A 57671-nucleotide genomic window follows, 5' to 3' on the forward strand; every position below is an offset into this window, starting at 1 on the left:
AGGTGAAATAAGCGTAGAGGTACCGGTCCCTCGCGAAGTCCGGGGACAGCGCCAGCCCCAACAGCCCGCCCTCGCGGTCGGCGACGACGTCGGGCACCTTTCCAATCGTGCCGGCCTTGCCGTTGCCTGAGCCGGGCGCGATGGCCCGGAGCCGGGCGGTCTCGCGTTCGGAAATGACGGCTGTGCCGTCCGGCAGGAAGACCGTGGACCATGGCACCTGCAGCCCGGCGTCGATCTTTTCGACCAAGGTCGGCTGGTCGACGCCCGACCGGTTCCCGGCGGGGGCGGACCCCTCGGGGCCGGGGGTTGTCGCGGTGCTGCCGCTGGCCGGGGGAGCGGTGGCGTCGGGTGTGGAACTGCCGCCGCCGCCCGGGGTGCAGCCGCTCAGCACGATCGCGACGGCAACGGGGAGGCCCGCCCACCGCCCTGCCCTCGTCCTCATCATCGGTGCCCCGGCTTCCGTTCCCCGGTTCCCAGCCGCCCGTTCACCGGGCTACTGCCGCGTCCGCCGCGGCGGCCGGAAGCCCGCAGCCTCGGCGTGCGCCGCGGACAGGAACCAGACCTCGGCGCGGGTTTCCTCGAAGGCGGGGCTGGTCTCTTCGTGGTAGACCATCGAGGAGGCGTTGCCCTTGACCGTGAAGCCCTCGGGACCGCTGCCATCGGGAGCCGGTGCTGCCGATCCCTCGCCATACGGCTGGTCGACGGCGAGGTGCCCGGAGGGTTCGGCCGTGTGGCCTACTGCCGTCTCGGACGCAGCCGAGGACATGGCCGTCTGCCGGGTCTCGGCCTCGGCAAGGCTGGCTCCACCCGCTGCCTGCTCCGGTGCCGGTGCCGGTGCCGCTGCCTGCTCCGGTGACTGTGCCTGCGCCTGTGCCTGCGCCGTCGGTATTGCCGGCTCGGCGGTCCGGCCTGCTTCGGCCGCCGCGTCAAAGCCGGGAGCAGGCTCAGTCTCAGCCGCGGCGGATTCGGCGCCGGGGAGGGTGGGGGCGTGGGCCTCGGTGTATTCAGGGTGGTGCACCGGGACGTCTGCCGCCGCCGCCGCACCGCCTGCGGCCGCGGCCGCCGTGTGGTCGCCATGGCTGCCGGAACCCGGCTTCTGATGGAGCTCGGCATGCGGCTCGGCCGGCGGTGTCTCGGACCACTGGGTTTCCCACTCGGGGCTCGCCCCGGCCGGGGCAGCATCACCTGCCGCCTCAGCGGCGGGCTCGGCTGCGGGGGCCGGTGCAGGGCGTGCCGCCGCCGCGCGCGCTGCAGCATGCGCCTCAGCGGCTGCTTCATCGTCGGCGGCCGCGACGGAGTCGGGCTTGGGTTCCGGTTCGGCTTCGGGTTCTGCCTGGTTGAAACCGGCAGCGGTCGGCATCCAGGCGAGGCCCGCTGCCGATGCGGAAGCGGCAGACCCGCCGCCTGAAAGGGCGCCGCGGTGGGGGGCGTCGTGGTCGGCGTCGTGCACGTGGGGAGGGGCGGAATCGTGGGTGGCTGCGGTCCCGGTGCCTCCGGAGCCGGAGCTGCCGCGGGAGCTGTTGCGGTTAAGCAGCCACCAGACGATCGCGACAATCGCCACAATGACGACGAGCCAGATGATCCAATCCATAGCAGAGCCTTTCTGTCCATGAGGCAAAGGTTGCCGTCGCTTGACGGTACGTCTGCGTCAAGGGGGCTGTCCAGCCTCCAAGTCGGCGCCCTGTAGCCTCTCCTCATGGATTTCAAGAGACTGCGTATTCTCCGCGAGCTCGCCGACCGCGGCACGGTCGGCGCCACGGCGGAGGCCATGAAGGTAACGCCCTCCGCCGTCTCGCAGCAGCTCAAGACCCTGCAGGAGGAACTGGGGGTCGTGCTGGTGGAGAAGTCGGGCCGGGGAGTGCGCCTGACCGAGGCTGGACTCGCGATGGCGGGAGCGGCTGCCGAGGTCTCCACCGCCATGGCCCGCGCGGAGGCCACCATCGACACGTACCGGCGCGGCTGGCAGACCCATGTCAAAGCCGCGTTCTTCCCGAGCGCCGCCGAGATGTTCCTCCCCGGGCTCCTGCACCGCGTCAAATCGATCGACGGTCTCCGCTTCCAGGCGCACTTCGAGGACCCCAACGTGGCCGGATTCGCGGGCCTGACGTCCGACTATGACATCGTGCTGGCCCACAGCGTCGATGGGCCGGACGTCTTCGCCCGGCTGGGACTGACGGTCGTGCCGCTCCTTGACGAGCCCCTCGACGTCGCCATCCCCGAGGGCCATGCGCTCGCGGGGAAGGCAACGCTGCGGGCGGAGGACGTCATTGGCTTCCCGTGGATGGGAGTTCCCGAGGGATTCCCCTTCGACACCGTGCTCCGCCAGATCGAAGTGCAGGCCGATTCACCTGCGGTCCGCGCCCAGACGTTTCCCGACCTGCGGGTCCTTGAGGCCCTGGTCAGCGCCGGGCACGGGCTGAGCCTGCTCCCGCGCTACACGGCACTGAAAAACCAGGGCCGCGGCTTCGTGCTGCGCCCGCTGGCCGGGGTCAAGGCCAGCCGCAGTATTGTCGCCCTTGCCCGGCCCGACGTGGCCGCCCGGACCACCATCCAGCAGGTGCTCACCCTGCTCAAAGCCGAAGCGCAGTCCGTCGCCGAAGCCCCGGAGCTGCGTGACGCCGCTCACCTCAATTGACCCGCTCCGCGACCATTTGTCCACCACGTGAGACGGGAGTCCACTATTTGGTCGCAACATTCCCGGTTTTACGCTTAATGCTCCCTTCCGGGTCGTTGGGCCCCGCGACGGAGCCATAGACTTTGACCCATGAGTGAGGACACCCAAACAGCGACAGACACCAAACCGGACATCAAGCCCCGCAGCCGGGTCGTTACCGACGGAATCCACGCCGCGCCCGCGCGCGGGATGTTCCGGGCGGTCGGCATGGGCGACGACGACTTCGCCAAGCCGCAGATTGGTGTGGCCAGCTCCTGGAATGAAATCACTCCCTGCAACCTTTCCCTGAACCGGCTCGCCCAGGGCGCCAAGGAGGGCGTGCACGCCGGCGGCGGGTTCCCCATGCAGTTCGGCACCATCTCCGTCTCTGACGGCATCTCCATGGGACATGAGGGTATGCATTTCTCCCTGGTGTCCCGTGAAGTCATCGCCGACTCCGTGGAAACCGTGATGCAGGCCGAGCGCATCGACGGCTCCGTGCTGCTGGCGGGCTGCGACAAGTCCCTGCCCGGCATGCTCATGGCAGCCGCGCGCCTGGACCTCGCCGCCGTCTTCCTCTACGCCGGCTCCATCATGCCCGGCTGGGTCAAGCTGGAGGACGGCTCCGAAAAGGAAGTCACCCTCATCGACGCCTTCGAAGCCGTGGGCGCCTGCGCCGCCGGCAAGATGAGCCTGGAAGACCTGACCCGCATCGAAAAGGCCATCTGCCCGGGCGAAGGCGCCTGCGGCGGCATGTACACCGCCAACACCATGGCCTGCATCGGCGAGGCCCTGGGCATGTCCCTGCCCGGCTCGGCCGCCCCGCCCTCGGCAGACCGCCGCCGCGACGACTTCGCCCGCAAGTCCGGCGAGGCAGTGGTCAACCTCCTGCGCAAGGGCATCACCGCCCGCGACATCATGACCAAGAAGGCGTTCGAAAACGCGATCGCCGTGACCATGGCCTTCGGCGGCTCGACCAACGCCGTCCTGCACCTGCTCGCCATAGCCCGCGAGGCCGAGGTCGAGCTGACGCTGGATGACTTCAACCGCATCGGCGACAAGATCCCGCACCTGGGTGACCTGAAGCCGTTCGGCCGCTACGTCATGACCGACGTCGACAAGATCGGCGGCGTGCCGGTCATCATGCGGGCGCTGCTCGACGCGGGCCTGCTGCACGGTGACTGCCTCACCGTCACGGGCAAGACCGTCGCGGAGAACCTGGCGGCAATCAACCCGCCGGACCTGGACGGCAAGATCCTCCGTGCCATGGACAACCCGATCCACAAGACCGGCGGCATCACCATCCTGCACGGAACGATGGCGCCCGAGGGTGCCGTCGTGAAGAGCGCCGGGTTCGACGCCGACGTCTTCGAGGGCACCGCCCGCGTCTTCGAACGCGAGCAGGGTGCGCTGGATGCGCTCGACAAGGGCCAGATCAAGGCCGGCGACGTCGTCGTCATCCGCTACGAGGGCCCCAAGGGCGGACCGGGGATGCGCGAAATGCTCGCCATCACCGGCGCCATCAAGGGTGCAGGCCTGGGCAAGGACGTGCTGCTGCTGACCGACGGCCGCTTCTCCGGCGGAACCACGGGCCTCTGCATCGGCCACGTTGCCCCGGAAGCCGTCGACGGCGGCCCCATCGCCTTCGTTCAGGACGGCGACCGGATCCGCGTGGACATCGCCGCCCGCAGCTTCGATCTCCTGGTCGACGAGGCGGAGCTCGAATCCCGCAAGGTGGGCTGGGAGCCGATCCCGGCCAAGTTCACCAAGGGTGTGCTCGCCAAGTATGCCAAACTCGTCCACAGCGCCTCCACCGGTGCCTACTGCGGGTGATTTTCCAGGCCTGGGTGACCAGGCTTAATAAGGGCGGCTCCGGGGGCCCCGGGGGCACGGCGTCCGCGCCGTACCCCGGGGGAGGAGACTCCCGCTCTGCAGGACCAGACTGTGGACAACGAAGTCCAAATAGTGAGACAGGGCGCAGGCTCGTTGACACGCGTCTCACTAAGAGGGAAAACTGAACGCATGATCGCATTCGTTACCGCTGGCGCCACTGCAGGTGTCTCCGTCGTACTTACCAAGCGCGTGGCTCCATAGCCTCCACTGGTAACGAACCGTCACGCGCAAACCCCTCGAAGAGCCGCCAGGCTGAGGGGTTTTTTTATTTCAGCACCACCGGTACACCAGCATCACTGGGTACCTGCCGTTTTACGATCACCGAAGATCCAACCGAAGATCCACAAAGGAAGAGTCCGATGAGCAAAGGATCGCCGATCAGCCCCTCGCTGATGGCCAATAAGTCCGCTGGAGCCACCAAGGCTTCGGAACGCGTCGAGCGTCCGGCTGACGCCGGCGTCGACACTGCTGCCGTCTCTCCTGTCCTTGGGCCGAACAACGTCGTACCCCCGACGGTGATGACCGGTTCACAAGCAATTGTCCGCTCGCTCGAAGAACTCGGCGTGGAGGATATTTTTGGTTTGCCCGGTGGCGCGATCCTGCCCACCTATGACCCCTTGATGGCTTCCCGAATGAACCACGTTCTGGTCCGTCACGAACAGGGAGCCGGCCACGCCGCGCAAGGCTACGCCATGGTTACCGGACGGGTCGGCGTCTGCATCGCCACCTCGGGTCCGGGTGCCACCAACCTCGTCACCGCCATCATGGATGCCCACATGGACTCCGTGCCGATGGTGGCCATCACCGGCCAGGTCTCCAGTGGAGTCATTGGCACCGATGCCTTCCAGGAAGCGGACATCGTCGGCATCACCATGCCGATCACGAAGCACTCCTTCCTGGTAACCGACCCCAACGACATCCCCCATGTCATGGCCGAGGCGTTCCACCTGGCCTCGACCGGCCGTCCGGGTCCCGTCCTGGTGGACGTTGCCAAGGACGCCCAGCAGGGGCAGATGACCTTCTCCTGGCCGCCCAAGATCGACCTGCCCGGCTACCACCCCGTGCTCCGGGGCCATAACAAGCAGGTCCGCGAGGCCGCCCGGCTTATCGCGGCAGCCAGCAAGCCCGTGCTTTACGTGGGCGGCGGCGTCGTCAAGGCGCACGCCTCGGCGGAACTGCTGGAGCTCGCTGAACTCTCCGGCGCCCCCGTGGTCACCACCCTGATGGCCCGCGGAGTCTTCCCGGACTCGCACCCGCAGCATGTCGGCATGCCAGGCATGCACGGCACGGTCTCCGCCGTGACCGCGCTGCAGCAGTCGGACCTGCTGATCACGCTCGGGGCCCGCTTCGACGACCGGGTGACCGGAGTCCTGAAGTCCTTCGCCCCGAACGCCAAGGTCATCCACGCGGACATCGACCCGGCCGAAATTTCCAAGAACCGCACCGCCGACGTGCCGATCGTGGGCTCCGTCAAGGAGATCATCCCGGAACTCAGCGAGGCCCTGCGCGCGCTGTTCGCCGTCTCCGGCACCCCGGACTACACCAACTGGTGGGCTTTCCTGAACAACCTCAAGGAGACCTACCCGCTGGGCTGGACCGAACCCGACGACGGCCTCAGCGCCCCGCAGCGCGTGATCGAACGCATCGGCGCCCTCACCGGCCCCGAAGGCGTGTACGTCGCCGGCGTGGGACAGCACCAGATGTGGGCCTCGCAGTTCATCAAGTACGAACGCCCGCACGCCTGGCTGAACTCCGGCGGGGCCGGCACCATGGGCTACGCCGTACCGGCCGCCATGGGCGCCAAGGTGGGCAACCCGGACCGCGTGGTGTGGGCAATCGACGGCGACGGCTGCTTCCAGATGACCAACCAGGAACTGGCCACCTGCGCGATCAACAAAATCCCGATCAAGGTTGCCATCATCAACAACTCCTCGCTGGGCATGGTGCGCCAGTGGCAAACCCTGTTCTACGAGGGCCGCTACTCGAACACCGACCTCAACACCGGCCACGACACCGTCCGGATCCCGGACTTCGTCAAGCTGGCGGACGCCTACGGCTGCGCCTCGTTCCGCTGCGACCGCGACGAGGACATCGACGCCACCATCCAGAAGGCCCTGGAGATCAACGACCGCCCCGTGGTCATTGACTTCGTCGTGAGCCCCAACTCCATGGTGTGGCCGATGGTCCCCTCCGGAGTCAGCAACGACCAGATCCAGGTTGCCCGCAACATGACCCCGGAATGGGAAGAGGAGGACTGAACATGACCCGCCACACATTGTCCGTTCTGGTCGAAGACAAACCCGGTGTGCTGACCCGCGTCGCCAGCCTTTTCGCGCGCCGGGCCTTCAACATCAACTCCCTGGCAGTCGGGCCGACGGAAGTTCCGGGCATGTCCCGGATGACCGTCGTCGTCGACGCCGACGGTGAGCTGATCGAACAGATCACCAAGCAGCTGAACAAGCTGGTGAACGTGATCAAAATCGTTGAGCTCACCTCCGAATCTTCCGTACAGCGCGACCACATCCTGGTCAAGGTACGTGCGGATGCCGCAACACGGCTGCAGGTCACCCAGGCGGCAGACCTGTTCCGCGCATCAGTGGTCGACGTCTCCACAGAGTCCGTGGTCATTGAGGCAACGGGCCACCCCGAAAAGCTCACCGCGCTTCTCTCAGTGCTCGAGCCCTTCGGCATCCGCGAAATCGTGCAGTCCGGCACCCTGGCCGTCGGGCGGGGATCCCGCTCCATGAGCGACAGGGCCCTGCGCAGCGCGTAAGGCGCAGCCTCAGCACCACCAGCTTCAGACAGATTTTTACCGACAAGCACCACCTACGAATCCACTCAAAAGGAGACACCCCAGTGACTGAAATGTTTTACGACGACGACGCCGACCTGTCGATCATCCAGGGCCGCACCGTCGCCGTCATCGGTTACGGCTCCCAGGGCCACGCCCACGCCCTCAGCCTGCGCGATTCCGGTGTTGACGTCCGCGTCGGCCTCCAGGAGGGCTCCAAGTCCCGCGCCAAGGCCGAGGCCGAGGGCCTGCGCGTCCTGAACGTCGCGGACGCCGTCGCCGAAGCCGACCTGATCATGGTCCTCACCCCGGACCAGGTCCAGCGCCACGTCTACGCCGAGGACATCGCCCCGAACCTGCAGCCGGGCGACGCCCTGTTCTTCGGCCACGGCTTCAACATCCGCTACGGCTACATCAAGCCCCCGGCAGACGTCGACGTCGCCCTCGTTGCCCCCAAGGGCCCGGGCCACATCGTGCGCCGCGAGTTCGAAGCCGGCCGCGGCGTGCCGGACCTGATCGCCGTCGAGCAGAACCCGTCCGGCAAGGCCAAGGAACTGGCCCTGTCCTACGCCAAGGCCATCGGCGGCACCCGTGCGGGCGTCATCGAGACCACCTTCACCGAAGAGACCGAAACGGACCTGTTCGGCGAGCAGGCGGTCCTCTGCGGCGGCGCCTCCCAGCTGATCCAGTACGGCTTCGAGGTCCTCACCGAAGCCGGCTACAAGCCCGAGGTTGCCTACTTCGAGGTGCTGCACGAGCTCAAGCTCATCGTTGACCTCATGGTGGAGGGCGGCATCGCCAAGCAGCGCTGGAGCGTCTCCGACACCGCTGAATACGGCGACTACGTCTCCGGCCCGCGCGTGATCACCCCGGACGTGAAGGAAAACATGAAGGCTGTCCTGGCGGACATCCAGGACGGCACCTTCGCCAAGCGCTTCATTGACGACCAGGACGCCGGAGCCCCCGAGTTCAAGGCGCTGCGCAAGAAGGGTGAGGACCACCCGATCGAGGCCACCGGCCGCGAACTGCGCAAGCTGTTCTCCTGGATCAAGAACGAAGACGACTACACCGAAGGCTCAGTAGCCCGCTAGGCACTGACCGGCAGGGGAGCCGGACACCATTTCTGGGGTCCGGCTTTCCTGCTGTTGAGCACCACCCGCACCATCCGCGCCACCCCGTTGCACCAAAATCCCCACCTGATATACAAGAGAGCTAAAGAGGTCACCGGTGACAAGCACCAAACCTGTAGTACTCCTCGCTGAGGAACTTTCGCCCGCCACGATCGAGGCCCTTGGCCCGGACTTTGAAATCCGGCAGACCGACGGCGCCGACCGTTCCCAGCTGCTCTCTGCGATCGCCGACGTCGACGCGATCCTGGTCCGCTCCGCCACCCAGCTGGACGCCGAAGCCATCGCCGCCGCGAAGAACCTCAAGGTGATCGCCCGCGCCGGCGTCGGCCTCGACAACGTCGACATCAAGGCTGCCACGCAGGCCGGTGTCATGGTGGTGAACGCCCCCACCTCGAACATCGTCTCCGCCGCGGAACTCACGGTCGGCCACATCCTGAGCCTCGCCCGCCACATCCCGCAGGCCAGCGCCGCGCTCAAGGACGGCGAGTGGAAGCGCTCCAAGTACACCGGCATCGAACTCTTCGAGAAGAAGATCGGCATCATCGGCCTGGGCCGGATCGGCGCCCTCGTCGCCGCCCGCCTGAAGGGCTTCGACACCAAGATCCTCGCCTACGACCCCTACATCACCTCGGCCCGCGCCGCCCAGCTCGGTGTGCAGCTGGTGACCCTGGACGAGCTGCTCGCGCAGTCGGACTTCATCAGCATCCACATGCCCAAGACGCCGGAGACCGTCGGCATGCTCGGCGCCGAGTCCTTCAAGAAGATGAAGAGCACCGCGTACGTCGTCAACGTCGCCCGCGGCGGCCTCATCGACGAGGAGGCGCTGTACACGGCACTGGAGTCCGGCGAAATTGCCGGCGCCGGCGTCGACGTGTTCGTCAAGGAACCCAGTACCGACCTGCCGTTCTTCAAGCTCGACAACGTGGTGGTCACCCCGCACCTGGGCGCGTCCACGGACGAAGCGCAGGAAAAAGCCGGTGTCTCAGTGGCCAAGTCCGTCCGACTGGCCCTCGCCGGGGAACTGGTTCCCGACGCGGTCAACGTCGCCGGCGGCGTCATCGCCCCGGACGTCCGCCCGGGCATCCCGCTGATGGAGAAGCTGGGCCGCATCTTCACCGCCATGACGCACGCCTCGCTCACCCAGTTCGATGTCGAGGTCGCCGGGGAAATCTCCTCCCTCGACGTGAAGGTGCTCGAGCTCGCCGCACTCAAGGGCATCTTCGCCGACATCGTGACCGAGCAGGTCTCCTACGTCAACGCCCCCGTGATCGCCGAGCAGCGCGGCATCAACGTCCGCCTCATCACGACGCCGGACACCGAGTCCTACCGCAACGTCCTGACCCTGCGCGGCGCCCTCAGCGACGGCACGCAGATCTCCGTCGCAGGCACCCTGACGGGGCCCAAGCAGGTCCAGAAGCTTGTCGGGATCAACGGCTTCGAGGTGGAGATCCCGATCAGCGAACACCTCGTTGTGGTCGCCTACTCGGACCGCCCCGGCGTGATCGGCACCATCGGCCACATCCTGGGCATGAACAACATCAACATCGCCGGCATGCAGGTCGCACGGCAGGATGAGGGCGGCCAGGTGCTCGCCCTGCTCACCATCGACAGCTCTGTCCCGCAGCAGGTTCTGGACGCCATCAAGGCCGGAATCGGCGCCGACATGGTGCGCGAAGTCGACCTCGAGGACTGACGTCTTCCTTGCGGACACCTGCGGCGGATCAGACCGCTGCAGGTGTCCGCGAACACATGGCTGGTCTGCGTACAATGGCTACGTCCGAATTTCGGATCCGGCCGGCAGCCCGGCCTTTACTTTTGCACACCCGGCAGGGGACGCCTTCACTTCCGCATGGAATGAACTTAGGTGTGCGCACGCAATCCAGCTTTCAGGAGCCCAATGAACGCCGTCCAGAGGTTCATCAGAAGCCGAGTGCTTTTGCTGACCGCGTCCATTTTGATCGCGGCCATGTGCCTGTCGGTCCTCGTGCAGGGACAGTCGCAGGCCGCGTTGAACCGGACGGTCGACCAGAATTCCCGCGGGCTCTACGACATTCTTGTCCAGGCCAAGGCCGACGACAACGGCGGGCTCATGCAACCGGACATCGCCACCGGCCAGGGCGGGATCAGCTTCGACCAGCTGGACGCCCTCCGCAAGCTCGCCGGCACCTCCGTGGCGGCCCCCATCAGCCTCGTCTCCCGCGTCACCCAGAACCTTGAGTCCCCCCGCCTGGATGCCACCGACTACCTCGGCTTCAACGCCGGGCTCGCCGGCACCGCGGGGGACCCCAGCGCCACTGATCCGAGCAAATGGCCGGCCGCGGAATCGGTCCTCTCCGACACGCCGAAGAACTACCGGCTCACCGCCAGCGCCGTCAGCTCCGACGGCCAGTCCGATCACACGCTGTTCAACACCATGGCCGAAGGATCCCTCGGCAAGGCCGAGCTCATAGAAGAGCAGGTCGCCGGCGGCAAAAACGTCCGCATCGCCGGCCCGGAGGGGGAGACCGGCATCAAGTTCCCGGCACCGGCCGGCGGCTCGGAGCACAATCTCTTCAACCTCTCCGTCTCCCTGCCGCTCGCTCCGCAGGTGACGGAATCCGTCGTCGCCGTCGACCCCGTTTCCGAGCGTGCCCTGCTGGGCAGCGCCGGCGACTTCCTCGCCCCGCTGGAGAAGGCGCCGCCCGCCGACGCCCGGAACGCCGGCGCGATAGGCCGGCACTTCGAAAGCCTCTTCACCACCGGCATCGGCATGGACGAACTGAAGGAAGGCCCCGATTTCCTCGGCGTCAAGCTCAAGTACTGGGCCCCGCTGATGAGCCAGTACCAGCAGGCCAAGCGCGACGGCCAGTTGACGGAGAACTCGCAGGCGATCCCGCTGATCGTCCGCTCCGGCACGTCCCTTGATCTCAAGTACTCGGTCAAGATCGAGGAAATTGACGCTTCCGGCAACGTCGTCAAGGACGTCGGGACCGTGACCCGCTCGCTGGATAAGGACTACCTGCCGTTCGTCTCCAAGTCCCCGTTCGCCCTTGCCTGGCCCGGGTCCAAGGACCTGACGCAACTGCTTGGTGACACCGGAAGCTTCAGCCAGGGCCTCTACAACCCCGCGACCTGGAGCACCGACTTCGCCGCCGCCCCGAAGTACCAGGATGGCGCGACCGCCGGCAACGGCGCCGTGGACAAGAGCGCCACGCCCGGCGAATGGGTCACCGTGAACCGGCTCCCGGAGAAATCGGCCAGCGGCGCCCCCGTGGACCAGACGCAGCGCAAGCCCGTGGACGAGCGCGCCTACCGCGAAGACCTCGAGACCGGCAAGAAGCTCGCCACGCCGCTCGCCATGGTCTACGGAACGTTCGACGCCGAGCAGGTCAAGGAGGTGGCCGGCGACGTCAACCGCCTGCCCCTGGGCGGATATGATCCCACGCCGTTCACGCTCACCAAGGACGCCTCCGGCAAGGACGTCGCAGACACCGAGCTCAAGCCCTCGCTGAGCGCCACGGGGCTGGCCAGCCAGTCCGCCGGAGCCATCACCGACTACTACGGCCTCGCCGCCGCCCGCGGCTACGAGGACAACGCCTCGGTGATCGACGCCGTCCGGGTCCGGGCCAAGGTGCCCGGCAGCTGGAAAGAGGCGCAGCCCGAGGTGGAGAAGCTCGCCAACGGGATCCGGGACATGGGCCTGCAGGCCACGGTTGTGGCCGGCTCGGCCCGCGAGGACGCCAGCATCTTTGTCCCCGGGTACTCCAAGGACGACGCCGGCAAGGAATCCCCGCTCGGCACCGTGCAGCAATCGTGGGTCCGCCAGGACGCCGCGGACGCCGTCTCCGGTTCCCTCACCAGCACCAACTTGACCCTGCTCTTCCTGACGCTTTGCGGTGCCGCACTGCTCACCGGCGCCTCCACTGTCAGCTACGTCCGCAAGCGCCGCAGCGAGGCCGGAACCCTGCGCGCCATGGGCTGGACCCAGCGCCGGATCCGGTCCTGGGTGCTTGCCGAGTTTGGTGTTGGCGCGGCGCTGCTGGCCACCGCCGGAATCGTCCTCAGCTTGCTCAGCTGGAACCCGGCCACGGCGATCGTCTCGGCCGCCGTGCTGGCGCTCTACGCGGGGGCGGCCTTCTTCGCCGCCCAGCAGCTCCGCCACCGCGACGTGGTGGACCAGGAACCGCAGCACGATGAACGGCTCATCGCCGTGGACTCCCCGCTGACCTTCGCCAACCGGCAGCTGAGCACCAACAAGTTCAACACCATTTCCCTGGCTGTCGCCGTCGGCGTCTTCGCCGCCGCGGTCGGCGGAATGGCAGCCCTGCTGATCGACATTCCCCGGGCCGCGGGAGCGAGCGCGCTCAGCGGACTGGCTGCCACGTCCATCGCGCTGCCGAGCATCATTCTCGGTCTGTCCGGCGTGGCCGTCGGACTGCTGCTGACCATGGTCACCGGCCGTTTCGAACTCCAGGCCAAGCGGCAGTACCTGGGCACGCTGCAGGCCATGGGCTGGAACCCGGACATGCTGGGCCAGGTCCGGTTCTTCGAAAATGCCATGGTGGGGACCGTCGCGCTGCCGCTGGGCGTGCTGGGCGCCCTGGGCGTGAGTCTCCTCCTGGCCCCCTATGCCGCGCTCTGGGCCGCCATCGCCGGGTTCGTGGCTGTACTTTGCTGGATTCCAATTGCAACGAAAGTGGTCCGATGAACAACGACCTGAACCTTGACCGTGAGGCTCACGAGCGGATGACGGAGAGCACCCGCCGCGGTGCCCACCAGACGCGCGCCAACACGATCGTGAAGGCCACGGACCACGCCACCCCGCTGGAGCTCAGCAACATCACCATCCACTACGGCGGCGGCAAGGGCGGCGCCGAAGCCGTCAACGTGGTGGACGATTTCAACCTGACGCTGCACGCCGGGGAGATGCACTGCGTCGCCGGCCGCAGCGGCTCGGGCAAGACCAGCATCCTGACGGTCGGTGCGGGACTGACCCTGCCGACGTCGGGCCGGGTGTTCTGGGAGGGCGATTCGCTCGAGACCATGGGCGACGACGAAATCGCCGACCGCCGCCGGGCCCTGATCGGCTACGTCGACCAGGGCGGTGCCCTGATCGACGGCATGAGCGCGCTCGAGAACGTGCTGCTGCCCGCCGTGCCCGACGGCGAGGTGGACCAGCGCCGCGATATGGCCAAAGACCTCCTTGACCTCGTCGGCCTGGGCCGGCGCATGCGCCACCGCCCGGCCCAGCTCTCCGGCGGTGAACGCCAGCGCGTGGCGATCGCCCGGGCCCTGATCCTCGGCACCCGCGTGCTGGTCGTCGACGAGCCGACTGCCAGCCTCGACCGTGCCTCGGCCAACCGGATCATCAGCATCCTCAAGGACACCACCTCCGACGGCATCGCCGTCCTGGTGGCTTCACATGACCACGAACTTGTCCGCCAGAGCGATACCCTCACCGAACTGATTTAGGTTAAAGCTGTGACAACTTCTGAAAAGACCCCGTTCTACATCACCACGGCCATCAGTTACCCCAATGGCGTGCCGCACATCGGCCACGCCTACGAGGTCATCGCCACCGACGCGATGGCGCGCTTCAAGCGCCTGGACGGCTACGACGTTTTCTTTATGACGGGCACGGATGAGCACGGCCTCAAAATGCAGCAGACGGCGGAAAAGGAAGGCATCCCGGTCAAGGAGCTTGCCGACCGCAACTCCGCCGCCTTCCGCCAGATGAGCGACGACCTCGGCATCTCCCTGAGCCGTTTCATCCGCACCACGGACCCGGACCACTACGAGGCGGCCAAGGCGCTCTGGCAGCGGATGGAAGCCAACGGGGACATCTACCTCTCCAAGTACGCCGGCTGGTATTCGGTCCGCGACGAGCGGTACTTCGTTGAGGACGAAACCGAGGTGCAGGCCGACGGGCTGCGCTACGCGTCCGAAACCGGCACCGAGGTGACCTGGACCGAAGAGGAGAGCTACTTCTTCAGGCTCTCCTCCTACCAGGACAGGCTGCTGGCCCTCTACGCGGACCACCCGTCCTTCGGCGCCCCGCACAACCGCTTCAACGAGGTCGTCAGCTTCGTCAAGGGCGGCCTCGAGGACCTGTCCATCAGCCGCACGTCCTTCGACTGGGGCGTCCCCGTGCCGGGGAACCCGGACCACGTTATGTACGTCTGGGTGGATGCACTGACCAATTACCTGACCGGCGTCGGCTTCCCCGACACCGAGTCGGAGTCCTTCCGGAAGTACTGGCCGGCGGACGTCCACGTGATCGGCAAGGACATTTCCCGGTTCCACGCCGTTTACTGGCCGGCCTTCCTGATGTCGGCCGGGCTGGAACTGCCCAAGCGCGTCATGATCCACGGGTTCCTGCACAACCAGGGCGTGAAGATGTCCAAATCCCTCGGCAATGTGGTGGCTCCGGCGGACTGGGTCGCCCAGTACGGCCTGGACCAGGTGCGGTTCTTCCTGCTCCGCGAGGTGCCCTTCGGCGCGGACGGCTCCTACAGCCACGATGCCGTGGTGGGCAGGATGAACGCGGATCTCGCCAACAACTTCGGCAACCTGGCCCAGCGGTCCCTGTCCATGGTCGCGAAGAACTGCGCCGGCGCCGTCCCCGTCCCCGCGGGGTTCACCGCCGAGGACGCCGCGCTGCTGGGCCAGGCGAACGGGCTGCTGGGCATTTCCCGCGCCGCGTTCGAAAAGCAGGAGTTCAGCCGCGCCCTGGAAGCGATCTGGAATGTCCTGGGCGACACGAATGCGTATTTCGCCGAGCAGGCGCCCTGGGTGCTGCGGAAAACCGACGTCGAACGCATGAACACCGTCCTGTATGTCACCCTCGAGGTGCTGCGGATCGTGGCCATCCTCGCCCAGCCGGTCATGCCGGCGCCGACGGCGGCCATCCTGGACACGCTGGGCCAGCCGGAAGGGGAGGCGCGCGAGTTCGCCGCCCTCGGCACCCCGATCGCAGCCGGAACGGCGCTGCCCGCCCCCGCGCCCGTCTTCCCGAAGTACGAGGAGCCTGCGGAGGCCTGACCGCCGCTGCCCAACGCTCCCTCAGATCCGGCGGCTCTCCGCTCAACGCTCCCTCACCTTGGCCAAAGGGTGGGGGAGCGTTCGCGTTCCACTCGCGGGGGTCGGGAGCCTTTTCCAAGTAGTTAAGCCCGGTTCACGTCCGATCGGGCGGCCCGGCCGCGGCAGCAAGCTACCGGCAGGTAGTTAATGACCCCCGCACTGAGTACCCCGGGCAGAAATTGCGTATTAGTCCATCGATTAGACGGGTACCCCCTACTCACGACCCGCCGGGGGCGTCCGGCCTAGCCTGAAAAGGCAAGCGAACTGACGACACTGCTGGGGAGTAACTGTCACCATTCAATTCGCTGTTGGAGGTCTCAAATAGTGATTGTTCCTGGGTCTCAAAGACGGTTACTCCGCGCGGTCAAGCCAGTTTTACCTCTGACTGGACGGAGCGACGGACACATGAAAAAAGCAATTGCCACATTGGGGGTTGTGGGGCTGGGGATCATGTCTGCCGCGGCCACTGCCAACGCGGCTCCCGTGGAGGAGAAGAAGATTACGATCTGCCATGCGACAGGCGCGGCAGGGAATCCGTTTGTTATGGAGACGATCAACCTCAACGCGCTGCGGGCGCACGCGGATGACACGCTCGACATCGTGCCGGCCAACGACGGGGACATTTACCCCAATGGCCAAAACCTGACTCCCGCTAATCTCGCGCTGCTGGCCAACAATTGCCTCGCCGTCGCCGTCGTCGTTCCTCCGGTTGATCCTCCGGTGGACCCGCCCGTTGATCCTCCGGTGGACCCGCCGGTCGAGGAAACCCCGGACCCGGTCCAGGAAACCCCGGGAGCGGACGCAGCGCCCGGCTCGGCCACCCCACCGGCACCCGCCGCCCTGGCCCCGAAAGCGGCTGTCCCGGCTGCTAAATCCGCAGCTGCCGCCCCGAAGACGAACGTCGGCTACAACGTCCAGACTGCCGTGGGACGTACCCCGGACACCGGCGTTCCCATCTGGCTGATGGCGCTGACCGGCGTGTTCACCGCCGTGGCGGCCACGGTGCTTTGGCAGGGCGGACGGCGCGCCAGGAACAGCGAGGGCTAAGAAGGAGCAGTACCGGGCGGGCGCTGCGGACGCAGCGCCCGCCCGCATGTTCCGTTTCCCGAGCGCAGGCACGTCAACAGGAGCCCCCATGAGCAGTCACCGCCAGGTCCGCCGACGCCGGGCACCCGGTGTCCGGGGATTGGCGCTCAGCCCCAGGGACAGGTTCCTGCTGGCCGCCTGTGTGCTGGGCCTCCTCGCCGCCTGGCTGTTCTTCGCAGCGACCGGGCCCGGGCACTCGCCGGCGGCTTCCGGCCTGGAGCCGGCGGAGGCGACGTCCCTGACCGGAACCTCCGCGCCGCCGTCGGCCAGGTCTGCTTCCGCTGTCCCGACCGAAAGCATTGCGGCGCTGCTTCCGGCCGGGGACTCCGCCGCCCCGCCCGCAGTTCCGGAGCCCGCCGTTCCGGAGCCCGCAGGGCAGGGTCCCGCGGCTTCCGTCCCGCACCGCATCACCTACCCGGAGGCGGGCATGGACGTGGTGGTTCACCCCCTGGAGCCGGGGAGCGGCGCCGCTGAAAGCCGGAGCATCGTGCCGCCGGAGACAATGGACGGATACTGGCTCACTCCCTTCGGAACACCAGGGGTCGGCTCCGACAACACCACCTACGTCATCGGCCACAGCTGGGAAGGACTGGACGCACCGTTCAACCGTTTGAGCTCGGACGCCGCACCGGGGGACGAATTCACCGTGGCCACAGGGACGGGAGTACTCCGCTACGCCGTGGAGTCAGTCACCACGTACACAAAGTCCACCCTCAAGGACAGCCCCGTCTGGGACGCCGTCCCGAACCGCGTGGTGCTAATCAGCTGCTACACGGAGGATCCTTGGGGGAAGAACGTCGTGGTGGTTGCCACACCAGCCCGGGGGCCGTGACGCCGGGCCGTAACGGGGAGATTCGGCTGTTCGAATAATGAGACAACTTGACCAGCATGTGGATCTCTTGGCTACGCTGAAAACATGAGCGCATCCACGATTGATCTGGCCGTCATTCCCGGCGACGGCATTGGCCCCGAGGTCACCGCCGAGGCCGTGAAGGTCCTTGAGAAGGCCGCAGCCGCCGAGGGCATTGTGCTGGAGCAGACCTACTACAAGCTCGGTGCGCAGCACTGGCTCGAAACGGGGGAGACCCTGCCGGAGGAAACCCTCGCCGATCTCCGTACCCGCGACGCCATCCTCTTCGGTGCGGTCGGGGCAGCCCCGGGCGACACCCGGATCCCCTCCGGCATCATCGAGCGTGAACTGCTGCTCAAGCTGCGCTTCAGCCTGGACCACTTCGTTAACCTGCGCCCGTCCCGCCTCTACCCGGGTGTCGGCAGCCCGCTCGCGAACCCCGGTGACATCGACTTCATCGTGGTCCGCGAAGGCACCGAGGGCCCCTACGTGGGCAACGGCGGCACACTGCGCGCCGGGACCCCGCACGAGGTCGCCACCGAGGTCTCGCTCAACACTGCCCACGGTGTGGAACGCGTGGTCCGGGATGCTTTCCGCCGCGCCAACGACCGCCCGCGCAAGAAACTCACCCTGGTGCACAAGCACAACGTCCTGGTCTTCGCCGGCCACCTCTGGAAGCGCACCGTGGAGGCTGTGGCCAAGGAGTTCCCCGAGGTCACCCACGACTACCTGCACATCGATGCCGCCACGATCTTTATGGTCACCGATCCGGCGCGCTTCGACGTGATCGTCACGGACAACCTCTTCGGCGACATCATCACCGACCTTGCCGCCGCGATCACCGGAGGCATCGGCCTCGCCGCATCCGGAAACATCAACATGGAACGCACCGCGCCGTCCATGTTCGAACCGGTCCACGGCTCAGCGCCTGACATCGCCGGCCAGCAGAAGGCGGATCCGACGGCGGCCATCCTCTCCGCCGCGCTCCTCCTGGACCACCTCGGCTACGGCGGCGCCGCCCGTAAGATCGAAGCGGCCGTGGTTGCCGACGTCGCGGGCCGCGGCACCGCGGTCCGCAGCACCAGCGCGATCGGCGACGCCATCGCCGCCGCCCTGTAGGCGCCTCTCGAACTCGGCGCCGGCGGCTCCGCCAACGGGCGTAAGCTTGTTTCGAATCACCAATATGCTGCCGTGGTCCAAGGCTGAACCACGTTCACACGCCAGGCAGCCGACCGTGGAGGAACCATGACTCAGACTGCCCATGGCGTCGAATTCACCCAGCATCTTTCGGCAACCCCGAAGTCCGCTGAAGAACGTGCTGCCATCCTGGCGAACCCGGGTTTCGGCAACTATTTCACCGACCACACTGCCGTCGTCGACTACAGCGTCGACGCCGAGGGCGCGGGGGGCTGGCACGATGCCCGGGTTGAGGCCTACGGTCCCATCTCCCTGGACCCCTCCGCCGCGGTGCTCCACTATGGTCAGGAAATCTTCGAAGGGCTCAAGGCCTACCGCCACGCCGACGGCTCCATCTGGACGTTCCGCCCCGAGGCCAACGCCGCCCGCCTGAACAAGTCCGCCCGCCGCCTGGCGCTCCCTGAACTCCCGGAGGAGTACTTCCTGGGCGCCATCCGCGAACTCGTCGCGGCCGACAAGGAATGGGTCCCCTCCGGCGACGGCGAGGCGCTGTACCTGCGGCCGTTTATGATCGCCACCGAAGCGTTCCTCGGTGTCCGCGCCGCCCGCGAAGTGTCTTTCCGCGTCATCGCGTCCCCGGCCGGAAATTACTTCGGCGGCGAGCTCAAGCCGGTCTCCATCTGGATTTCCCGCGAGTACGCCCGCGCCGGCCGCGGCGGTACCGGCGCGGCGAAGTGCGGCGGCAACTACGCCGCCTCGCTGATCGCGCAGCAGGAAGCCGAGGCGCACGGCTGCAAGCAGGTGCTCTTCCTCGACCAGTTCAATGACAATGCCGTGGAAGAGCTTGGCGGTATGAACGTGTTCTTCGTGATGAAGGACGGATCCCTGGTCACCCCGGCGCTGAGCGGAACCATCCTGGAGGGCATCACCAGGATGTCCGTCATCCAGGTTGCCAAGGACATGGGCCGCGAGGTCACCGAACGCAAGATCACCCTGGCTGAGTGGCGCGACGGCGTGGCCTCCGGCGAGATCGCCGAGGTCTTCGCCTGCGGCACCGCCGCCGTGATCACCCCGATCGGCGTGCTCAAGGACGACACCGAATTCATCGGCTCCGAGGACGCGAAAGCGGGGGAGACCACCATGGCCATCCGCGAGCAGCTCCTGGGCATCCAGACCGGAACCATCGAGGACACCCACGGCTGGCTGACCCGCCTGGCCTAGGCGGCAGCGACTCAGTCAGAGTCAGCGTTCGACGGCGGCTCCCACCTTCCGGTGCGGGCCGCCGTCGTCGTTTAGCGCCGCATAAAGTGGCCAGGTGCGACCGGCGGGAAGCCCCTAGCCGCTCCCCGGATCAGGGGGCACAATACTGCGTATGACTGGACTTATTCAGGTTCTGGGTGTCATTTTCGGGGTGGTGCTGATCCTCGTGGGAATCCTTGAGTCGTTCTTCTTCCGGGACCAGCGCTTTCACCGGCTGTTCCTGATCAAACCGGAGGACACGGACGCCGTTCGGATGTGGACGTTCAACCTGGGGTTCTACAACATGATCTGGGGAGTGGGCGCGATCGCTGGCGCCGTTATGCTGACCGGGGCGGAGCCGGCTGCCGGGCGGGTGCTGCTGCTCTTCACGAGTCTGGGCCACGTGCTGCTGGGCATCATCCTGGTGCTGTCGGAGCGGCGGCTGTGGGCCAGCGCCATCGCCGAGGCCCTCCTGCCGGCGGTCATTGCGGTGCTGCTGCTCGTGTGACGGCCGCTCGTGCGGGTGCCCCTTTCGGTGGGAAGATGGAACTGTGATCCCTGACGACCCCCGCGCCATGGTGCGCAGCACAGAGCTGACCCGCTTCAGGCTGGCCCCCAACCCGGGGCCGATGAGCCTGCACGGGACAAACTCCTACGTGATTGCGGCCCCCGGAGCGGCCGGCACCGTCGTGGTGGATCCCGGCCCGCTGGATGAGCCGCACCTGCAGGAACTGGCCCAGGCCGGCGCCGTCGAGCTCATCCTGATTACGCACCGGCATGCGGACCATACCGCAGCCGCCGCCAGGTTCGCCGAGCTGACCGGAGCGCCGGTGCGCGCCAAGGACCCGGCGCACTGCCACGGGGGAAGCCCCCTCGCGGACGGCGAAGTGATCCACGCCGCCGGGGCCGAGATCCGGGTTCTGGCGACGCCGGGCCACACCTCCGACTCGGTCTGCTTCCACCTGCCGCAGGACGGCGCCGGGGGCTCTGTCCTCACCGGCGACACGATCCTGGGCCTCGGTACCACGGTCCTGGACTATCCGGACGGCACCCTGGGTGACTACCTGGCCTCGCTGGACCGGCTGGAACGCCTGGGCCCCGCGACCGTCCTCCCGGCCCACGGACCGATGCTGCCTGCGCTGGACACGATCGTCCGCGCCTACCGGGACCACCGCGCGGACCGCCTCGGGCAAATCCGCTCCGCCCTCGAGAGCCTGGGCGCCGGGGCCGGGGTGGCCGAAGTGGCCGACGCCGTGTACGCCGCCGTTGACCCCGCCGTGCGGCCCGCGGCTGAACTCTCGGTGGCCGCCCAGCTGCACTACCTGCGCCTGGGCAGCGGCACGTCCTGAACGGGTGCCAGTTCGTCAGTGTACGAGCTGCAGCCTGGCAGTGAAGCCGGTACCGTGATCGCGGACTGCCGCGAGGTGGTCGAACGTGCCGAGCCGGATGATGCCGTCGAAATACCCGACGTGCCCGTAATAGAGGACGAGCGACTGCCGGGGAGCGTAGTAACCGATGGTGAGCGGGTCGGCGTCGCTGCCGGCGGGCAGGCCTTCGAGCGAGAGCGGCGCCGGCAGGTCGGCGATCTTCTCTTGGCCGCCGTAATCGGTGAAGGCCAGCGTCAGGGGCAGCTGATCGATCAGTGCCGTGGCGGCTGCGTTGCCTGACAAGGTTCCGCCCACTGTTTCACCATCGATCTCAATGGTGATGCGGGTGCCATCCGTGGCCGGTGAGGTTGTCATAGTGTCAATGCTTTCCGTGGGGGTGACCGGGGACGGGGCGGGCTGGGAGGTTCCAGGAGCGTCCCGGGCGATGCTGCAGGCAGTGACCGTGGCGGCCAGGACAGCGGCCTGGACAGCGGCCAGGGGACGGCGGCCAGGGACGGGACGGTTGATGGCGTCCATCAGCGCGCCCTACTTCTGTGCGGGGTATTCGGTGTCAGTGAGTTTGGCACCCCAGACCGTTTCCGGTTCGTCGCTGCCGGCCGGAGCCTCCCAGAGGGTGAGGTGGCACATGAAGTTGTCTTCGGTGGCGCCGTGCCAGTGCCACTCGCCGGCGGGAGTGTAGACGGTATCGCCGGGGTGCAGCGCACAAGGTTCAGCCGGGCCCGGGAGGGTTGCTGGCCGGAATAGTAGGCGTTGAAGTATACGTCACCGGTAAACCACTCCTCAGGTCCCCTGACGGTGGGGGTCTTCGGCTGCTTTCGCGTACTCATGGTGTTCTCCTTCAGGTTTGATTCTTCATGGGGTGGAGGCTCCTTCGATCCGTGCGGTTCGTGCAGGCACCCCGGGCCGGGAGGTGTCCGGACGGGCCAGAACGAGGAGTCCGAACATTGACAGCAGCGCCCCGGCGATCATCAGCGCCGCCATGGGGACCGCAGTGTTGGAGCCGCCCAGGCCCGCGATGGGTGCGACGATCCCGGCGGTGGTCCACTGCACGAGGCCGAGGACCGCCGAGCTGGTGCCCGGGTGCTCGGGTACCTCCGCCGAGGCGAGGGCGCCGCCGTTGGTGTTGACCAGGCCCTGGGCGACCATAAGGGCGAAGAAGCTTCCCAGGGCAACCAGCAGGGGAGTGGCCCACCACAAGGCGCCGGCGAGCATGGCCACGCCCGCCGCCAGGGCGATGATCTGGCCGGTGAGGATCACCCGGCGGGTGGGAACGCGCCCGGCCATGCGGGCCGAGAGAAGGGCAGCGACGGTCATGCCGCCTGCGTTGGCGGCGAAAACGATGGAGTACGCCACCGGTGAGAGCCCGTTCATGTTTTGCAGGATGAACGCGGACGTGGCGACGTACGCGAACAGGGCGATGAATGCCGAGGACGCCACGACGACGTAGCCCACGAATCGGCGGTTCGAGAGCACGGTGTGCGCGGCGTGCCCGAATTCACGCAGCCCGCCCTCGTGCCGTTTCTCCGGCGGCAGGGACTCCGGAACGACGAACAGGGCGCACAGGGTCATCAGGACGCCGAGGGCCGCGAGCACCCAGAAGGTCATCCGCCAGCCGGTCAACTGCAGGATGACTGCCCCGAGCAGGGGGCTGATAATCGGGGCGACGCCGCCGATCCCCATGACGAGGTTAAGCACGCGGACGAGCTGCGGCCCACGGGCGCGGTCAACGATCACGGCCCGGCCGATCACCATCGCCCAGCCGCCACCGAAACCCTGCAGGAACCGGGCGATCATCAAGACACCGACGCTCGGGGCCAGGGCGCAACCGATCGAGGCGACCGTCATCAGAATCGTGCCTGCGACCAGGGGCATCCGCCGGCCGCGCTGGTCGCTGAAAGGGCCGCCGACAAGCTGTCCGAGTCCCATGCCGGCAAAGAACGTCGTCAGGGTCAGCTGCACCGCCGACGCCGTCGTACCGAATTCCTCCGCCACGCGCGGGAACGCCGGAACGTACATGTCGGTGGCCAGCGGCGCGACAGCTGTCAGGAAGATGACCGTGGCGACGAGCGACGCCGGGACAACCCCTGACGACGGCGCCCGCGTTGCGGTCGCGGACGTACTCACGGGCGCTGGAGCACTTCGTGCCCCATGGGGACCGGTCCGTTGAAGCTGTCGGCGCCGCGGTAGGGCCACAGGTCCGACCCGCACACGCATGCGGCGACCAGTTTGATGATCGCGTCGGTGGGCTGCTGGATGGTGGGGTTGTCACGCTCTTCGACGCGGACGTCTCCCGGGGCGTGCATGATTGTTGCGCGCAAAGCCGGTGCTCGCTTTCGTTTGCTGTTGCGAAGTTCACTTTCCATGAAACCCGCATCCGGCGTCCGTAGCGAGGGCTTTGCTGAAACGGGTTATGCCAGAGCCTCCCACCGGTTAACGGTTACGCCGTAACGTTGCCGTATGGACAACCGAGCCGAAGTACGAGAGTTTCTGGCTTCCCGCCGCGGGCGCATCACCCCTGAGCAGGCAGGCCTCGAACCTATTGGCGGGCGGCGCCGCGTGCCGGGCTTGCGGCGGGAAGAGGCCGCCCGCCTTGCCGGCGTCAGCGTGGACTACTACACGCGCCTGGAACGGGGAAACCTCACCGGTGTCTCCGACAGCGTCCTCGACTCCATTGCCCGTGCACTTGAACTGGACCGCGCCGAACAGGACCACCTATACGACCTCGCGCGCGCGGCCAATACCGCAAGCCGGAAACGCGTACCCGGCGCCGCGGCCGCGGGGATCCGTCCCGTCATGCAACACCTCCTCGACGCCATCACTGGAGCGCCCGCATTCATCGGGAACAACCGGATGGACATCGTCGCAGCCAACGCCCTCGGTTACGCGCTCTACTCCGACATGTACCGCGGCACGGCCCGGCCGGCGAACCACTCGCGCTTCATCTTCCTCGACCCGCGCTCCCACGACCTCTACCCGGACTGGGACCGCGCAGCCAATGTCAACGTGGCCATCCTGCGCCGCGACGCCGGGCGCAACCCGCACGATAAGGGGATCGCCGCACTCGTCGGCGAACTCTCCATGCGCAGCGAAGAATTCCGCACACGCTGGGCAGCGCACAACGTCCGCCGCCACTATTCAGGCACCAAGTCGTTCCAGCACCCTGTCGTTGGGCTCCTTGAGCTGACCTATCAGGCCATGGAACTTGAGGATGACCCCGGGCACACCCTGACCGTGTATCCCGCTGTTCCCGGCAGCCCCTCGGATGAAGCCCTCCGGCTCCTCGCGTCATGGGCCGCAACCGAAAAAATTATCGAAACCGCCCAAACCCAAGCGCGGAGCTAGTCGGGAGGGTGGAGACGGTACGCTTGGAACCATGCGTATTGCCCGGTTTGTAGTCGATTCTGATCCCCTCTACGGCATTGTTGAAGGTGAGCCCGGCAGTGAGGAAATCACTGTCATCAACGGCGACCCCTTCTTCCACGGCGTGGAACGAACCGCCGTGCGGCACAAACTGGAGGATGTGCGCCTGCTGTCCCCGATCATCCCGCGCAGCAAGGTCATCGGCGTCGGCCGCAACTTCGTCGAACACGCCCGGGAACTCGGCAATGAGGTCCCGGCGCAGCCGCTGCTCTTCCTCAAGCCCAACACCTCCGTGATCGGGCCCAACGATCCGATCGTCCTGCCGGAGTTCTCCGAGGAAGTGTCCTTCGAAGCCGAATTGTGCGTGGTGATCGGCCGGATCTGCAAGGACGTCCCCGAGGAGCGCGTCGACGACGTCATCTTCGGCTACACCTGCGGCAATGACCTCACCGCCCGCGACGTCCAGAAGACGGACCTGCAGTGGGCCCGGGCCAAGGGCTTTGACACCTCCGCGCCCCTGGGGCCGTGGATCGAGACCGAACTGAACACCGAGGACCTGCAGATCCAGGGCCGCCTCAACGGCGAGCTGCGCCAGGACGGAAGCACCAGCCAGATGATCCGGGGCGTCCGCGAACTCGTCTCCATCGTCTCGCAGGCCTTCACCCTGCTGCCCGGCGACGTCATCATGACCGGCACCCCGGCCGGCGTTGGCCTTGTCCAGGCCGGTGACCGCTTCGAGGTCGAGATCGAGGGCATCGGCCGCCTCTCCAACCCGGTAGTCCGCCGCTAGGCCCGGAGAAGCACTTGATGATCATTCGCGGGTTGATTCGCGCCCTGCAGGGTTCCCGGAGCCGCCGTTCCTTCCTGCTCTTTGCCCTCGGCTCGATCGGCACGTTCTCGATGGCGGCACGTGCCGTCAACTGGCTGGACGGGCCGCTCTGGCTGGCGCTGGCGTTCGTCGCGGCGGGCCTGGTGTTGGCAGGCTTCTATCTGTGGAAAGCGCTGTCCCGCCCGCAACCGGCGCGCGGCCGCAAGCGGTAAAGCCTCTGGCGGCAGGCGGTAAAGTTGGAGTCACTATGACTACTCCTTCTGCGCCCGACGCCGTCTCCAGCTCCGCCCCCAGTGTGATTCGCGAAGTCACAGCCGACACCCCGGTCCGTGTCCGGTTCTGCCCGTCGCCCACCGGCACCCCCCACGTCGGCCTGATCCGCACTGCCCTGTTCAACTGGGCCCACGCCCGCCACACGAAGGGCACCTTCGTGTTCCGCATCGAGGACACGGACGTGGCAAGGGACTCGGAGGAGAGTTACCAGCAGCTTCTCGAGGCCCTCAAATGGCTCGGCATCACCTGGGAGGAAGGCGTGGAGGTCGGCGGGCCGCACGAGCCGTACCGCCAGTCGCAGCGCCTGGACCTGTACAAGGACGTCGTCGCCAAGCTGATCGAGGCCGGCTACGCCTACGAGTGCTACTCCTCACCGGAGGAAGTGGAGGCGCGCCACCGCGCGGCCGGCCGCGACCCCAAGCTGGGCTATGACAACTTCGACCGCGAGCTTTCCGGGGAACAGCTGGCCGCGTTCAAGGCCGAGGGCCGCCAGCCCGTGCTCCGCGTGCGGATGCCCGATGAGGACGTTACTTTCACCGACATGGTCCGCGGCGAGATCACCTTCAAGGCCGGCAGCATCCCGGACTACGTGATCGTCCGCGCCGACGGATCCCCGCTGTACACCCTGGTCAACCCCGTCGACGACGCGCTGATGGGCATCACCCACGTGCTCCGCGGTGAGGACCTGCTTTCCTCCACGCCCCGCCAGGTGGTGCTGATCCGCGCGCTGATGGACATCGGCGTCGCCAGCTACCTGCCGGTCTTCGGCCACCTGCCGTACGTCATGGGCGAGGGCAACAAGAAGCTCTCCAAGCGGGACCCGCAGTCCAATCTGTTCCTGCTCCGGGACCGCGGCTTCATCCCGGAGGGCCTGCTCAATTACCTCTCGCTGCTCGGCTGGAGCCTCTCCGCTGATGAGGACATCTTTACTGTGGACCAGCTGATCGAGCACTTCGACGTCAACGACGTACTCGCCAACCCTGCCCGCTTTGACATCAAGAAGGCCGAGGCCATCAACGGCACGCACATCCGGATGCTCGACGCCGAGGACTTCCGCGGCCGTCTGGTTCCGTACCTGCGCACGGCCGGGTTTGTCGGCGACACCCTGACCGCGCGCCAGGAGGAGATCCTCGCCGAGGCCGCCCCGCTGATCCAGGAGCGCATCTCGCTGCTGGGCGAGGCCCCCGAAATGCTCGCCTTCCTGTTCAAAAAGGACGATGCGATCGACGTCGCGGACGACGCCCGCAAGGGGCTTCCGGAGAATCTCACGGAGGTGCTCGACGCCGCCCTGGCCGCCCTGGAGCCCCTTGCCGGCTGGAATGCCGAGAGCATTCAGGCCGCGCTCAAGGAGGCCCTCGTCGAGGGCCTCGGCGTCAAGCCGCGGCTGGCATTCGGCCCGGTCCGCACGGCCATCTCCGGCCGCCGGATCTCCCCGCCGCTGTTTGAGTCCATGGTGATCCTGGGCAAGGACTCGTCCCTGGCCCGGCTGCGCGCCTTCCGCGGCTGATGATGGGCTCGCCCTCAGCGCAGAACAACGCCGGGACCGGCGCCCTGGCCGCCAGCCTGGGCGCCATCCGCGGCGTGCTGTTTGATATTGACGACACCCTCGTGGACCTCGAATTCTCCATGACGTCGGCACTGCGTGACGTCAGCGAACATCTCCTGCCCGGCCTGGACGAGGCCGGGTGGGAGAAGTTCGGGCGGATCTTCACCCGCGAGACCACCCATTTCTATGACCGATACCTGGCCGGTGAACTGACGTTCAACGAACAGCGCCTGCTCCGCGGCCGGGCCGCCCTGGGGCACTTCGGCGTGGAGCTGGAGGAAGGCGAGGTGGCCCACCACTGGGTCAGTTCGTATGCCAGCCGGCAGCACGGGTACATCCGCGCCTTCGACGACGTCACCCCGATGCTGGACGCGCTGGATGCCGCCGGCATCCCGTACGGTGCCGTGAGCAACAACGTCCACGACTACCAGCGGGTCAAGCTGGACGCCGCCGGACTGGAACGGATCAGAGTGCTGGTGGGCACAGACACTGTCGGTGCGGCCAAGCCGGATCCGGCCATCTACCTGGAGGGCGTCCGCCGCCTCGGCACCGGCGCCGGCGAAACGCTGTACGTGGGGGACAACCGCCTCCTCGACGCTGACGGCTCGACGGCGGCCGGCCTCCTGGGCGTGTGGCTGAACCGCGGCGGGGAACCGGCCGAGGGTTTTGCCGGCCGCGAGATCGGTTCCCTGCTGGAGCTGCTGGCCTGACTGCAGGGCGCACCCCATGGCTGTGATGCAGATAACGCCGGCAATCGGCACGCAAAACTGTTGGCGCGGCCATGGCGGCGGGCCGCCGGCGCACCCCTGGCGGGGTGCGGTCCTGGCCGCGGCGGCGGATTCGCAGGGATTTTCTGCCCCCCGCAACGGTGGCCGCCGGCGCACCCCTGGCGGGGTGCACTGATCCGGGGGCTGGACGGCTCGATTTGTGCAGACGAAAACTCTCGGGTAAAGTAATTACTCGTGCTGAGGCGCCGGGAGCGCGGGTTTAGACCCACGGATCCGGCCCGAAAGTTCCATTGGGATATGGTGTAATTGGCAACACTACGGTTTCTGGTACCGTCATTCTAGGTTCGAGTCCTGGTATCCCAGCTCTGAAAAATCCGCGTATTTACGCGGCTGATCAGGGGTTTTAGACCGGTTCGCCGATTTGAAACACTTGCTGAGTGTATGAAATAATCGCTTAGCGTGAATGGCAGAAATGCTGTTCTGGAGAGTACGCGGCCCCATCGTATAGCGGCCTAGTACGCTGCCCTCTCACGGCGGTAACGCGGGTTCGAATCCCGCTGGGGTCACCAATGAAACGGTCCCGGGCATCAGCCCGGGGCCGTTTTTTCGTTGTCCGCACCCCGCGGCGCTGAACCGGCACGGCCCGGAACTGGCATGATGTTGCGGTGAGCTCCGACGAAACCACCGGCCAGGCCGTTGAACTGCTGGAAGCCGTCCACCGGGACCTGGCTGCTACCGCACTGCCCCTGGCGCTGCCCGGCTTGGACGAGGCCCGGCGGGACATCCGCAACGCCCTTGCCCAGCTCGAGGATTACATCCTGCCGCGCTACCGGAGCCTGGACGCGCCCCTGCTGGCCGTCGTGGGCGGGTCCACCGGCGCCGGGAAGTCGACCCTCGTGAATGGACTCGTCGGGCACGCTGTCACCCGGGCTGGTGCTATCCGGCCCACCACGCGCCAGCCCATCCTGCTGCACCATCCCGCCGACGGGCGCTGGTTCGAGGACCAGCGGGTCCTGCCGAGCCTGAGCCGGATCCGCGGCACGGTGACCCGAGAGCCACTGCCCGCCAGCCAGGCCGGTCCCACGCCTGACCCTGCCGCGATCACGTCCCTGGTACTGGTCGCCGATCCAGCGGTGCCGCAGGGAATCGCGCTGCTGGACGCTCCCGACGTCGACTCGATTTCCGCCGATAACCGCAAGCTCGCCGGGCAGTTGCTGGCTGCCGCCGACTTGTGGGTGTTCGTCACCACCGCCAACCGCTATGCCGACGCCGTTCCGTGGCGCCTGCTGCTGGACGCGGCCTCCCGGGACATCATGGTGGCCGTGGTCCTGGACCGGGTGCCCGCCGCCGCCGAAGCCGAGGTCAGCGCCGATCTGCAGTCGATGCTCCGCAGGGAGGGCCTGGGTGAAGCCCGTCTTTTCGTCGTCCCCGAGGCGGCACTGGATGGGTTCGGGATGCTTCCTCCCGCCGCCGTGGAGCCGTTGCGGTTCTGGCTGCAGGAACTCGCCGCGGACGCCGCCGGTCGCGCGGACATCGCCCGCCGGACGCTCAACGGGACTGTCAAGGCCCTGGGGAGCCGCGTCGAGGTAGTGGCGAAGGCCGCCGGAGACCAGGAACACGCCGCCGGCGTCCTCGCCGGGGATACCCGGGACGCCTACCGGGACGCCGTGGCCAGGATCCTGGAGGCCACCCGGGACGGCGCCCTGCTGCGCGGCGAGGTCCTGGCCCGCTGGCAGGACTTCGTAGGCACCGGCGAGTTCTTCCGGGCCATGGAGCAGAACATTGGCCGCTTCCGCGACCGGGTCGGTGCCTTCTTCCGGGGTGAGCCGGCACCGGCGGTGCGGGTGGAGACGGCGATCGAAACCGGCCTGCAGGCCGTCATTATCGATGAGGCTGCCAACGCGGCCGAAGATACAGACGGTCGCTGGCGCTCCGATCCAGCCGGCCGCCAACTGCTGGGCAGCGACGACCTCTCCGGAACCTCCGACGGCTTCGCCGAGAAGACTGCTGCCGAGATCCGGGCCTGGCAGGGGAGCCTTATGGAGCTGATCCGGACCGAGGGCCAGGGCAAGCGCACCCAGGCCCGCTGGCTGTCCTTTGGCATCAACGGCCTCGGCGCCGCCCTGATGATCGTGGTGTTCTCCATGACAGCCGGACTCACCGGGCTGGAGGTCGGCGTCGCCGGGGGTACCGCCGTCGCCGGGCAGCGGCTGCTGGAAGCGGTGTTCGGCGAGGACGCAGTGCGCCGGCTCGCCAGGACGGCCCGCGAGGATCTCCATGCCCGCTGCCAGAAGCTGCTCGAGGCTGAACAGCAGCGATTCCTGGCCCGGCTCGAGATTTCGGGCGGGGTCACCCCGGCGGTGCTCTCCGGCCATGCCGCGGCGCTGCACCGGCTGGCGGCCACCGCGTGAGCCGCCATGGTGCCGCCGCCGAGGCCACCCGGCTGGACCGCCGGCTTGAGGCCCTGAACGAGGCCCGGGAACTGGCCGAAGGGGCGCTCCCGGACGACGTCCTGGACGGCGTTCTCCAGGTGCTGGACCGGGCCAGTTCCCGGCGCTCCCTCTCGGCTGACCACACCGTCGTCGGATTCTTCGGGGCCACCGGCAGCGGAAAGTCGTCCCTCTTCAACGCTGTCAGCGGCGAAGAGATTGCGACGGCGGCCGCCCGGCGGCCCACGACCTCTGAGCCGCTCGCCGGCATCTGGGGCGCTGAGGGCAGCGAGCAGCTGCTGGACTGGCTGGAGGTCCGCACCCGGCACCACGCCGCCCCTGTACCCGGTTTTGCCGACGACGGCACGGGCCTGATCCTCCTGGATCTTCCCGACTTCGACTCCACCCGTGCCGCCAACCGGGAGATCGTGGAGCGGATGGTGGGACTCGTCGACGTCCTGGTGTGGGTGCTCGATCCGCAGAAGTATGCCGACGCCGCCGTGCACAACGATTTCCTCACCCCGTTGGCCTCCCATGGCGCCGTCACCCTGGTGGTGCTTAACCAGATCGACCGGCTCCCGGACCGGGACATTCCCCCGGTGCTGGAGTCGCTGAAAGGCATCCTGGCGCGGGACGGGCTGGGCAAGGTGCAGGTCATCGGCGCCTCCGCCCTCGCGGGTACCGGCGTGGACAAGGTCCGGGCCGCCATCCGCCAGGTGGCCACGCAGCGGCAGGCCCAATCGCAGCGCCTCGGAGCCGACGTCACGCAGGCCTCCGCCCGGCTGGCCGGGGCTTCCGGAGCCGGCGCGGCAGCCGGGGTCAAAGCGGCCTCTAAAGCCCGGCTGGCCGAGGAACTGGCGAGTGCGGCCAACGTCCCGCTGGTGGTGGAAGCCGTCGTCCGGTCATTCCAGCTGGAGTCGACCCGCCGCACCGGGTGGCCCGTCACGCGCTGGCTGGTCCGCTTCCGGCCTGACCCGCTGAGGCGGCTCAACCTGCGCCGGGAGGGATCCCGGCCCGACCTGAACCGCACCTCGCTGCCGCCTGCCGGTGCCCCGGAGCGGGCCCGCACGGATGCCGCTGTCCGGGAATTTGCCGATGCAGCATCCGACGGCGCCCCCGGGCCCTGGCGGGCCGTGATCCGCGGCGCTGCCCGTGAGGGCCGCGAGCAGCTGCCGGATGCGCTGGACCAGGCCATCGCGTCCACAGATCTGAGGGCCGCGGGCAAGGCCTGGTGGTGGACGCCGTTCAACGTTGTGCAGTGGCTGGCACTGCTGGCAGCCCTCTGCGGTTTCGCCTGGCTCGGGGTGCTGGCCGCGCTGGGCTATTTGCAGCTTCCCGTGCCGGAGGTCCCGCTGGTGGAAGGCTGGCCCGTGCCGACCGTTCTGATCGCCGGCGGCACGCTGCTGGGGATTGTCCTGGCCATCCTGGCGAAGTTCATCGCGGGAGCGGCCGCCCGGGCACGGGGCGCGGCGGCCCGGAAGCGGCTCAAGGCGTCTGTCGCGGCGGTGGCAGAGGATTTTGTGGTGGAGCCCGTGGAGCTCGAGGTCAGTCGGCTGACGTCCTTCAACAAGGCCCTGCAGGCTGCGGCGCGCTGACCTGGTTCCAGCCGTGCCCTACAGCAGTACCGCGGCGTCGCGGACCTTGATCATGGTGCGCAGGTTGCGGGTGGTGGTGGAGGCCTTGTACTTCGGCTTCGCGGACAGCTTGCTGAACGGACTGTCCAGCGTGCCGCCCGCGGGCGCCAGCCACGCCAGGGCCTCGGGCCCCAGCGCGGTCACCTGCGCACCGTCCAAGGCGCGGCCGGCCTCGTACAGCTCGGCAAGCACCTCGGCGTCCGAGCCGAGCGTGAGGTAGGTGTGCATGGAGGTGTCGTCGGCAGGGTAGGGGCACGCCGCCACCAGTTCACCCACCCGCTCCGCTGCCAGAACCACCACCCAGGCGTCATAGCCGAAGGCCTCCCGGAGGCACGCCTCGAATTCCTTCTTGACGCCGGAAGGGGAGAGTTCGCTGGAGAGCACCACATTTCCACTGGCCAGGAGCGTCTTCACGCCCGCAAACGGGCGGGGCGCCAGGGCGGCCTTCAGTTCGGCCATCTTGATGGTGATGCCGCCGACGTTGACCCCGCGCAGGAACACCGCATAACTGCTCATGCGGACAGCCTATGCCTCGTCCATGAGATCCACTCTTTCAACCAGCTTTTTGAAATGTGGGTCGACTCCGATGTCATTGCAACGGTAGCGCCAGCCGTGAGCTGCTATGTCGAGCCTTCTGGCGGTGGCGAAACCATAAATCCGCGCTCTCCAGGCCTCAAGGGCATCGACTGCCTTGTGGAAAGGAGCCCGGAGAAAACCAATGACCGAGGTTATGGGAGCAAACGCGTCATCGCAAAGAGTCGTGCCGGACCTTCATCAACGGGACTTCAACAACTCGACGCTACCAGTTCATCCGGCTCGCTTGGCGGAACGCTATGGCGGGTACGCGATCGATCAATTGTCCAGATACTTGGAGGCAGGCTGACTCTGTCGGCGCCTGGGTGCACCGGCTCGTTTTGTGGGGATTCTCAGCGACCCGATCGCTGGTCTTATGGCGGTTAACCTCTCTGCGCCTCGGGTCCGTGCGGGCGGCTTGTTGCAACTCCAGTCGGGTACGTCGTTATTGTCGGGGCCCGGTCATATTCTGGAAGTGTGGATAGCAGCACAGCCTGGAGTGTGGAAAGCAGGGAGGCCCTGGTGGCCTTCGCTGAGTCCACGGCTGCGCTTGCCGCCTTCGCCGGGGCGGGGACGGATGGCCTGCCCGGCGGGGATGCTTTGCGAAAAGCTGATCCGTTCCGGGGTGTGGATCCGTTGCGGGACCTGGCGGATGCTTGCCTGGACGGGATGGCGGAGATGGCGCGGTGGGAGGCCCGGGCCGCGGCGTTGAACGTGCGCTTTGCCGCCGAGTACCTGCGGGCCACCACGGCGTTGGCGTGCCCGGCGGCGTCTCCGCAGGAATGTACCGCCCGGGAGATGGCCGTGGTAGCTGAGGTCGCGTGTGTGCTGACGGTCAGTGAACGAACCGCGAGTTCGTTCCTGTCCGAGTGTGTGGCCCTGACGACTGGGTTGCCGTTGACGTTGGCGGCTTTGCAGGCCGGGACGATTTCCTGGCAGCACGCCCGGATCATCGTGGCCGAAACCGGCAACCTCGACCCGGCCGGGGCGGCTGCATTGGAGGCGCATTTCCTGGACCCCGACGCGCCCAGCCCGGCCCGGGGGTGCCCGGCCGGTGAGCTCGTGCCGGGACGGTTCCGCGCCAAGGCACGTGCCTGGCGGGAACGCCACCACCCGGTCAGCATCGAAGAACGCCACACCAGGTGTGCTGCGGACCGGCGGGTCGAGTACGTCCCGGACCGGGATGGGATGGCCTGGCTCTCGGCGTACCTCCCGGCCGATACCGCCGCGGGGATCTGGGAACGGACCACCGCCGCGGCCCGCGCGCTGCAGGGCCCGGACGAGGCCCAGACCCTGACCCAGCTCCGCGCCGACATCGCCGCGACCTTGCTCCTCGCACCGGCGCCGGCGCCGGCGGCGGTACCGATGCCGATGCCGATGACAATGGCGGGTGCGGGGGTGTGCCGGTCCCGCGGGCGCAGGTCCTGGTCACCGTCCCGGTCCTGTCGCTGCTCGGTGCCACCGACGAACCGGCTGTCCTGGACGGGTACGGTCCGATTCCGCCGTCGATGGCCCGCCGCCTGGTCGCCGACGGCGCGGGTTCCTTCTACCGGGTTCTGACGGATCCGCGGGACGGGGCCCCGCTGGAAATCGGCCGGACCAGCTACCGGCTCACGAAGGCTATGCGCCACTGGCTGCGGCTCCGCGACGGCCGATGCCCGTTCCCCGGCTGCAACAACCCGTCTCTGGACAACGAGGCCGACCATGTCCTGGCCTGGGCCGACGGCGGCACCACCGGGATCTCCAACCTGGGCCAGCCCTGCCGCAAGCACCACCGGCTGAAACACGCCTCGGCCTGGACACCATCCGGGGCCAGCAATCACAGCCCGCCGGGCTGGACCTCACCCTCCGGAAGGAACTACCCCAGCGAACACCAGGACTGGGAACCACCCCACTGGCCACCCGGCATCCCGGCCACGGACACAAACACGAGCTTGGGCATAGACGTGGATATGGACGTGGGCACGGGCGCGGATACTGATACGGACATGGGCATCGACGTCCACACGGGCCAGGGCCTGCCTTCGGATCCCGGGCCGGACCCCGGTCCGGATCCCGGTCCGGATCCCGAACCAGACGTGGGCACCGACATGGATCAGGGCCTGCCCCCGGATCCCGGCCCGGGGCCTGAACTGGACTTACCCCCGGATCCCTTCCCCAACTGGCATCAATTCATCGCAGCGCATCCATTGCCCGAACCCGACACAGACGAATCGTGGTCTCAAGGACCCCTTAGGGTCTCCTGCCTGGAAGCCTTCCTGATCCACTACGCCTGAACGACTGGCTGCACGCCGTTTTAGCGCGAGGAGTGATGGGAAAGGCAAGGGTCTTGCGTTCGTCGTTGGTTCGGGCCAGCTTGGACTCGCGGAGCCTTCCACACGTCACTGACGACATCACGAGGCCCGGGTCGGGACCCGGCGCAGTTCACCTAGTCGTTGGTCTTGCGCAACGCCTCGGTCAGCACCCGTGCGGCGTTGCAGACCACTTCGGCGTGCAGCCGGCCCGGCTGGCGGGTCAGGCGTTCGATCGGTCCGGAGATCGACACCGCGGCGATCACGCGGCCGGACGGACCGCGCACGGGGGCCGAAACGGAGGCGACCCCCGGCTCGCGTTCGCCCAGGCTCTGGCCCCAGCCCCGGCGTCGTACTCCGGCCAGGACGGTGGGCGTGAAGCGGGCGGCCTGCAGGCCTTCCAGGAGCCGGTCATGGTCCTCCCAGGCGAGCAGCACCTGGGCGGCGGAGCCGGCCTTCATGGACAACTGGGTGCCGACCGGAATGGTGTCGCGCAGGCCGATGGGCCGTTCGGCGGACGCGACGCAGACGCGCCAGTCACCCTGCCGGCGGAAGATCTGGGCGCTTTCGCCCGTGGCGTCGCGCAGCTGCATCAGGACAGGTCCGGCGGACGCGATCAGGCGGTCCTCGCCGGCCGCGGAGGCAAGCTCCACGAGGCGGCTGCCCAGGACGAAGCGGCCCTGGATGTCGCGGCTGACCAGCCGGTGATGGACCAGCGCCAGCGCCAGCCGGTGCACGGTGGGCCTCGCCAGTCCCGTGGCTGCAACCAGCTGCGCCAGGGTGGTAGGGCCAGCCTCAAGTGCGTCAAGCACATGGGCCGCTTTATCGATGACACCGACTCCACTAGAATTGTCCATGTAATGATATTGCCGTCTCATTATCTGAGATGCAAGTCAACTCGCTGGCGCATTACGCGGGAGTGCTGATTCAGTGGAGAGAACAAGCTTGCAAGTACTAACACCGCAGTGAAGGGAGAAGGCCGTGGCAAAGACACTGGCCGAGAAAGTCTGGGACGCGCACGTGGTGCGCAAAGGCGACGGCGAAGGAGCCAACGCACAGCCAGACCTTCTCTTCATCGACCTCCACCTGGTGCATGAGGTGACTTCGCCGCAGGCCTTCGAAGGCCTCCGGCTCGCCGGGCGCCCGTTGCGTCGGCCCGACCTCACCATCGCCACGGAGGACCACAACACTCCCACGCTGGACATCGACAAGCCAATTGCCGATCTCACCAGCCGCACGCAGATCCAGACCCTCCGCAATAACTGCCAGGAATTTGGTGTCCGCCTGCACTCGCTCGGCGACGCCGAACAGGGGATCGTCCACGTCGTCGGCCCGCAGCTGGGCCTCACCCAGCCCGGCATGACCGTGGTCTGCGGCGACTCGCACACCTCCACCCACGGGGCGTTCGGCGCCCTGGCCATGGGCATCGGCACCTCCGAGGTGGAGCACGTCATGGCCACCCAGACGCTGTCCCTGAAACCCTTCAAGACCATGGCCATCAATGTCGACGGCACCCTGCGTCCCGGTGTCTCCGCCAAGGACATCATCCTGGCCGTCATCGCCAAGATCGGCACCGGCGGAGGCCAGGGCTACGTGCTGGAGTACCGAGGCTCCGCCATCCGGGCGCTGTCCATGGAAGCCCGGATGACCATCTGCAACATGTCCATCGAAGCCGGCGCCCGCGCCGGGCTCGTCGCCCCGGACCAGACCACCTACGACTACATGTTCGGACGCCCGCACGCGCCGCAGGGCGCCGAATGGGATGCCGCCGTCGAGTACTGGAACACCCTCCGCTCCGAGGACGACGCGACGTTCGACGTCGAGGTGGACCTCGACGCCGACACGCTGGAACCGTTTGTGACCTGGGGGACTAACCCCGGCCAGGGTGTGTCCCTGTCCGCCAAGGTGCCCTCGCCCGAGGACTTCGGGGATGAGAACGCCAAGGCCGCGGCGGAACGCGCGCTGCAGTACATGGGGCTGGAAGCCGGCACGCCGATGAAGGACATCCGAGTCGACACGGTCTTCCTGGGCTCCTGCACCAACTCCCGGATGGAGGACCTTCGTGCCGCCGCGGACATCATCCGCGGCCGCACCAAGGACCCCAACATCCGGATGCTGGTGGTTCCCGGCTCCGCCCGCGTCCGCCTCGAAGCCGAGGCCGAGGGCCTGGACAAGGTCTTCAAGGACTTCGGGGCCGAATGGCGCTTCGCCGGCTGCTCCATGTGCCTGGGCATGAACCCGGACCAGCTGGAACCGGGGGAGCGCTGCGCCTCCACCTCGAACCGCAACTTCGAGGGCCGCCAGGGCAAGGGCGGGCGCACCCACCTGGTCTCCCCGGTGGTGGCAGCGGCGACGGCGGTGCGCGGCACCCTGAGCTCGCCGTCGGACCTGGACCCTGCTACCGGGTCCGCCGCGGTCCGTTCCGACGCAGCCTAGTGGGTCCTGCCCAGACCCGCACTGTTCCGATCCACACAGCCTAGAAGGATCCGCCATGGAAAAGTTCACCACCCACACCGGCATCGGCGTTCCGCTGCGCCAGAGCAACGTCGACACCGATCAGATCATCCCGGCCGTCTACCTCAAGCGCATCACGCGCACCGGCTTCGAGGATGCGCTCTTTGCGGCCTGGCGCAAGGACCCGGCATTCATCCTGAACCATGAGCCGTTCACCGCGGGATCCGTCCTGGTGGCCGGGCCTGACTTCGGCACCGGATCCTCCCGCGAGCACGCCGTCTGGGCGCTCAAGGACTACGGCTTCAAAACCGTGCTGTCCTCACGCTTCGCCGACATCTTCCGTGGAAACTCCGGTAAACAGGGCCTGCTCGCCGCGGAACTGGCCCAGGATGACATCGAACTCATCTGGAAGGAACTGGAGAACGCCCCGGGCACCGCGGTCACCGTGGACCTCCTCTCCAAGACGGTCCAGTGCGGCAACATCGTGGCGCCGTTCGAGATCGATGACTACACCCGCTGGCGCCTGCTTGAGGGCCTGGACGACATTGGCCTGACCCTCAAGCACGAGGAAGACATCACCGCCTTCGAGGCCACCCGGCCGGCGTTTATGCCCAAGACGCTGCCGGCCAAGCTGTCCTGACCGGCACGCTCCCAGCGCACCTTCACTGCAACGCGGGGTCACTTACGGCCCGTCCCGCCCGCCGGGACCGGCCGTACGTGACCCCGCGTTGCTTTGTTTTCGACGGCGGCCGGCGTCAGTTAGCGTAGGCCTGGAGTTCGGCGAGTCCGACATTTCTGGTGGTGCCGCTGACGGTGGTGACGGTCAGGCGCAGGCTGGAGGTGGCGCGGCCGGAGAAGCTGATGCTGGTCGCCTTGCCGGTGTTGTCCAGTGTAGGAACCGGGACGGTGGTTCCGTCGGAGAATGTCAGGGTGCCGCCGGTGATCTGGTCATTGCTGTTGGGCCGGTCATAGAGCACCACCCGGCTCAAGGTGACGGCGGCGGGGAAGGCGAGATTGAGGTAGCTCCCGGCTTTGCCGCCCACGGTGGCCCATTCCCGGGTGGCGTCGACCGGGTAGCCCGCGATGACGCCGTCGACAGCCTTCAGAGCGGTCTGGCCTGAGGTGTCGTTCTGGGAGCTGGCTGTGAGCGATGCCGACGCCGCGACGTTGCTAACGGTGGCGGTGGGGGCGGGGGCCGCGGTGCCCGGGTAGGCCTGGAGTTCGGCGAGTCCGACGTTTCGGGTGGTGCCGCTGACGGTGGTGACGGTCAGGCGCAGGGTGGTGGTGGCGCGGTCGGGGAAGCTGATGCTGGTTGACTGGCCCGCGTTGTCCAGGGCGGGTACGGGGACGGTGGTTCCGTCGGAGAAGCTGAGGCTGCCGCCGGTAATCTGGTCACTGGCGTTGGGCCGGTCATAAAGCACCACCCGGTTCAGGGTGACGGCCGCGGGGAAGGCGAGGTTGAGGTAGCTGCCGGCTTTGCCGCCGACGGTGGCCCATTCCCGGGTGGCGTCGATGGGGTGGCCGGCGATGACGCCGTCGACGGCCTTCACTGCGGTCTGGCCTGACGCCGTGTTCTGGGAGCTGGCTGTGACCGACGCCGACGCCGCAACGTTGCTGGCGGCGGGGGGCGCGGTGCCGGGGTAGGCCTGGAGTTCGGCGAGTCCGACGTTTTTGGTGGTGCCGCTGACGGTGGTGACGGTCAGCCGCAGGCTGGTGGTGGCGCGGTCGGGGAAGCTGATGCTGGTTGACTGGCCCGCGTTGTCCAGGGCGGGTACGGGGACGGTGGTTCCGTCGGAGAAGGTCAGGGTGCCGCCCGTGATCTGGTCGTTGCTGTTGGGCCGGTCATAGAGCACGACCCGGTTCAGGGTGACGGCGGCGGGGAAGACGAGGTTGAGGTAGCTGCCGGCTTTGCCGCCCACGGTGGCCCATTCCCGGGTGGCGTCGATGGGGTGGCCGGCGATGACGCCGTCGACGGCTTTCACGGCGGTCTGTCCTGAGGCCGTGTTCTGGGAGCTGGCGGTGACCGACGCCGACGCCGCGACATTGGCGGGGTCGGGGCCCGCAGCCGGCACCCCTGCGGTCGAGGAGACGGTGTACGAGCGGGAAAGCCAGTTGCCGATCGAGTTGTTGGAGCAATCGAGGGCTGTGGTGCAGGTCTTGGAATCATGCTGGGCATAGACCAGGAACGCATCGGTCTTGGCCGTCAGGTCGGGATCGACCACGTTGGCCGGGCGTTGGGAGGTGCCGTAGCCCTGGTAGCCGGTGATCGTGTGGGCGAGGGCGTACTGCTGCTGGGCGGCGTGCACCAGGTAGGCGACGGAGTGGTGGTCACTGTGGTCACCGTCGCCGTAGGTACCGGCGAAGTCCAGCGTGGAAATCTGGTCCGGCTGGTAGCTGTTCATCAACGCCAGCAGGGTGTTCTGAAGCGCCGGGAGGGAATACGAGGACGAGTTGTTGACGGCAGTGATGGTGCTGATCGCTCCGCTGTAGAGCTTCTGGAGACTCTGGTAACCGTAGTTGGATCCGCCTCTTCCATCGCGGTGCCCGTCGGGCAGCCGCATGAAGGCCAGCGAGAGTTGCGATGCCCCGTTCAGGGTGGCCACCGGAATCGGGTGGCCGGCGATCCCGGCATCCGCGGTGGTCCAGGCGTCGGCGGTCCCGGCGAGGTGGGCGTAGGCGGCCTTCACCCCGTCCTCGCGCGCGCTCCAGTAGTCCGCGTCGTCATTGGCGTCGCCGGCCGTGAGATAGACAGTGCGCACGCACAACCCGTCACGGATGGCCGAGAGGAGCCAGGGGCTCTGGAATATCAGGTCATCATCCTGGTGGGCGACGATGTTCATTGCAGTTCCCGCAGGGCACCCGGGAGCAGCGTCGGCAACGGGTGCGGTCGCCATGCTTCCGGTCAGCGCCGCGACCAGCGCGAACGCCAGCAGGACCAGGGATCCTCTTCGAGGCCGGGGAAATGCCATTTGACTCACCCTCACTGGTCGTCACGCAGGTGCTTTGGTAACAACCGCGCTGCCCGTTGCCGCCGGCTCTTTAACGAGCCCTTACTGTCGAGGATGGTGGCCGTGTGGCACCTCACACCATGAGGTGGGATACCCGATTAGTCCACACGAGCACCCGTCTTTTGGCGCGGGCTACTCGGCCTCGGGGCGAAGAAAAGCAGGTAGCGGCGGACTGGCGCTGCATGGTTTGCGACGACGGGAACTGCGGAGGCGACGACGACCCGGCGCGCACCTTATTTCAGATCGGTAACGCAAGCTCCTATGCTTAGCAGGAGCCTTTCTAAGGATTTGGGGGCGAGTAGTCGTGAGGAAACCGGTATATGAGTAGTGTTCTGACAATCCGCGGAGGCGTCCCGCTGACTGGCCGCGTCACCGTGCGGGGGGCCAAAAATCTGGTCCCCAAGGCCATGGTGGCCGCCCTGCTGGGCAACGAGCCATCCGTGCTGCGCAACGTCCCTGAAATCAAGGACGTCGAGGTTGTCACCAGCCTGCTCCAGCTCCACGGCGTCACCGTTGAGAAAGACCCCATCACCGGGGATCTGACCCTCGATCCGACCAACGCCAAGACCGCCTCCCACACGGCGATCGACGCGCACGCCGGCGATTCCCGCATCCCGATCCTGCTGTGCGGTCCCTTGATCCATGCGATCGGCGAGGCGTTCATCCCTGACCTGGGCGGCTGCAAGATCGGTGACCGACCGATCGACTACCACCTGAACGTGCTGCGGCAGTTCGGCGCCGTGGTGGAGAAGCGTCCCGGCGGCATCCACATCTCCGCACCCGGGGGCCTCCAGGGCGCCAAGATCTCGCTGCCGTACCCCTCCGTCGGCGCTACCGAGCAGGTGCTGCTGAGTGCCACGAGGGCTGAAGGCATCACCGAGCTCTCCGGTGCGGCCACGGAGCCGGAGATCGTCGACCTGATCGCAGTGCTGCAGAAAATGGGCGCGATCATCAGCGTTCAGACGGACCGCACCATCCGGATCGAGGGTGTCCCGGACCTCGGCGGCTACAACCACCGCGCCCTTTCAGACCGCAACGAGTCGGCCTCGTGGGCGTCCGCGGCGCTGGTCACCCGCGGCGACATCTTCGTCGAGGGCGCCACCCAGCGCGACATGATGACCTTCCTCAATACCTACCGCAAGGTCGGCGGCGGGATGGACATCGGCGACGACGGCATCCGCTTCTATCACAAGGGCGGCAAGCTCAACCCGCTGGTACTCGAAACGGACGTGCACCCAGGCTTCATGACGGACTGGCAGCAGCCGCTCATCGTGGCCCTGACACAGGCCGAGGGTGTGTCGATTGTCCACGAAACTGTATACGAGAACCGCTTTGGCTTCACCGAGGCGCTGATCCGGATGGGCGCCAACATCCAGGTCCACCGCGAATGCCTCGGCAGTGTCCCTTGCCGGTTCGGCCAGCGCAACTTCCTGCATTCAGCCGTCATTTCCGGCCCCACCCAGCTGACCGGCACCGACATTGACGTGCCGGATTTGCGAGGCGGATTCAGCCACCTGATCGCGGCACTGGCTGCTAACGGCACCTCCCGGGTCACCGGCATCGACATCATCAACCGCGGCTACGAGCGTTTCACGGAGAAGCTCGCGGGCCTGGGCGCCGATTTCGACATCACGTCGGCCGAGTAGCGGGTACCACGTGAAGGAATCGGCCAAGAGCCACATCACTTTTGTTGTTGTGGCGGGGATTGTCCGTCCGGTCATGAACCTTCTGATGCGGAAGGAATGGATCGGCCTGGAGAAGCTGCCCGCCGGCGGCTTCATCGCAGCACCCAATCACTGCACCGAAATCGATCCCTTGGTGGTGGCGCACATGCTCTACAACCAGCAGCGGATGCCGCGCTTCCTGGCCAAGGCCGGGCTCTTCAAGGTGCCCGTGCTGGGATTCGTGCTCCGCGCCACCAAACAGATCCCGGTGGAGCGCTCGACGGCGGGCGCCAACCGTTCGCTGCAGATCGCCAAGGAAGTGGTGGACGAGGGCGGAGCCATCATCATCTACCCCGAGGGCACGCTGACCAGGGACCCCGAGCTGTGGCCGATGATAGGCCACACCGGTGCCGCGCGGATGGCGCTCCAAAGCGGAATCCCCGTGGTGCCGATGGCGCATTGGGGCGCCCACGAGGTCCTGCCGCGCTATGCCAAACGGCTCCACCTCTTCCCGCGGAAGACCTCGCGGCTGGTGGTGGGCGATCCGGTGGACCTCAGCGCCTTCGCCGGGCGGCCACTGGACAAGGCCACCCTCGCCGAGGCCACCAACGTGATCATGGCGGCCATCACCGAACTCCTGGCCACCCTCCGCGGCGGACAGCCTCCGCTGGTCCGCTGGGACCCTGCGGCCCACAACCAGTCCACCCACGGCCGCTTCATTGAGCAAGGCGGCAAAACTGGCGGTTCGGCAACACCGGAAGAGAAACTTGGGGATAGCGACGAATGACATTCGATCAAACGCGAGGACTGTCGGCGACGAGAGTTGCTGTACTTGGCGCCGGATCCTGGGGGACCACGTTTGCGAAAATCCTCGCTGACGCTGCCACTGCTTCCGGCATTGACCGCGATATCCGGCTCTGGGGCCGTCGTGAAGAAGTCGTTGAACAGATCAACCTGAAGCACCGGAACGAGCAGTACCTCAAGGACATTGCCCTTCCGCCCAGCATCACCGCTTCCGCGGACGTCGCCGAGGTCCTCGCCGGCGCTGAGCTTGTTGTCCTGGCCGTTCCGGCCCAGACCCTGCGGCCGCAACTGCGCCAGTGGAAGAACCTCCTGGCGCCCGGCGCCCTGGTGGTTTCCCTCATGAAGGGACTAGAACTGCACTCCGACGCCCGGATGAGCGAGGTCATCTCCGAGGAGCTCGGCATTCCCGCCAACAGGATCGCGGTGGTCTCCGGACCCAACCTGGCCATGGAGATCGCCCGGGAAGAACCCACCGCCTCCGTCGTGGCCTGTTCCGACCCGATTGCGGCCGGCTGGATCGCCCGCAGCTGCACCGCCCCGTACTTCCGCCCCTACACCACGGGCGACGTTGTGGGCGTCGAAATCGGCGGGATCGTCAAGAACATCATCGCCCTGGCCGTCGGCATTTGCGAAGGCAAACAGATGGGGGACAACACCAAGGCCTCGGTCATCACGCGGGGCCTCGCGGAGACCTCCCGGCTGTCGCTCGCCCTGGGCGGCGAGGCCCAGACGATGGCCGGGCTAGCCGGCCTCGGCGACCTCGTGGCGACCTGTTCCTCGCCCTTGTCCCGGAACCACACGGCCGGGCGGCTGCTGGGCAAGGGGCTGACCCTGGACGAGGTGGCTGCCGAAATGACGCAGACGGCCGAGGGGATCAAGTCCGCCCAGGCCGTGCAGGAGCTGGCCGGCAAGCTCGGCGTCGAGATGCCCATCACCGCAGCGGTCGTAGCCGTGTTGGCGGGAAAACTGTCCGTCGACCAACTGGGGCCGCTCCTGCTGTCCCGGGACCTGAAACCTGAAGGCGATTACTGAGCGTGTCTGAAGAAAACGTGAGCACAGCGGGCCGATCCGGCCAGGTACGGCCCCGGGTGGCGGTGCTGTTTGGCGGCCGCTCCAGCGAACACGCGGTCAGCTGCGTGACGGCTGCCGGGGTTCTTGGCGCGATCGACCAGACGAAGTACGAGGTCATCCCGATCGGGATCGCCAAGTCCGGCCAGTGGGTGTTGGCCTCCGGGGACACCCATGACTGGTCACTCTCGGCTTCATCCCTGCCCGAGGTCGCGTCCTCGGCCCGGACCGTGGCCCTGACCGAAATCGGCGGCGAGCACCAGCTGATCGTGGCCTCCCCGAACGAGGTCCCGCAGGAACTGGGCGCCGTGGACGTGGTGTTCCCGCTGCTGCACGGACCGTTCGGCGAGGACGGCACCGTCCAGGGCTTCCTGGAACTGTCCGACACCCGTTACGTGGGTGCCGGTGTGCTGGCGTCGGCCGTGGGCATGGACAAGCACTTCATGAAAGTGGTGTTTGAATCCGCCGGGCTCCGTGTGGGTCCCTACATCGCCGTGACGGACCGGCAGTGGCGCAACGACCCCGAGACTGTGCGCAAGCGCGTGGACCAGCTCGGTTTCCCGGTTTTCGTCAAGCCCGCGCGGGCGGGTTCGTCCATGGGCATTTCCAAGGTGGACTCGCTCGAAGGCCTGGACGCCGCGATCGAGGCCGCCCGCGAGCATGATCCGAAACTCGTCATCGAGGCGGGCATCGTCGGCCGCGAGATCGAATGCGCCGTGCTGGAAGGCCGGGGGACCGACGCTCCCCGGACGTCCATGCCCGGCGAGATTTCGGTGGCCGGCGGCGGGCACGAGTTCTACGACTTCAACGCCAAGTATGTGGACGACGCGGCGGCCCTCAGCTGCCCGGCCGACCTCCCGGACGAAGCCACCGCCCGGGTCCGCGAGCTGGCCGCCGTCGCATTCGACGCCGTCGGAGCCGAGGGCCTGAGCCGGGTCGATTTCTTCTACACCCCTGAGGGTGAGCTGATCATTAACGAGATCAACACCATGCCCGGGTTCACGCCGAAGAGCATGTACCCGCAGATGTGGAAGGCCTCGGGGCTGGGTTACGCGGAGCTGATCGACGAACTGATCTACCTGGCGCTGCACCGCAAGACCGGCCTGCGCTAGGGCCTACTGGCTCGGCGGCAGGTTCTGCAGGTCCGCCTGGCCCACGCAGTTCCGCGCCGCCGGTACCTTCGCGGCGGCGGCGGCGAGGTCTGCGAGCACCGTGGCGGAACTGATCTTGTCCGGGTCCATCAGGATCTCAGTGGCGGGTTCGCGCCCGAATGTGGTCAGGGTCCACACCGGGTCGCCCTCCTTGATGACCCAGTCGACGCCATTCACGCTGACGCAGCGGTCCGTCGTCGGCCCCGGAACATTCACCCCGCAGCGCAGGATGACCAGCGACGGGTCGCCCCAGGCCGCAGTTCCCTGGCTGTTGGTCTTTCGTAGTTTGGCTTCGCCGATCGCATCCGGCAACGCCACCATCATGGGGGCACAGGCCGCGTTCGCCGCGTCCTTGGCGGGCGGGACGTCGACCACCGGAGAGCAGGCGCTCAGCACGATCCCTGCGGCCGCCGCCGTGGCCAGCAGGCGGAGTGGACGTGCGGAAGCCTGGAAACGGAACTGATGCATTGATTAAGCCTATCCCGGCCCGCCAGGCGTTGCGGCATGGCGGGGCGCTCACTAGCATGCCGGATGAACCTGAGATGAACGGCCCGAGTCGGCAGTCGAGTAGACTGGAAAAATCGTGCAACTCTGGGGCGCTGCCGGCAATGACGTCCTTTCTGGCCAGAACCACGCACACTTGTTTAGCTCATGTATCTGGGGGAGGGACGGCCATCACGTTTTCGCGCAGCCTGAAATTCAACATTGCACGGACCGGACTCACAGCACTGCTGGTAGCCGTCGCCCTGTCGGCGGCGGTCACTGCCGCGCAGGCTGAGGATGCGCCCTCACCCGGCCCGGTGCCGGAAATTGTGTTGCCCACGCTGGCGCCTCCTGCGCCGCCGAAGGCGGAGCCCGTGCCGTCGCCGGCTCCCTCCGGGACGGCAGGTCCAGTGGTGCAGCCTTCTGACCCGGTGACAGCGGAGCCGCCGGCTGTCCCCGAGCCGCCGGCCGCAGAGACGCCCCCGCCCGCTCCGGCCCCGGTGCCGGGCGCAGTAGTCGCTCCGCGGGACGCTCCCCGGACCACCCAGCCCCCCGCGCCGGGGATCTCAGAAGCGGAGGGGGCCCCAGCAGAGGCGACGGAGTCGCCGTCGCCCACTCCCGCGCCAGAACCCCAGCAGTCGACGGCACCCGCCGTAGCTGCCCCGCCCGCTCAGCCCCCGGCCATTATGCAGGCACAAATCCAGGCCGCCGTGGCCGTCGCCACCGGCAGCCCGCTGGCGGTCCAGGTGATGACTGTCCTGATTCTGCTCGCCGCCGGGTTCGCGTACAACAGGTTCCTCGGTGGGAAGAGTGCAAGCTTCGCCCCCAAGGCCGGAGAGTAAGAACCCGGATGCAAAAACACGCCCGGCCCAACTCTGCCCGCACTGAGCCGCAAACCTCCCCGGTCCGAATCACGCTGCTGACGCACTCATACTGGCCGGAGCACAGCCCGCCCCAGCGCCGCTGGACTGCCATGATCAAGGAATTCTCGCGCTCAGGCTGGGACGTCGACGTTGTGGCGCCCGTAGCGCACTACCCTTTCGGACGGCGGGCGCTGCCCCGGCGGTTGGCGGGCAGACCCTTCGGGCTGCAGGACGGACAGTTCACCGAGAAAATCCTGCGGGTGCCGTACCTGCGTCACGGCAACTCCCGCGCCGCCCGGCTGGTGGACCAGTGCTTTTCGGCAGCGCTCTCAGTGCCCGCCGGGCTGCTTCTGACGAAGCCCGACGTCGTCATAGTCACCGCGCCGGCACTGCCGTCCCTGCTTGCCGGATACGCTCTCGCGAAGCTGCGTGGAGTACCCCTGATAGTCGAAATGCGGGATGCGTGGCCCGACCTTGCCCGCGATGCCCGCCTCGTCCAGGGAAGCGTCAAGAGCGCCGTGGAGCACGTCGTTGATTTTGTCCAGCACCGGGCAGACCTCGTGGTAACCGTGACGGAGGGTTTCGCTGAAACCCTCCGGTCACGCGGAGTCCGCAGGGTGGCCACTATCAGCAACGGTCTAAATCTGGACGCCATCCCGGTCCTCGATGCACCGGATCTGGAGCGTCCCGTTTTTGAGGCCCTGTACCTCGGGAACCACGGCGAGAGCCAGCGGCTGGAGGTGGCGATCCGGGCCAGCGCTTTGGTGGGCGACTCGATGCACCTGCACATGGTGGGGCACGGGACCCGGCGGCGGGCCCTGGAGAAGCTCGCCCGGGACTTGAAAGCGCCGGTGACCTTTCACGCCCCGCTTCATGGCGAGGCCATGATGGAACGCTACGCGTCAGCGGACACCTGCCTCGTTTCCCTCCGCGACGACTGGAAATCCTTCGAAACCACCGTTCCGTCCAAGACCTATGAAGTCCTGGCCGTTGGCCGCCACGTGACGGCCATGGTGCGCGGGGAGGCGGCGCGTGTCATCGCCGACGCGGAGGCCGGCGATATCGTGGCCAGCGACCCGGAGGCCCTGGCAGCTTTGTGGCGTGAACTGGCCGCCGACCGGGGGCGGCTTGTCCGCAACGGTGACAGCCGGCAGTGGGTCAAAACCCACGCCGAGTATGGGCTGCTGGCCAGCCGGTACGTGGACCTCATCGCTGAACTCCTGGGCAAGGCATCCGTAGACACCCGATGATCCAGGCCCTCAGAAACCTGCGGCTCGCCGCACACACGGCAGGACAGCACCTCACGGACGATCCGATGCTGCTTTTCCTCCAGATATCGCGGCGCGTACCGTCCTCGGTGGTAGGCCCCCTGGCCCGGCTCACCTGCGCAGCCGCACCAAAAGACTCCGTTGCCGTGCCCGTGGTGCTCGCATCTCTCACGCGCGGCGACAACGACGACGTCTCGCGGCGTCTGCGGCTCGCCGCGGAACGCCACGTCGCCGGTGAGAAAGCCAGGAAGCTGGCGGACCTCGCGCTCGTAGCCAATCAGCCGGAGCTCTCGGACGTCCTGCTGGCCGGTGCAGGAAATGCGCCGGGCCTCAAGTCGGCGCAGGCACGCAGGCTCTGGTATGCCGGGGACCTCAGCGGCGCCGTCGCCGTCCTCGAGGGGTCCAACCGGGCCGGGCGGCAGCAGCAGGCACGGCTGGCCGGCGAGGCAGCCGTGTATACCGGCGCCGGGCCCGCACTGAACCGGCAGGCGTTCACCCCGGTACCCGGCCGGGTCCTGCATCTGCTGACCAACTCCCTGCCCCACACGGCCAGCGGCTACGCCCAGCGGTCCCACTCGGTCATGGCGGCCCAGCAGGAGGCGGGCTGGGACGTGCTGGCCGTCACCCGACTGGCTTACCCCGTGCAGGTCGGAAAGCTCCTGGCCCAGGACAGGGACGTCGTGGACGGGGTCGAATACCGGCGTCTGCTCCCGTCGGCTCTGGCGCCGGCCATGGACGCGCGCCTGCAGCAACAGGCCGAGGAATTACTGAAAGTGGCGCTGGACTTCAAGCCCGGCATCCTCCACACCACCACGCACTTCGTCAACGGACTCGTTGTCCGGGCGGTGGCTGAGGCCCTGGGCATTCCCTGGGTCTACGAGGTCCGCGGGCAACTGGCGGACACGTGGGCAGCCACGCACGGACCCCAGGCCCGGGCCAGCCAAAAGTACCGATTATTCCGGGAACGCGAAAGCGACGTTATGCGCGACGCCGATCTCGTCGTGACGCTGGGCCATGCCATGAAGGCCAATATCGTCGCGGCAGGAATCCCCGAGGAGAAGGTCCTCATCGCCCCCAACGCCGTGGGCGGGGCCTTCCTCGAGACGCCGCTGGATCCGGCCGGTGCCCGCCGCGAGCTGGGACTGCCGGAGGACGGACTCTACATTGGCACCGTCAGCAGTCTTGTGGCCTATGAAGGTTTGGATGACCTCGTGAGGGCCTTCGCGCTCCTTGCACCGGAATACCCTCAGCTGCGCCTGCTGATCGTCGGTGACGGTGTCTCCAGGCCCGCCCTGGAGGAACAGATCAGTGCCCTGGGACTCTCGGACCGGGCAATATTCACGGGGCGGGTGCCCCGGGACCTCGCCCCCCTCTACCACCAGGCTCTCGACGTGTTCGTGGTCCCGCGCAAGAACCTGGACGTGACCCGTGCGGTCACTCCGCTCAAGCCGGTCGAGGCCCTGGCGAGTGCCCGGCCAGTGGTCGGGAGCGACCTGCCCGCACTTCGGGAGATAATAGACGACGGCGGTACCGGGCTACTGGCCCCCGCCGAAGACCCCCGTGAGCTCGCCCAGGCGATCTCCACGCTGCTCTCCGACGCCGGCTACCGGGCGGCGTTGGGACAGGCGGGCCGTGCTGCGGTGCTGGCCGGGAGGACCTGGGCGGCCAACGCCACGACCCTGACCACCCGCTACGCCGGGCTGCACCATGACCATGAGGAGAACGAGTAGTGTCCGCAGATAGTGCAATAGACCCGGAGCCGGTGGCAGTCCAGCCGCTCTCCGTGGACATGCGGCGGCTGACCCGTGTCGGTTCGCGGCCATCCTTCCTGGATTATCTCGTCCGGCTCTGGGACTTCCGCGAGTTCATGTTCTACGACGCCCGGGCCCGCATTCAAAGCGGAACGCGCCGCGACCGCCTGGGCAGCGCCTGGCTGTTGCTGAACCCCGTCTTCAACGGCCTGACCTATTTCCTGATCTTCGGGCTGCTGTTGAACACCAGCCGCGGTATCGAGAACTTCGTGGGCTACCTTGTGGTGGGCATCTTTGTGTTCCAGTTCAGTTCAGGCGCCATCACGTCCGGCGCGCGCTCCATCCGGAACAACAAATCCGTGGTTCAGGCTTTTAATTTCCCGCGGGCAGCGCTTCCCATCGGCGCCAACGTGCGGGAGCTGCTCCGGGCGGTTCCCCTCATCCTCGCCATGCTGCTGATCGTGGTGGTGCTGCCTCCCGGGGAGGAAATCACCTGGCTTTGGATTCTGGTGCTACCGGCCATCATGTTGCAGGCGCTCTTCAACCTGGGGGTGGGACTCATCCTGGCCCGCATCATCGCCCGCGTCCATGACGTCACGCACCTGCTGCCTTTCGCGCTCCGGGCGTGGATGTACGGCTCCGCCATCTTCTTCTCCTACGACCGGTTCGTCACCCATCCCGAAATCCTGGCCGTCATCAAGCTCAATCCCTTGTTCAACGTGATCGACATCGTCCGGGACTGTGTTCTCTACGCCACGGTGCCCCAGTGGCAGTCATGGGCCATTCTCACCGCCTGGGCCCTCGGGGCGCTGGGCGTGGGCCTGGTGTATTTCTGGAAGGGGGAGGAGTCCTATGGACGCGGATGACCAGGAGCTCTACATCGAGGGTCACCCCTGCGTGGTGGTAGACAGCGTGGAAATGCGGTACCGCGTGGCCTCCAGCGCGGCTTCTGACGCTGACGCCGACGAGGCCACACCCCGCATCTTCCGCCGCGCCGTCAGCAAACCCAACATGGTCACCGTGCATGCCCTGAACAGGCTTTCGCTCGTCGTTGAACGCGGCGAATCCGTGGGCATTATCGGCCGAAACGGTTCGGGCAAGAGCACTCTGATGAAGATCATCAGCGGCCAGACCAGACCCTCCAAGGGTGCCGTGTATGCCTCCAGCACCCCCATCATGCTCGGCGTGAATGCGGCGCTCGTCCAGGACCTGTCCGGCGACCAGAACGTGATCCTCGGATGTCTCGCCATGGGCATGAGCCGGGCCGAGGTGGACAAAAAGTTCAACAGCATCGTGGAACTGTCCGGACTTGAAAAGTCCATCCACCTGCCGATGAAGTCCTACTCATCCGGCATGGCGTCGCGCCTCCGCTTTGCCATCGCAGCGAGCGTCGACCCCGAGATCCTCCTGGTGGATGAGGCCCTCAACACCGGTGACGCCCAGTTCGCGGACCGCAGCAAACTGCGGATGGATGAGCTTCGTGAACAGGCGGGCTGCGTGTTCCTGGTCAGCCACAGCCTGGACACCATCAAGGACATGTGCACCCGGGTGATCTGGCTGGACAAGGGCGACCTGATCATGGACGGTGAGCCGGAAGCCGCCATCAAGGCGTACCAGGAGTTCACCCGCCACCTCTCCAAGGGCAACAATATTTCGGCCACCAGGATCCTCGACGACGCCAAAGCGAACCTCGTGGCCACCGAGGTCCGCGGGCGGTCCTCACGCCGGAGCCGGGGCTAATGGCGGGTCTCCGGGAGATCCGGACAGGACTGTGGCATCTGCGAAGGGGCGGGCCGGCCCAGTTCAAGTCCTGGCGGTCCCGCCAGCGGATTGAACGGGGCTTCGCCGCGCCGCGCAACGTCCAGGGCGTCGAAGCGGCCTGGACCGGCCGCGGACACAAGCGGCGGCTCTCGCTCCTGCCGGCGGACCTGCCGCAGCAGCCACCGACCCGGCCGGATGTGCGTGCCGCTGTGATCCTGGATGACTTTTCGGCGCTGGCTTTCGGCTACGAATGGTCCACCATCCCGGTCCATCCGCACACGTGGCGCAGTGATCTGGCAACCGGCGCTATCGACCTGTTGTTCGTGGAATCGGCGTGGGCGGGAAACGGCGGACTGTGGCGCGGCAAACTGGCCGGGCCGAACGGTCCCAGTGCCGAGTTCCGCGAACTCGTCAGCTGGTGCCGGGAGCAGGGCATCGCCACCGTCTTCTGGAACAAGGAGGACCCGCCCCACTATGACGACTTCCTCCCCGCCGCACGGCTCTTTGACCAGGTCTTCACCTCCGATTCCGGCCGCATTCCCCAGTACAGGGTGGATCTCGGCCACGAACGGGTCAGGTCCCTTCCGTTCGCCGCCCAGCCCGCCATCCATAACCCGGTCAGGCCGGGACACGGCCGGCACAGCAGGGACGTGGCCTTCGCGGGCATGTACTTTGCCCACAAGTATCCCGAGCGCCGGGCGCAGATGGACTACCTCCTCGGCGGCGCGCTGGACGCGTCCCCCAGGATGCGGACGGGCCTGGAAATCTTCTCGCGCCAACTCGGCGGGAACGCCGAGTACCAGTTCCCGCCACCCCTGGACTCACGGGTCGTCGGTTCGCTGAGCTACCCCCAGACGCTGTCCGCCTACAAGGCATACAAGGTCTTCCTCAACGTCAATTCCGTCGTAGACTCGCCCAGCATGTGTGCCCGGCGCATCTTTGAAATCACGGCATCCGGAACGCCGGTCGTGACCGCGCCCAGCCTGGCCATGCAGCAGTTCTTTCCTCCCGCAGCGGTTCCGGTTGCCGCCACCCGCAAGGAAGCCGAACACCTTACCCGCGCGCTGGTTTCCAATCCCGAGCTGAATGACCGCACGGCACACCTGGCCCAGCGCGCCATCTGGGCGGGCCACACTTACGCCCACCGGGCGGAGACCGTCCTGCAATACGCCCTCCCGGGCCTAGACGCCGGCGTGCGGCGGCCGTCGCTCTCGGTGCTGTTGCCAACTATCAGGCCCCAGAACCTTGAGCGTGTCTTCCGGACCCTCGCGGGACAGCACGGCGTGGACCTGGAACTGGTGCTGCTCACCCACGGCTTCCAGCTCTCCACCGAACGACTGGCGGAGCTTTCCGATCGGTCCGGGCTGCGGAACGTGGTGCTCCTGGAGGCGCCGCGGGAGGTTTCGTTGGGGGAGTGCCTGAACAGGTGCGTCGCCGCCTCCAGCGGCCACGTTCTCACCAAGATGGACGACGACGACCACTACGGCCCGCACTACGTGAGCGACCAGCTTTATGCTTTGTCTTATTCGGGGGCGGACGTTGTGGGGAAGCAGGCGCACTACATGCACCTTGAGACGTCCAACGCCGCCATCCTGAGGTTCGCAGCCAGGGAACACCGGTTCACGGACTTCGTGATGGGACCGACCATCATGGCCCGCCGTGACGTCTTCACGGCCCACCCGTTCCAGCCCGTCACGGTCGGCGAGGACACCGGATTTCTTCGCTCGGTCCATGCCGCCGGTAAGGTCATCTATTCGTCGGACCGCTTCAACTACTTCCAGGTACGCACCGGTGATGGACACACTTGGCAGGTAGAAGATGCCGAACTGCTGGCTTCGGGCGACATAAAATTCTACGGAAAGCTACATGGACATGTTGACATCTAGAAGTGCCGAGACCGGCGCGACGATCAGGACGGTCGCCGTCATCGGACTGGGCTACATCGGGCTTCCCACGGCGGCCATCCTGGCCACCAACGGTCTGGAGGTCATCGGGGTTGACCTGAACCAGAGCACCGTGGACGCCGTTAACAACGGGGACGTGCCGTTTGTGGAACCTGACCTGGGCATCCTCGTCGCGGGCGCGGTCAGCAGGGGAAGGCTTAGCGCCCAACTCGAGACTCCCGGCGCGGATGCCTACATCGTGGCCGTGCCGACGCCGTTCAATGCCGACAAATCCGCGGACATGTCCTACATTGCCGCCGCCGCCCGGGCCATCGCGCCCCAGCTGAGCGGCGGTGAGCTGGTAATTCTGGAGTCGACGTCACCGCCCGGGAGCACCCGCCGGCTCGCCGAACTCATTCTGGGGATCCGCCCCGATCTGAGCCTTGACGGCCGGGACGGCAAGCCTGCACTTTTGGTGGCGCACTGTCCCGAACGGGTGCTGCCGGGCAGGATCATGATCGAGCTGGTGACGAACGACCGTGTGGTGGGTGGCCTCACGGCAGAGGCTGCCGACGCCGCGGCGGCACTGTACGGAGTGTTCTGCCAGGGCGAAATCCACCTCACGGACGCTGCAACGGCGGAGATGTCCAAACTGGTGGAGAACGCCTACCGCGACGTGAACATCGCGTTTGCGAATGAATTGTCGGTCATCAGCGGAAACCTCGACATTGACGTCTGGGAGCTCATCCGTCTGGCCAATCATCATCCCCGGGTCAACATCCTTCAGCCCGGCCCCGGCGTAGGCGGCCACTGCATTGCTGTGGACCCCTGGTTCATTGTGGCCGCGGACCCGGAGAACTCCGTCTTGATCCGCACTGCCCGCGAAGTCAATGACCGCAAGCCAGGCCATGTCGTGGAACAGGTCCGGAAGGCTGCCAGCGGTCTCAGCCGTCCGGTGATTGCCTGCCTGGGCTTGGCCTTCAAAGCCAACATAGACGACGTCCGGGAATCTCCGGCAGTGGAGATCGTCCGGCGGGTGGCCACGTTGCAGCCCGATGCGGATATTCTTGTCGCGGCGCCGCACAAGAATCAGCTGCCGCAGGCGTTGGCTGAGTGTGCCAACGTCCGGCTGATGGATACGGACAAAGCGGTCGATGCGGCCGACGTCGTGGTGCTGTTGGTCGATCACGACAAGTTCCGTGAGATTGAGCCGTCGAGCCTTGAGGGCAAGAAAATCATTGACACCCGCGGTTTCTGGCGCTGACGACGGCGCCTCCACCGCTGCGGGTGTTTGAAAGTAAACGAAAAATGAGGGTCCGGGCCGCTGACAGCGGCCGGCCCAGGGGAGACTAATGCAGAACCGAAGTGACACATCAGCGCGGCTGCCCGCCGGCAAGCATTTTGCCGTCACCTGGAGCGTGCCGGTGGTGCACGGCGGTAGGACAAACTCCATGCTGCACCGTTCCCGGGCTTTTGCCGCCGAAGGTGGCGCGCCGGTGGAAATTCTCACGTTCGACAATTTCCGCGATTACCCCGACATCCGGAAGACGCTCGCCGGGCAGGGGAAACTGACCGACGGCGTCACTCTCCGCAACATCTGGGAAGACCTGACCCATTTGGCCGGCGACGCCCCCGTCCTCCCGGCGGAGGACCTCGCGGGCTTCCGGCCGCTCGGTGAGGCGGGAACGCCTGTCACCACGGTAGAAGGCGGCCCCAGCGGGCGAACCCAGAGATTTGCCGCTGACGGCACCACGCTGCTGCAGACGGACTACCTGCGGGCGGACGGGACTCTCTTCCTTTCGGACTGCAACGACGTCGACACCCCGGGCCAGCACGGGGGCAGGTCGCTCACCCTCTGCAACGCCCAGGGCCTGCCGGTGGAGCAGTGGCGTTCATCCTGGGAAATGTATCGGTCCTGGCTGGATCACCTGACGGACGGTATCGACTCGTTCTTCATCGTGGATAACAAGCACGCAGCGACGTTCATGAAGACCTACCGGCGGCCATCGGCGACCGTCTTTTTGATGGTCCATGATTCCCACCTCGCCACAGCAGTAAACGGGCCGGCCTCGCCGCTCTCGGGTTCCGGCGAGGTGGTCGTCCCCCGCTTCGACAACTTCGACGGTGTGGCAATCTTGACCCGGATGCAGGCAGAGGACATCAGGGCACGCGTTGGGGACATCGGCAACATCCATGTCATCCCCAACAGCCGGGCGGTGCCCGTCCAGCCCGTGGAAGGTGACCGCAACCCGACTGCCGGGGTTTTGCTGGCCCAATTGCGGCCCCTCAAGCAGATAGATCACGCCATCCGGGCAATCACCGACGTGAACCACCGACTCCAGACACCCGCGACGCTGGGCGTTTACGGCGAGGGGGACGAGGGCCCCAAACTGGAAAGCCTCATCCAGCGGCTGGGCGTTTCCTCACTTGTCCAGCTGAAGGGCCACACCCATTCGCCGGCCAAGGTGTTCGGCGAGTCTTCGTTTTCGCTGCTGACGAGTTCGTCGGAATCGTTTGGCCTGGTGATTCTGGAGAGCATGTCCGCCGGCTGTGTGCCCATCGCCTACGACATCCACTATGGCCCGTCGTCCATCATCACGCACGGCGTCAACGGCTACATCGTGGACTACGGGAACGAGGAGGCGCTGGCCGACTGTGTGGCAGCATTCCTGGCACTGCCGGCCGAACAAAAGGCTCAAATGCGGGAAGCCGCGATTTCCCGGGCCGGCGACTTCTCCGACGCCCCCGTCGTCTCCATGTGGTCCGACGCGTTGGCGGCCGCGGCGGCTATGAAGGCCATCCCCGCCCCGGAACTTTCCGTGGCAGTAACGGACACTGCCTGGGGAATATGGTCTGACGGGGCACTCGATCTGCGGGTAACCGCCCGGTTGACCGCTGAGAGCGACAGCCTCGATGCCTCTACGCCGCGTTTCTTGTGCCGACTCAGAATTCGGGGCACCGAGTCCTTCTTCAGAGCGTCGGGTGAGCTGACGGGACAAACTGCCGGCGGCGTGTTCTCGAGCGTCTTCCGGTTCGCCCCGGACGTCATGCGGGCGCTGGGTGAATCCGTTGTGGATGCCACCCTCGAGACCCACCTTCTGGGCCGCCGCGTGGCGTCGCGGCTGCCTTTCCGTGCCCCTGTCCCCCCACCGGTGGACGTCTATGGAACGGTGCACGGAAATCTGAGCCTTCGCCCGTTGAAGCCCGCAGCCTCCACATCCACAGCCAATGCAGTCTAAGTTTTTGGAGATCGTTATGAATAAGCAGGACGTGCGCGATGACCGGGCCCGTAGCCACCCGTCCCTGCCAGAGGGGTATCACTGTGCCATTACCTGGGGGATACCCACGGAGTACGGCGGAATGACGAATGCCCTGCTGCACCGTTCGCGGGCGTTTATCCAGGAGGCAGGTGTGCCCGTGGATGTCCTGACCTTTGCCTGGTCACTTGACTACGGTGATATCCGTTGCGAGCTTGAAGCTGCCGGTGAGTTGATACCGGGGCTGCGGCTGCGAAACCTCTGGGAAGAACTAGGCCAGCTCACGGAAAGCCAGCTGGCGTCGGCGAAACCCGGCAAGAACGTCGTCGGCGAATTTTCGGCGATTGGCGGGGCGGAGGAGTCAACGGACGAAACGAGCGGCGGGGTCCTGCGCCGTCGGGTCCGGTATGCCTCCGACGGGAAGACGGTCCTCCAAGTGGATTATTTCCGCACAGATGGAACTGTCGTAGCCTCTGATCGCCGGGACGTCTCCGTCAGGGGATCCGAGGGCGGGCGGCTGGTAACCCTGTGCGGTCTCGACGGCCGCCCCGTGGCTTCCTGGAACCAGATCTGGCCGCTCTACCTCTTCTGGCTTGACTGCGTGGTCGAAGGCCGCGAGTCCTTCATGATTGTTGACAGCAAGTCGACCGCCAATTTCATGACCCGCTACCGCCGCGACAACGTCGTCACCTTGCACCTGGTGCACAACTCTCACATGGCCAGCGGCGCACTTCCCCCGTACGGGGAGCTCAGCCCGACCCGGCGGTATGTGTTCGAGCGTTTGAGTTCCTTCGACTCCGTGGTGTTCCTGACCGAAAACCAGAAAAAGGACGTGGACCTGGTCTTCGATAAACCGCAGAACACCTGCGTTATCCCGAACAGCAGATCTCTTCCCACGGTGTCGGACCCGGAAGCCGGCCACACGCCGGAACTCGGTATCATCCTGGGCAGCTTGACCGGCCGCAAGAGGCTTGACCACGCCATCCGCGCCGTAGCAGAGGCAGGAAAGTCCTCTGACGTCGGGTACAAGTTGGAGATCTACGGCCAAGGACCGGAACAGGCCGCACTCTTGAAGCTGATTGACTCGATCGGCATGGGGGACCACGTCGCCTTGCGGGGTTACTCCATTGATGCCCGGCAGGAATTCGAGCGTGCTTCATTTACCCTCCTGACCAGCAAACTGGAGGGGCAAGGGCTGGTTCTGATTGAGGCCATGAGCGCGGGATGCATTCCTATCTCCTACGATGTTCCGTATGGTCCTGCTGACATCATCCAGGACGGCGTCAACGGATTCCTCGTGAAGGCCGGCGACATCCCGGCGATGTCGGAGCGGATCCGCCAACTCAGCACCATGGGCGAGGAAGATC

General features: G+C 66.9%; 45 protein-coding genes, 2 tRNA genes and 2 pseudogenes (2 of these 49 running past the window's edge). 40 read left to right on the top strand and 9 right to left on the bottom strand.

Annotation, left to right across the window (positions count from 1 at the left end; all coding sequences use genetic code 11):
* Positions 1-445 carry the beginning of a PQQ-dependent sugar dehydrogenase gene (locus ABIB29_RS03500; RefSeq protein WP_354170059.1) on the bottom strand. 713 nt of this gene lie to the left of the window's left edge, so 445 of the gene's 1158 nt are visible here — the first part of the coding sequence; the start codon lies at positions 443-445; its stop codon lies off the left edge, out of view.
* A gap of 48 nt (positions 446-493) precedes the next feature.
* Positions 494-1591, bottom strand: coding sequence for a sunset domain-containing protein (locus ABIB29_RS03505; protein WP_354170061.1), 1098 nt, complete (start codon positions 1589-1591; stop codon positions 494-496).
* Positions 1592-1696: 105 nt separating this feature from the next.
* Between ABIB29_RS03505 and ABIB29_RS03510 the strand changes: the two genes are divergently transcribed.
* The 15 genes from ABIB29_RS03510 to ABIB29_RS03580 all read left to right on the top strand — a co-directional run bounded on the left by ABIB29_RS03510 (position 1697) and on the right by ABIB29_RS03580 (position 21187).
* A complete protein-coding gene (locus ABIB29_RS03510; RefSeq protein WP_354170063.1) occupies positions 1697-2635 on the top strand; it encodes a LysR family transcriptional regulator in 939 nt (312 codons plus the stop codon).
* A gap of 129 nt (positions 2636-2764) precedes the next feature.
* On the top strand, positions 2765-4486 hold the full coding sequence (ilvD, locus tag ABIB29_RS03515) for a dihydroxy-acid dehydratase (protein WP_354170065.1): 1722 nt from the start codon (positions 2765-2767) through the stop codon (positions 4484-4486).
* A 419-nt stretch (positions 4487-4905) separates the two neighbouring features.
* On the top strand, positions 4906-6804 hold the full coding sequence (locus ABIB29_RS03520) for an acetolactate synthase large subunit (protein WP_354170067.1): 1899 nt from the start codon (positions 4906-4908) through the stop codon (positions 6802-6804).
* A gap of 2 nt (positions 6805-6806) precedes the next feature.
* Complete coding sequence (gene ilvN / locus ABIB29_RS03525; protein ID WP_069952167.1) at positions 6807-7319, top strand: acetolactate synthase small subunit; 513 nt, start codon at positions 6807-6809, stop codon at positions 7317-7319.
* Positions 7320-7402: 83 nt separating this feature from the next.
* Positions 7403-8428: a ketol-acid reductoisomerase gene (gene ilvC, locus ABIB29_RS03530; RefSeq protein ID WP_354170069.1), complete on the top strand. Its 1026-nt coding sequence runs from the start codon at positions 7403-7405 to the stop codon at positions 8426-8428.
* A gap of 136 nt (positions 8429-8564) precedes the next feature.
* Positions 8565-10160, top strand: a complete 1596-nt coding sequence (gene serA, locus ABIB29_RS03535; protein WP_354170071.1) for a phosphoglycerate dehydrogenase — start codon at positions 8565-8567, stop codon at positions 10158-10160.
* A 204-nt stretch (positions 10161-10364) separates the two neighbouring features.
* Positions 10365-13154 carry an ABC transporter permease gene (locus tag ABIB29_RS03540; protein ID WP_354170073.1) on the top strand — a complete coding sequence of 930 codons (2790 nt, stop codon included), beginning with the start codon at positions 10365-10367 and terminating at the stop codon, positions 13152-13154.
* The gene (locus ABIB29_RS03545) at positions 13151-13918 is read left to right on the top strand and encodes an ABC transporter ATP-binding protein (RefSeq protein ID WP_502915538.1); all 768 of its coding nucleotides are present in this window, start codon (positions 13151-13153) and stop codon (positions 13916-13918) included. The genes ABIB29_RS03540 and ABIB29_RS03545 overlap by 4 nt, the downstream gene beginning before the upstream one ends.
* 9 nt (positions 13919-13927) lie before the next feature.
* Positions 13928-15487: a methionine--tRNA ligase gene (gene metG, locus ABIB29_RS03550; protein WP_354170075.1), complete on the top strand. Its 1560-nt coding sequence runs from the start codon at positions 13928-13930 to the stop codon at positions 15485-15487.
* Between the two features lie 444 nt (positions 15488-15931).
* Positions 15932-16573 carry a hypothetical protein gene (locus tag ABIB29_RS03555; RefSeq protein WP_354170077.1) on the top strand — a complete coding sequence of 214 codons (642 nt, stop codon included), beginning with the start codon at positions 15932-15934 and terminating at the stop codon, positions 16571-16573.
* Between the two features lie 88 nt (positions 16574-16661).
* Positions 16662-17444: a class F sortase gene (locus ABIB29_RS03560; RefSeq protein ID WP_354170079.1), complete on the top strand. Its 783-nt coding sequence runs from the start codon at positions 16662-16664 to the stop codon at positions 17442-17444.
* Between the two features lie 84 nt (positions 17445-17528).
* On the top strand, positions 17529-18581 hold the full coding sequence (locus tag ABIB29_RS03565; protein ID WP_354170081.1) for a 3-isopropylmalate dehydrogenase: 1053 nt from the start codon (positions 17529-17531) through the stop codon (positions 18579-18581).
* A gap of 126 nt (positions 18582-18707) precedes the next feature.
* Positions 18708-19820, top strand: coding sequence for a branched-chain amino acid aminotransferase (locus ABIB29_RS03570; RefSeq protein WP_354170083.1), 1113 nt, complete (start codon positions 18708-18710; stop codon positions 19818-19820).
* A gap of 151 nt (positions 19821-19971) precedes the next feature.
* Entirely contained in the window at positions 19972-20346 is a 375-nt protein-coding gene (locus tag ABIB29_RS03575; protein ID WP_354170085.1) for a DUF1304 family protein, read from the top strand.
* 67 nt (positions 20347-20413) lie between these two features.
* Complete coding sequence (locus ABIB29_RS03580; RefSeq protein ID WP_354170307.1) at positions 20414-21187, top strand: MBL fold metallo-hydrolase; 774 nt, start codon at positions 20414-20416, stop codon at positions 21185-21187.
* Between the two features lie 15 nt (positions 21188-21202).
* On the opposite strand, the gene ABIB29_RS03585 is transcribed toward ABIB29_RS03580, so the two are convergent.
* The 3 genes and pseudogenes from ABIB29_RS03585 to ABIB29_RS03595 form a co-directional block, all read right to left on the bottom strand.
* Positions 21203-21742 carry a cyclophilin-like fold protein gene (locus tag ABIB29_RS03585; protein WP_354170087.1) on the bottom strand — a complete coding sequence of 180 codons (540 nt, stop codon included), beginning with the start codon at positions 21740-21742 and terminating at the stop codon, positions 21203-21205.
* A 336-nt stretch (positions 21743-22078) separates the two neighbouring features.
* Positions 22079-23350, bottom strand: coding sequence for a multidrug effflux MFS transporter (locus ABIB29_RS03590; RefSeq protein WP_354170089.1), 1272 nt, complete (start codon positions 23348-23350; stop codon positions 22079-22081).
* A 14-nt stretch (positions 23351-23364) separates the two neighbouring features.
* Positions 23365-23544, bottom strand: a pseudogene (locus ABIB29_RS03595) (IMP dehydrogenase); the annotation flags it as partial.
* 139 nt (positions 23545-23683) lie between these two features.
* On the opposite strand from ABIB29_RS03595, the gene ABIB29_RS03600 reads away from it, so the two are divergent.
* The 9 genes from ABIB29_RS03600 to ABIB29_RS03640 all read left to right on the top strand — a co-directional run bounded on the left by ABIB29_RS03600 (position 23684) and on the right by ABIB29_RS03640 (position 31986).
* Positions 23684-24568, top strand: a complete 885-nt coding sequence (locus tag ABIB29_RS03600) for a helix-turn-helix transcriptional regulator (protein WP_354170091.1) — start codon at positions 23684-23686, stop codon at positions 24566-24568.
* 31 nt (positions 24569-24599) lie between these two features.
* On the top strand, positions 24600-25376 hold the full coding sequence (locus tag ABIB29_RS03605; protein ID WP_354170092.1) for a fumarylacetoacetate hydrolase family protein: 777 nt from the start codon (positions 24600-24602) through the stop codon (positions 25374-25376).
* Positions 25377-25393: 17 nt separating this feature from the next.
* Entirely contained in the window at positions 25394-25627 is a 234-nt protein-coding gene (locus ABIB29_RS03610) for a hypothetical protein (RefSeq protein WP_354170094.1), read from the top strand.
* Positions 25628-25662: 35 nt separating this feature from the next.
* The gene (gene gltX / locus ABIB29_RS03615; RefSeq protein ID WP_354170096.1) at positions 25663-27195 is read left to right on the top strand and encodes a glutamate--tRNA ligase; all 1533 of its coding nucleotides are present in this window, start codon (positions 25663-25665) and stop codon (positions 27193-27195) included.
* Between the two features lie 2 nt (positions 27196-27197).
* Entirely contained in the window at positions 27198-27944 is a 747-nt protein-coding gene (locus ABIB29_RS03620) for an HAD family hydrolase (protein ID WP_354170097.1), read from the top strand.
* Between the two features lie 309 nt (positions 27945-28253).
* Positions 28254-28325: transfer RNA gene (locus ABIB29_RS03625), tRNA-Gln, on the top strand.
* 130 nt (positions 28326-28455) lie between these two features.
* A tRNA-Glu gene (locus tag ABIB29_RS03630) sits at positions 28456-28531 on the top strand.
* 96 nt (positions 28532-28627) lie between these two features.
* Positions 28628-30373, top strand: a complete 1746-nt coding sequence (locus tag ABIB29_RS03635) for a dynamin family protein (protein WP_354170099.1) — start codon at positions 28628-28630, stop codon at positions 30371-30373.
* Positions 30370-31986 carry a GTPase gene (locus ABIB29_RS03640; RefSeq protein WP_354170100.1) on the top strand — a complete coding sequence of 539 codons (1617 nt, stop codon included), beginning with the start codon at positions 30370-30372 and terminating at the stop codon, positions 31984-31986. Before ABIB29_RS03635 ends, ABIB29_RS03640 begins: the two co-directional genes overlap by 4 nt.
* Positions 31987-32004: 18 nt before the next feature.
* Here ABIB29_RS03640 and ABIB29_RS03645 read toward each other — a convergent pair whose 3' ends face one another.
* Positions 32005-32541: a DUF1697 domain-containing protein gene (locus tag ABIB29_RS03645; RefSeq protein ID WP_354170102.1), complete on the bottom strand. Its 537-nt coding sequence runs from the start codon at positions 32539-32541 to the stop codon at positions 32005-32007.
* Between the two features lie 534 nt (positions 32542-33075).
* Between ABIB29_RS03645 and ABIB29_RS03650 the strand changes: the two are divergent.
* Positions 33076-34874: pseudogene (locus ABIB29_RS03650) on the top strand (HNH endonuclease signature motif containing protein).
* Positions 34875-35026: 152 nt separating this feature from the next.
* Here the strand turns inward: ABIB29_RS03650 and ABIB29_RS03655 are convergent.
* A complete protein-coding gene (locus ABIB29_RS03655) occupies positions 35027-35746 on the bottom strand; it encodes an IclR family transcriptional regulator (protein WP_056426387.1) in 720 nt (239 codons plus the stop codon).
* A gap of 124 nt (positions 35747-35870) precedes the next feature.
* Between ABIB29_RS03655 and leuC the strand changes: the two genes are divergently transcribed.
* Positions 35871-37325 carry a 3-isopropylmalate dehydratase large subunit gene (gene leuC / locus ABIB29_RS03660; protein ID WP_354170105.1) on the top strand — a complete coding sequence of 485 codons (1455 nt, stop codon included), beginning with the start codon at positions 35871-35873 and terminating at the stop codon, positions 37323-37325.
* Between the two features lie 55 nt (positions 37326-37380).
* Entirely contained in the window at positions 37381-37983 is a 603-nt protein-coding gene (gene leuD, locus ABIB29_RS03665; RefSeq protein ID WP_354170106.1) for a 3-isopropylmalate dehydratase small subunit, read from the top strand.
* A 115-nt stretch (positions 37984-38098) separates the two neighbouring features.
* On the opposite strand, the gene ABIB29_RS03670 is transcribed toward leuD, so the two are convergent.
* Positions 38099-40312 carry a PIG-L family deacetylase gene (locus ABIB29_RS03670; protein ID WP_354170108.1) on the bottom strand — a complete coding sequence of 738 codons (2214 nt, stop codon included), beginning with the start codon at positions 40310-40312 and terminating at the stop codon, positions 38099-38101.
* Between the two features lie 359 nt (positions 40313-40671).
* On the opposite strand from ABIB29_RS03670, the gene murA reads away from it, so the two are divergent.
* Genes murA through ABIB29_RS03690 form a run of 4 tightly spaced genes read left to right on the top strand, consistent with a single transcriptional unit; the run spans position 40672 to position 44999 of the window.
* Positions 40672-41997, top strand: a complete 1326-nt coding sequence (gene murA / locus ABIB29_RS03675; protein ID WP_354170110.1) for a UDP-N-acetylglucosamine 1-carboxyvinyltransferase — start codon at positions 40672-40674, stop codon at positions 41995-41997.
* A gap of 10 nt (positions 41998-42007) precedes the next feature.
* On the top strand, positions 42008-42802 hold the full coding sequence (locus ABIB29_RS03680) for a lysophospholipid acyltransferase family protein (protein WP_354170112.1): 795 nt from the start codon (positions 42008-42010) through the stop codon (positions 42800-42802).
* Positions 42799-43851 (top strand): NAD(P)H-dependent glycerol-3-phosphate dehydrogenase, encoded by a 1053-nt coding sequence (locus tag ABIB29_RS03685; protein ID WP_354170114.1) that lies wholly within the window; start codon positions 42799-42801, stop codon positions 43849-43851. Before ABIB29_RS03680 ends, ABIB29_RS03685 begins: the two co-directional genes overlap by 4 nt.
* 2 nt (positions 43852-43853) lie before the next feature.
* On the top strand, positions 43854-44999 hold the full coding sequence (locus ABIB29_RS03690) for a D-alanine--D-alanine ligase family protein (RefSeq protein WP_354170116.1): 1146 nt from the start codon (positions 43854-43856) through the stop codon (positions 44997-44999).
* A gap of 3 nt (positions 45000-45002) precedes the next feature.
* Here the strand turns inward: ABIB29_RS03690 and ABIB29_RS03695 are convergent, their stop codons facing one another.
* Positions 45003-45506: a DUF3515 family protein gene (locus tag ABIB29_RS03695; protein WP_354170117.1), complete on the bottom strand. Its 504-nt coding sequence runs from the start codon at positions 45504-45506 to the stop codon at positions 45003-45005.
* 701 nt (positions 45507-46207) lie between these two features.
* Here ABIB29_RS03695 and ABIB29_RS03700 point away from each other — a divergent pair.
* The 9 genes from ABIB29_RS03700 to ABIB29_RS03740 form a co-directional block, all read left to right on the top strand.
* Positions 46208-46363: a hypothetical protein gene (locus ABIB29_RS03700; protein WP_354170118.1), complete on the top strand. Its 156-nt coding sequence runs from the start codon at positions 46208-46210 to the stop codon at positions 46361-46363.
* An 8-nt stretch (positions 46364-46371) separates the two neighbouring features.
* A complete protein-coding gene (locus ABIB29_RS03705; RefSeq protein WP_354170120.1) occupies positions 46372-47634 on the top strand; it encodes a glycosyltransferase family 4 protein in 1263 nt (420 codons plus the stop codon).
* Complete coding sequence (locus tag ABIB29_RS03710; protein WP_354170122.1) at positions 47631-49382, top strand: glycosyltransferase family 4 protein; 1752 nt, start codon at positions 47631-47633, stop codon at positions 49380-49382. Before ABIB29_RS03705 ends, ABIB29_RS03710 begins: the two co-directional genes overlap by 4 nt.
* Complete coding sequence (locus ABIB29_RS03715; protein ID WP_354170124.1) at positions 49382-50269, top strand: ABC transporter permease; 888 nt, start codon at positions 49382-49384, stop codon at positions 50267-50269. Before ABIB29_RS03710 ends, ABIB29_RS03715 begins: the two co-directional genes overlap by 1 nt.
* On the top strand, positions 50256-51143 hold the full coding sequence (locus ABIB29_RS03720; RefSeq protein WP_354170126.1) for an ABC transporter ATP-binding protein: 888 nt from the start codon (positions 50256-50258) through the stop codon (positions 51141-51143). The genes ABIB29_RS03715 and ABIB29_RS03720 overlap by 14 nt, the downstream gene beginning before the upstream one ends.
* Positions 51143-53050 (top strand): glycosyltransferase family protein, encoded by a 1908-nt coding sequence (locus ABIB29_RS03725; RefSeq protein WP_354170128.1) that lies wholly within the window; start codon positions 51143-51145, stop codon positions 53048-53050. The genes ABIB29_RS03720 and ABIB29_RS03725 overlap by 1 nt, the downstream gene beginning before the upstream one ends.
* Complete coding sequence (gene wecC, locus ABIB29_RS03730) at positions 53031-54311, top strand: UDP-N-acetyl-D-mannosamine dehydrogenase (protein ID WP_354170130.1); 1281 nt, start codon at positions 53031-53033, stop codon at positions 54309-54311. The genes ABIB29_RS03725 and wecC overlap by 20 nt, the downstream gene beginning before the upstream one ends.
* 187 nt (positions 54312-54498) lie before the next feature.
* Entirely contained in the window at positions 54499-56286 is a 1788-nt protein-coding gene (locus tag ABIB29_RS03735; protein ID WP_354170132.1) for a glycosyltransferase, read from the top strand.
* Positions 56287-56302: 16 nt separating this feature from the next.
* On the top strand, positions 56303-57671 hold the 5' portion of the coding sequence (locus tag ABIB29_RS03740) for a glycosyltransferase (RefSeq protein ID WP_354170134.1). The gene runs 149 nt beyond the window's last position; only the first 1369 of its 1518 coding nucleotides appear in the window; it begins with the start codon at positions 56303-56305; its stop codon lies off the right edge, out of view.

The sequence above is a fragment of the Arthrobacter sp. UYEF36 genome (assembly GCF_040547025.1).
Lineage (GTDB): Bacteria > Actinomycetota > Actinomycetes > Actinomycetales > Micrococcaceae > Arthrobacter.

Coding starts and splice junctions, on each gene's coding strand:
- ABIB29_RS03705 (WP_354170120.1), top strand. CDS start 46,372: ATGCAAAAACACGCCCGGCCCAACTCTGCCCGCACTGAGCCGCAAACC.
- gltX (WP_354170096.1), top strand. CDS start 25,663: ATGACTACTCCTTCTGCGCCCGACGCCGTCTCCAGCTCCGCCCCCAGT.
- ABIB29_RS03645 (WP_354170102.1), bottom strand. CDS start 32,541: ATGAGCAGTTATGCGGTGTTCCTGCGCGGGGTCAACGTCGGCGGCATC.
- ABIB29_RS03540 (WP_354170073.1), top strand. CDS start 10,365: ATGAACGCCGTCCAGAGGTTCATCAGAAGCCGAGTGCTTTTGCTGACC.
- ABIB29_RS03620 (WP_354170097.1), top strand. CDS start 27,198: ATGGGCTCGCCCTCAGCGCAGAACAACGCCGGGACCGGCGCCCTGGCC.
- wecC (WP_354170130.1), top strand. CDS start 53,031: ATGGACATGTTGACATCTAGAAGTGCCGAGACCGGCGCGACGATCAGG.
- ABIB29_RS03585 (WP_354170087.1), bottom strand. CDS start 21,742: ATGGACGCCATCAACCGTCCCGTCCCTGGCCGCCGTCCCCTGGCCGCT.
- leuD (WP_354170106.1), top strand. CDS start 37,381: ATGGAAAAGTTCACCACCCACACCGGCATCGGCGTTCCGCTGCGCCAG.
- ABIB29_RS03520 (WP_354170067.1), top strand. CDS start 4,906: ATGAGCAAAGGATCGCCGATCAGCCCCTCGCTGATGGCCAATAAGTCC.
- ilvN (WP_069952167.1), top strand. CDS start 6,807: ATGACCCGCCACACATTGTCCGTTCTGGTCGAAGACAAACCCGGTGTG.
- ABIB29_RS03710 (WP_354170122.1), top strand. CDS start 47,631: ATGATCCAGGCCCTCAGAAACCTGCGGCTCGCCGCACACACGGCAGGA.
- ABIB29_RS03600 (WP_354170091.1), top strand. CDS start 23,684: ATGGACAACCGAGCCGAAGTACGAGAGTTTCTGGCTTCCCGCCGCGGG.
- ABIB29_RS03610 (WP_354170094.1), top strand. CDS start 25,394: ATGATCATTCGCGGGTTGATTCGCGCCCTGCAGGGTTCCCGGAGCCGC.
- ABIB29_RS03605 (WP_354170092.1), top strand. CDS start 24,600: ATGCGTATTGCCCGGTTTGTAGTCGATTCTGATCCCCTCTACGGCATT.
- ABIB29_RS03720 (WP_354170126.1), top strand. CDS start 50,256: ATGGACGCGGATGACCAGGAGCTCTACATCGAGGGTCACCCCTGCGTG.
- ABIB29_RS03505 (WP_354170061.1), bottom strand. CDS start 1,591: ATGGATTGGATCATCTGGCTCGTCGTCATTGTGGCGATTGTCGCGATC.
- ABIB29_RS03570 (WP_354170083.1), top strand. CDS start 18,708: ATGACTCAGACTGCCCATGGCGTCGAATTCACCCAGCATCTTTCGGCA.
- ilvD (WP_354170065.1), top strand. CDS start 2,765: ATGAGTGAGGACACCCAAACAGCGACAGACACCAAACCGGACATCAAG.
- ABIB29_RS03545 (WP_502915538.1), top strand. CDS start 13,151: ATGAACAACGACCTGAACCTTGACCGTGAGGCTCACGAGCGGATGACG.
- ABIB29_RS03560 (WP_354170079.1), top strand. CDS start 16,662: ATGAGCAGTCACCGCCAGGTCCGCCGACGCCGGGCACCCGGTGTCCGG.
- ABIB29_RS03655 (WP_056426387.1), bottom strand. CDS start 35,746: ATGGACAATTCTAGTGGAGTCGGTGTCATCGATAAAGCGGCCCATGTG.
- ABIB29_RS03725 (WP_354170128.1), top strand. CDS start 51,143: ATGGCGGGTCTCCGGGAGATCCGGACAGGACTGTGGCATCTGCGAAGG.
- ABIB29_RS03670 (WP_354170108.1), bottom strand. CDS start 40,312: ATGGCATTTCCCCGGCCTCGAAGAGGATCCCTGGTCCTGCTGGCGTTC.
- ABIB29_RS03575 (WP_354170085.1), top strand. CDS start 19,972: ATGACTGGACTTATTCAGGTTCTGGGTGTCATTTTCGGGGTGGTGCTG.
- ABIB29_RS03685 (WP_354170114.1), top strand. CDS start 42,799: ATGACATTCGATCAAACGCGAGGACTGTCGGCGACGAGAGTTGCTGTA.
- ABIB29_RS03580 (WP_354170307.1), top strand. CDS start 20,414: ATGGTGCGCAGCACAGAGCTGACCCGCTTCAGGCTGGCCCCCAACCCG.
- ABIB29_RS03565 (WP_354170081.1), top strand. CDS start 17,529: ATGAGCGCATCCACGATTGATCTGGCCGTCATTCCCGGCGACGGCATT.
- ABIB29_RS03700 (WP_354170118.1), top strand. CDS start 46,208: ATGCAGGCACAAATCCAGGCCGCCGTGGCCGTCGCCACCGGCAGCCCG.
- murA (WP_354170110.1), top strand. CDS start 40,672: ATGAGTAGTGTTCTGACAATCCGCGGAGGCGTCCCGCTGACTGGCCGC.
- ABIB29_RS03510 (WP_354170063.1), top strand. CDS start 1,697: ATGGATTTCAAGAGACTGCGTATTCTCCGCGAGCTCGCCGACCGCGGC.
- ABIB29_RS03695 (WP_354170117.1), bottom strand. CDS start 45,506: ATGCATCAGTTCCGTTTCCAGGCTTCCGCACGTCCACTCCGCCTGCTG.
- ABIB29_RS03555 (WP_354170077.1), top strand. CDS start 15,932: ATGAAAAAAGCAATTGCCACATTGGGGGTTGTGGGGCTGGGGATCATG.
- ABIB29_RS03735 (WP_354170132.1), top strand. CDS start 54,499: ATGCTGCACCGTTCCCGGGCTTTTGCCGCCGAAGGTGGCGCGCCGGTG.